Origin of the sequence: Streptomyces sp. NPDC017225, from assembly GCF_044331465.1 — a bacterium.
In the GTDB taxonomy this organism is placed as follows: Bacteria; Actinomycetota; Actinomycetes; order Streptomycetales; family Streptomycetaceae; genus Streptomyces.
Genome location: NZ_JBIRNE010000005.1, coordinates 170,024 through 225,090, shown reverse-complemented (window position 1 = coordinate 225,090; position 55,067 = coordinate 170,024). Strand labels below are relative to the sequence as shown.

Sequence of the window (55,067 nt, the reverse complement as noted above, 5' to 3'; positions counted from 1 at the left end):
TCCGAGGGCTCGGACTCACTACGCGCGTACCGGCCCCTCTTCCGTGCACGAAGACAGGGGGCGCCTGATGTGGCTGAAAAGCCAGGTCAGGCATGCTCTGGTCGTCGGTGCTCGGGCGAGGGCAGACCCCTGGTGACGGGCAGGGGGCAACTAACAGGCAGCGCAAAGGGTCAGTGTAGCCACATGGCACACTGATGTCCAGTGCGGGTCTCGATGACCGTGTTCGCTCCTCGTTGATCTCACCACCTGCGGCAAGGCCTCGCCCTCAACGCACCGTGATACTGCCCTCTTCGCCGTGGATCCATGCCTCGGATTCTGGATCCTTGTGACGACGCGTCCTGAGAATCGCGCGCCGCGTGCGGTTCGTCAAGGCCCCCTTTGCCCGAACCGCCTGCCGCCAGAGGGCCCTCGGGGCCCCGGCGACGGCACGACGAAGATCACCATACTCTCCGCCGTCGCACGTGCAAGGCAGCCGCCGCCGGACTCCGGATACACCGAAGAGCGACCACCCGGATGGATGATCGCTCTTCAGCGCTGAAGCGTTACAGGCCCTGTGGGATCTTCTGGAATCGCGCGATCCATGGGATCAGCGGGAGCCGTGAGGCCCCTGAGGACCTGTGGGGTGTTACTTGACCTCGACCGAGGCGCCGGCGCCCTTGAGGGACTCGGCGGCCTTCTCGGCGGCGTCCTTGGCGACCTTCTCGAGGACGGGCTTCGGGGCGCCGTCCACGAGGTCCTTGGCCTCCTTCAGACCCAGGGAGGTCAGCTCGCGCACGACCTTGATGACCTGGATCTTCTTGTCGCCGGCACCGGTGAGGATGACGTCGAACTCGTCCTGCTCCTCGGCGGCCTCGGCGGCGGCGCCACCAGCGGCACCACCGGCGACGACGACCGGCGCGGCAGCGGCGGCGGTGACGTCGAACTTCTCCTCGAAGGCCTTCACGAACTCGGAGAGCTCGATGAGGGTCATCTCCTCGAACTGGGCGAGCAGGTCGTCCTGGCTGAGCTTCGCCATGATGGCGGTCCTTCCACTAATTCGGCAGGTGCCGGATGTACGGGGTGAGGCGGGCGTACGTCGGGCCCGCGTCGACCCTCACCTCATGCGGTCATGCGGCGAGGATCGGAAAGCGAGCCGAATTACTCGGCACCGCCCTGCTCGTCCTGCTTGGCACGGAGCGCGTCCACGGTGCGGACGAGCTTCGAGGGCAGCGCCTGGAAGACAGAGGCAGCCTGGGACTGCTTGCCCTTCATGGCACCGGCCAGCTTGGAGAGCAGAACCTCGCGGGACTCGAGGTCCGCGAGCTTCTTGATCTCGTCGGCGGACAGCGCCTTGCCGTCAAGGACACCGCCCTTGATGACGAGGTTCGGGTTGTCCTTGGCGAAGTCGCGCAGACCCTTCGCCGACTCCACCGGGTCACCGGTGACGAAGGCAACGGCCGTCGGACCAGCGAAGAGCTGGTCGTCGAGCGTGATCCCGGCCTCGTTGGCCGCAATCTTGGTCAGCGTGTTCTTCACCACGGCGTACTGGGCGTTCTCACCGAGCGACCGGCGCAGCGTCTTGAGCTGCGCCACGGTGAGACCGCGGTACTCGGTCAGCACAGCGGCGTTCGAGCTGCGGAACTTGTCCGTCAGCTCGGCAACCGCGGCAGCCTTTTCGGGCGTCGCCATAGAGCCTCGGCCTCCTTCCGGGTGATTCGGACCGCGCGGACCCGAAGGAGGACTGGGGAAAACGAAACGCCCCGGCGCAGGCGCACGGGGCGTGGCTCGACCTCTTGTCACGCACGAGGCGCGTACTCCAGGGAGCTCATCCACAGTCACCTGCGCGGGTCGTCCGCAGTTCAGCGGATCCTTCGGCCACCGTGTCTCTCGCGAGCGCACGGCAACGACCAGCGGTCTTTGGCTTCTGGGGAAGCGTACGTGAACGGTGCGGTGTCAAGCAAATCCGCCCGGCGAGCCAGCGCACGGACAGGCACCCGGACCCCGCGGGTGCCGTGGGCTCAGAGCCCGGAGCCGCTCTCCAGTGCCTCCAGCTCGGCCATCTCCTCCTCGAAGGTGGCCTCGTCGCCGGACATCTCGCCCAGCTGCTTGAGCATCTCGAAGAGGTCGAAGGTGTCGGCGGCCGGCGGCACCTCGACCTCGGCCTTGGCCCCGTAGTCCGAAAGCTTCATGCTCATGTCGACGTTGCCCTGGGGGGTGTCCATTCCGACGTCCATGCGGACCGGCATGTCGTCGTCGTTGACCCAGACCTCGGTGTCGTAGCCCTTGATGCCGGACTTCTCGATCCCCTTCAGGAGCTGCTCGCGCTCCTTGGGCTCGAGTACGTCCAGACCATCGTTGCTCGCCAGCACTTCCTTGACGGTGAGCGTGCCCTTGTAGTGCTGGGCCGTGACGCCGTCGATCTTCTCCTCGCCGACACGCTTGAGGTTGGGCGACTCCAGGAGCAGGGCGAGCTGCTCGACCGGGTTCTGGTTCATGTTCTCCAGACCGGAGAGCATCTCGCCCCCGGCCTCGGCACCCGCGGACTCGGCGGCGGCCGCCAGGTCCATCTTCATCCAGCGCTTGCCGTCCATGTCCTTGGCGGCCGCCGCGCCCATGTCCATGTACATCACGTTGTCGCGCCAGACCATCCGGACCTGCTCCGGGGCACCCGGCTCGGTGGCCAGCATGGAGCCCTTCATGGTCATGTCCATGACCGTCGGGTCCCAGCCCATGACGCCGGACATCGTGACGTCACCGCCACCGTCCAGGGCGGCCGGCGTCGACATCGTCATCTCGACGTTGGCGGACTTGGCCTCGGACGTCTTCTCGTACGCGGCGGTCAGGACCTGCTGGACGGTCCGGTCCGCGCCGGAGGCTCCGTCCTTCTTCTCGGCACCGCAGCCGACGGCCCCGCCCGCCAGCACCAGAGCCGACACGCCGGCGAGCGCCATCCCACCCCGCCGCGAAGACCGCGCGTACACAGAAAGCCTCATCGATTCCCCCCAAGGAAACGCGTCGAACGTATTGTTGAAATCTAAACCCGTCGTGAGCCTAACCCACGGGTTCGATCGGCTGCCTCACATTACCGACCCGCCCCTCGCAGCAGCTCCGTGAAGTCGGCGGTGTCCGCGGCCGGAGGGCGCTCGGCCAGGACGGCGACGCCGTAGTCGCTGTAGTACGCGGTCTGGGTCAGCTCCCCGGTCCCGGTCCGCCCCCGCTCGACCTTCTTGACCAGCAGGTCCCGGTCGTCGACCCAGATGTCGACGGTCTGGCCCGTGGCGCCGCCCACCGTGCCGGACCAGTGGGTGGTGCGCCGGCCGCGAGTCGTCTCCTCGCCGACCTCGCGCAGGTCGTCGGAGTCCAGCAGCTGCTTCACCGCCTGGTGGGGCGTGGTGTTGCGCATCTGCTCCGCGAACCCGGCGCCCGTACCCTCGCCGTCGCCGTCGCCGTCGCCGAGTTTCTGTAGGTCGGCGTAGACGTACTTGATCCAGTGCCTGCCACCCACCCGGTCGGCGAATTCGTCGCCCATCCTGGCGTAGTAGGCGTCGGGCAGGTACCGGGCCTCCATGGCCGTGGTGCCGAGCCGGCGCATGGTCTCGGCGGTCGTGCCGCCCGTGTACGTGATCGTCAGGGTGCCGGTGAGGCCGTCGCGCCAGCCGAGGGTGCCGACGGCGTCCAGCGACAGCTCGCGGCCCATGACGGTCGTCGACTCGACCCGCGCCGAACCCGCCCGCCCGGTGGCCCGCTCCACGGAACGCAGCGCCTGCGTCGACGGGCCGCCGTCCTCGGTGGACCCGCCGGTGGACCCGTCGGCGGAGGTGCAGGCGGTGACACAGGCCAGCGCGGCCGTCCCCGCGATCCGGACGAGAATGCGGCGTGCCGCCATGCCCGTCATACGTCCCACCCCCGTGCGAGTCCCGTGCCCGCACGCTAACCCAGGCCACTGACACCCGTAAGGGAAACGGAACCGGGAAAGGGACGGGCCCCGCACCTCGGAAGGTGCGGGGCCCGTGAACCGGTTGGGCGAGCCGTTGGCTCAGACCGCGGCCGGGTCCTCCTCGACGAGGAGGTTGCGGGTGCGGTTGGAGTCGACCGGAATGCCGGGGCCCATCGTGGTGCTGATGGCGGCCTTCTTGATGTACCGGCCCTTGGCGGCGGACGGCTTCAGACGGAGGATCTCCTCCAGCGCCGCGCCGTAGTTCTCCACCAGCTGGGTGTCGTCGAAGGACGACTTGCCGATGATGAAGTGCAGGTTCGAGTGCTTGTCGACGCGGAACTCGATCTTGCCGCCCTTGATCTCGGTCACGGCCTTGGCCACGTCCGGGGTCACGGTGCCGGTCTTCGGGTTCGGCATCAGACCACGCGGGCCGAGGACGCGGCCGAGGCGGCCGACCTTGCCCATGAGGTCCGGGGTGGCGACGACGGCGTCGAAGTCCAGACGGCCCTTCGCCACCTCGTCGATCAGTTCGTCGGAGCCGACGATGTCGGCGCCCGCGGCGGTCGCGGCCTCGGCACGGTCACCGGTCGCGAAGACCAGGACCCGGGCGGTCTTACCGGTGCCGTGCGGGAGGTTCACGGTGCCACGGACCATCTGGTCGGCCTTGCGCGGGTCGACACCCAGACGGAAGGCGACCTCGACGGTGCCGTCGAACTTGGTGGTGGAGGTCTCCTTGGCGAGACGGACGGCCTCGAGCGGGGCGTAGAGCTTGTCCCGGTCGATCTTGGCGTCCGCAGCGCGGAGAGACTTGCTGCGCTTGCTCACTACTGCTCCTGTTGGCTTCTGAGGAGTCGTGGTGCGGGCCGAGCAGGCCCTGCCACACTGTCCTGACCTTGCGGCTGGCGCCGCGCGGTTGGCTTACGGGGGTGGAGGTCAGCCCTCGACCGTGACGCCCATGGAACGCGCGGTACCGGCGATGATCTTCTCCGCCTGGTCCAGGTCGTTGGCGTTGAGGTCGGGCATCTTGGTGGTGGCGATCTCGCGGACCTGGTCGCGCGTGATCTTCGCGACCTTGGTCTTGTGCGGCTCGCCGGAGCCCTTCTCCACGCCCGCGGCCTTGAGGATCATCTTGGCGGCCGGCGGCGTCTTGGTGATGAAGGTGAAGGAACGGTCCTCGTAGACCGTGATCTCCACCGGGATGACCCAGCCACGCTGCGACTCGGTCGCGGCGTTGTAGGCCTTGCAGAACTCCATGATGTTGACGCCGTGCTGACCCAGCGCGGGGCCGACCGGCGGAGCCGGGTTCGCGGCACCGGCCTGGATCTGGAGCTTGATGAGCCCCGTGACCTTCTTCTTCTTGGGAGGCATAGCTCTCCGGGTCCTTTCGATTCGGGTCCTGCCGGCGTCCGGGGGCGACCCGGACACAGGCATACCGCACAACGATAACGGGTATGGGTGTGCGGCCAAAAACCGAGCAGGTCAGACCGGCTCCGGGAGCCTGTCTGACCTGTTTCGGTGGCTCTGGACGCCCGAGGCGTCAGTTCTTCTGGATCTGGTCGAAGCTCAGCTCGACCGGAGTCTCGCGGCCGAAGATCTCGACGAGGCCCTTGACCTTCTTCGAGTCGGCGTTGATCTCGTTGATCGTGGCCTGCAGCGTCGCGAACGGGCCGTCGGTGACGGTGACCGAGTCGCCGACCTCGAAGTCCAGGACCTGGACCTCGACCTTGCGCTGCGGAGCCGGCTTGCCCTCGGCCTCGGCGGCCTCGCGGGCGGCCTTCTCCTCGGCCTCGGGGGCGAGCATCTTGACGATCTCGTCCAGCGTCAGCGGATACGGGTCGTAGGCGTTGCCGACGAAGCCGGTCACGCCGGGGGTGTTGCGGACGACACCCCAGGACTCGTTGGTCAGGTCCATGCGCACGAGGACGTAGCCGGGCAGCTTGTTCTGCCGGATCGTCTTGCGGTCGCCGTTCTTGATCTGGACGACCTCTTCCTGCGGCACCTCGGCCTGGAAGATGTAGTCCTCGACGTTGAGCGAGACGGCGCGCTGCTCGAGGTTGGTCTTCACGCGGTTCTCGTAACCGGCGTAGGTGTGGATCACGTACCACTCACCGGGCAGGACGCGCAGCTCCTGGCGAAGCTTCTCGATCGGGTCGAGCTCGGGCTCGGGCTCAGGCTCGGACTCCGCGGCTTCGGCGGTCTCCGCGTCGGCGTCCTCGGCCTCCGCGTCATCGCTCGCCGGCTCGGCGGTCTCGTCCTCCGCCTCGGGAGTCTCGTCCTCGTCCACGTCCGCGACGACCGCGTCGTCGGCAGCCTTGGCCTCGACGGAGGCCTCGGTGTCCTCGTTGTCGGCGCCCTCGACGGTGCCGGGCTCGTCCTCGACGGACTCGACCGGCTCGATGGCGTCGTTCACGTTCGGGTCAGACACTGTGGCTGCTTCTTCCTGGATACATAGGGGTGGAACACGCGAAAGGGGCGCCGGGTACCTCGGCGCCCTTCGCTTTCGAATCAGCCGAAGACGTACTTGGCGGCGTTACTGAAGCCATAGTCAATCAGAGTCACCAGGCCGATCATGATGACCACGAAGATGATCACCACGGTGGTGTACGTCGTCAGCTGGTTACGGCTCGGCCAGACAACCTTGCGCAGTTCCGCGACGATCTGGCGGTAGAAGAGAGCGAGGCGCTTCAGCGGACCCTTCTTGGCACGCTTACCACCCTTGCGCGACTTCTTCTTGGAGTCCGGCGCTTCGTCCTCGGCATCAGGCATGTCGATGGAGCCCACGGCGTCCGTCACTCGTCCTCACCTGATTCCGGGTCGTGGCCGTGCCGCGCCCGGTCTGAGCCGCACGGCGGTGCATTGCTGTACGTACATGCGCACACATCCTGGCGAAGGTGTGTGTAGCAGGGCCGGAGGGACTTGAACCCCCAACCGCTGGTTTTGGAGACCAGTGCTCTACCAATTGAGCTACGACCCTTTGTGTGTCCCCAACGTACCGCATCCGCCCGGGTGCTTGGTCTGCACCGAGTGAGCGCGGGCCGCTGAGGGCCAACGAGGTGAGAGTGTACGTGCTCAGGGGCCGGGCGTCGAACAGAAAGGACGCGCGGCAGTCCCTTCCGTGCCGTCCTGGCCGAAGATCGCCCTGGCCGGGGGGCGGTTCCGGACTGTTGTTCCGGCGTTGGCCCCGTCCTGTCCGCCTCGCCGCACGCGGGTCGCCCCACCGTCCGTCTCACCTGCCCGTCTCGTCCTGCTCAGTCCGTGAACCCTTGTGCCCGGGAAGTTGCCGGTCTGGAACGATGGGCCCATGAGCGCTGCAATCCCTCCCACCGAGCGCCGGGTCTCCGCCCGAGTCGGCGCGATCTCCGAGTCCGCCACCCTCGCCGTGGACGCCAAGGCCAAGGCCCTGAAGGCCGCCGGGCGTCCGGTGATCGGCTTCGGCGCCGGTGAGCCCGACTTCCCGACGCCGGACTACATCGTCGAGGCCGCGATCGAGGCCTGCAAGAACCCCAAGTTCCACCGGTACACGCCGGCCGGCGGGCTGCCCGAGCTGAAGGCCGCGATCGCCGCGAAGACGCTGCGCGACTCCGGCTACGAGGTCGACCCCTCGCAGATCCTGGTCACCAACGGCGGCAAGCAGGCCATCTACGAGGCGTTCGCCGCGATCCTCGACCCGGGCGACGAGGTCATCGTCCCGGCGCCGTACTGGACGACGTACCCGGAGTCGATCCGGCTGGCCGGCGGTGTCCCCGTCGAGGTCGTCGCCGACGAGACGACCGGCTACCGGGTGAGCGTGGAGCAGCTGGAGGCCGCGCGCACCGAGAAGACCAAGGTCGTCCTCTTCGTGTCGCCGTCGAACCCGACGGGCGCCGTGTACAGCGAGGCCGAGACCGAGGCGATCGGCCAGTGGGCCGTCGAGCACGGCCTGTGGGTGCTGACCGACGAGATCTACGAGCACCTCGTCTACGGCGACGCCGCCTCCGTGTCCATGCCGGCGCTGCTGCCCGAGCTGCGCGACAAGTGTGTCGTGGTCAACGGTGTCGCGAAGACGTACGCGATGACCGGCTGGCGGGTCGGGTGGGTCATCGGCCCGAAGGACGTCGTGAAGGCCGCGACGAACCTCCAGTCGCACGCCACGTCCAACGTGTCCAACGTGGCCCAGGCGGCGGCGCTGGCCGCGGTCTCCGGTGACCTGGACGCCGTGGCGAAGATGCGCGAGGCCTTCGACCGGCGCCGCCAGACCATCGTGCGGATGCTCAACGAGATCGACGGCGTGCTGTGCCCGGAGCCGGAGGGGGCGTTCTACGCCTACCCGTCGGTCAAGGCGCTGCTCGGCAAGGAGATCCGCGGCAAGCGTCCGCGGGACACGGTCGAGCTGGCCGCGCTGATCCTGGAGGAGGCCGAGGTCGCGGTGGTGCCCGGCGAGGCGTTCGGCACGCCCGGGTACCTGCGGCTGTCGTACGCGCTCGGGGACGAGGACCTCGTCGAGGGCGTGAGCCGGATCCAGAAGCTGCTGGCGGAGGCGCGGGACTGACGGACGCGCTTCGGCGGGTCTTCGTCAGGTCGTCGGCGGGTCTTCGGCGCATCCTCGGCAGGGATCAACCACACCGGATCATTCCGGTGTGGTTGGTCCCTGCTTTGTTTGTGCGAGCAAGACCACGTACGGGGAAAGTGCTGTCGGGCCGGGCGTGTCGTGCGGCAGGATCACGGAATGCAGCACTCTTCACGGGAACACCCCCCGCACCCCCCACGTGTACGTGATGTCTCCGAACTGCCGAAGGCCCATCTCCACCTGCACTTCACCGGGTCGATGCGCCCCGCGACCCTGCTCGAACTGGCCGACAAGCACGGCGTGCGGCTGCCCGAGACGCTGACCGAGGCGCTGGGCCGCGGGGAGTCGCCGAAGCTGCGGGCGACGGACGAGCGGGGCTGGTTCCGTTTCCAGCGGTTGTACGACGCGGCGCGGTCGTGCCTCCAGGAACCCGAGGACATCCAGCGCCTGGTCCGGGAGGCCGCGGAGGAGGACCTGCGGGACGGATCGGGGTGGCTGGAGATCCAGGTGGATCCGACGTCGTACGCACCGCGGCTGGGCGGGCTGATTCCGGCGCTGGAGATCATCCTGGACGCGGTGGAGACGACGGTGCGGGACACCGGGATCGGGATGCGGGTACTGGTCGCCGCGAACCGGATGAGGCATCCGCTGGACGCGCGGACGCTGGCCCGTCTCGCGGTGCGGTACGCGGACCGGGGTGTGGTCGGGTTCGGGCTGTCCAACGACGAGCGGCGGGGCATGGCCCGGGACTTCGACCGGGCGTTCGCGATCGCGCGGGAGGGGGGGCTGCTGTCCGCGCCGCACGGGGGCGAGCTGACCGGGCCGTTGTCCGTGCGGGACTGTCTGGACGACCTGGAGGCCGACCGGATCGGCCACGGGGTGCGGGCGGCGGAGGATCCGCGGCTGCTGAAACGGCTGGCGGACCGGCAGGTGACGTGCGAGGTCTGCCCTGCGTCGAACGTCGCCCTGGGCGTGTACGAGAAGCCGGAGGACGTACCGCTTCGGACGCTGTTCGAGGCGGGCGTGCCCATGGCGCTGGGCGCGGACGACCCCCTGCTGTTCGGGTCCCGGCTGGCCGCCCAGTACGAGATCGCCCGGCAGGACCACGGGTTCACCGACGCGGAGCTGGCGGAACTGGCGCGTCAGTCGGTGCGGGGGTCGGCCGCCCCGGAGAACGTGAAGCGGAAGCTGCTGGCGGGCGTGGACGACTGGATGGCCGCGTAGGCCGCCGACAAGCGGCATGCGGCACGCGGCACGCGGCACGCGGCAAAACGCCAGGGCGCTACACGCGTCGCGCACGCATCCCGGGCACCGGTTCAGCCGATCCCGGCGAGCAGCGTCCGGGTCAGTCGCCGCGCGAAGTCGTCCACCGGCGGGCGCACGCCGCCGCGCGTCGCGTCGTACGCGAACGCCCGCTGCGCACAGGCACCCAGCAGCAGCGACGCGGCGGCGAAGGTGTCCGCGCCGGCGTGGACGCGCCCTGCGGCCTGCTCGGCCCGCAGGTAGGCGTCGAGGCCCTCGATCGGCAGGTGCGGCCCGGTGCCCAGCTCCCGCATCGCGTCGTCGTGCCGTCGTTTGAGCTCCGTCTGGGCGTAGAGCGAGGCGGCGATCGGGAAGCTCTGCTCGTAGAAGAGCGCGGCCCGGCGCGCGATCTCCGTGACGTTCTCCTCGAGGGAGGCGGTGCCCGGCTCGGCGGCGAGGCCGCGGAGCAGGGTGGTCAGCCGCGGCAGCCGCTCGGAGAGGACGCGGATGAACAGCTCCTCCTTGCTCGCGAAGTGCTTGTACAGCGCGGCCTCGGAGCACTCGGCTCCCCTGGCGATCTCCTTGGTGGTGGTGCGGGCCAGCCCGATGGTCAGCATCAGCTCATGGGCGGCGTCCAGGATGCGCTCCCGGGCCGGCTTGTCGGACGGCATGGCTGCTCCCGTCGGGGGTTGACTAGTGGGTGAGTGCTTACTCACCCTAGAGGAGAGACAGGTGAGTGAGTACTCACCCACCTGCTCGGCCCTCTTGCGAGCTCGCTCAGCGAAGCCCAGCCAAGCCGCCGTACGGAACGGAGTACGCCATGAAGCTCACCGTCTTCGGTGCCACCGGAGGTATCGGCCAGGAGGTCGTCCGGCAGGCGCTCGGCGCCGGACACCGGGTCACCGCCGTCGTACGTGACCCCTCCCGGCTGTCCGTGACCGGCGAGCGGCTGGAGGTGTTCCGCGCGGATCTGAGCGACCCGGCGGCGGTGCGGCCTGCGGTGGCCGGGCGGGACGCCGTGCTGTCCGGGCTCGGTGCCCGCCACCGCGCCGACGCCGGGGTCGCGACGCGGCTGACCCGGACGGTGCTCGACGCGATGGAGGCGGAGGGCGTGCGCAGGCTGCTCGTCGTCAGTGCCGCCCCGGTGGGGCCCGAGCCACGGGGCGCCGGACTGCTGGACCGAGGTGTTCGCGGAGTCGTCTCCGCCGTGCTCAAGGGCATCTACGACGATCTGCGCGCCATGGAGGCCGATGTGGCGCGCAGCGCCACCGACTGGACGGTCGTCCGGCCGCCGCGCCTGCAGGACAAGCCGGTCTCCGGCCGGTACCGGACGGAGGTCGGTGGTTTCCCGTCCAAGGGCCGTCTTGTGGGCCGCGCCGACGTGGCCCACGCGATGCTCGCGATGACCGAGGACTCCGGAACCGTGAAACAGGGCGTGGGCGTCGCCTACTGACACTCCGCGCTCCGGCTCCGGCTCCGGCTCCGGCTCCGGCTCCGGCTAGATACTGACGCCGACCGTCACCGGTTCGTTGACCAGCGTGATCCCGAAGGCCTCGCGGACGCCGGCGACGACCTCGCGGGCCAGGGCGAGCAGGTCCTCCGTGGTCGCCTCGCCGCGGTTGGTGAGGGCGAGGGTGTGCTTGGTGGAGATACGGGCGGGTCCGGTGCCGTACCCCTTCGTGAAGCCGGCCTTGTCGATCAGCCAGGCCGCGGAGGTCTTGAGGCGGCCCTCGCCGGCCGGGAAGGCGGGCGGCTCGGTGCCGTCACCGAGTCGCTCGGCCACGCGTGTGCGGAAGGCGGCGAACTCCTCGTCCGTGAGGATCGGGTTGGTGAAGAACGACCCGGCCGACCAGGTGTCGTGGTCCTCGGGGTCGAGCACCATGCCCTTGCCGGCACGCAGCTTCAGCACGGTGTCGCGGGCTGCCGTCAGCGGCACCCGCCCACCCGCCTCGACACCGAGGGCGCGGGCCGTCTCGGCGTAGCGGAGGGGCGCGGAGAGCCCGTCGGCGTTCTCCAGCTCGAAGCGGACGCGCAGGACCACGTATCTCTCGGGCTCGGCCTTGAAGCGGCTGTGGCGGTAGGAGAAGCCGCAGTCGGCGTTGGTGAGGCCGACCGTCCCGCCGGCTCTGCGGTCGTACGCGATCACCTCGGTGATCGTCGAGGAGACCTCCTGGCCGTACGCGCCGACGTTCTGGATGGGTGTCGCGCCCGCCGAGCCGGGGATGCCGGCCAGGCACTCGACGCCGGCGAGTCCGGCCTCGACGGTACGGGCGACGGCGTCGGTCCAGATCTCACCGGCCGCCAGCTCCAGTGTGGTGCCGTCGAGGGAGAGGCCGCGCGTGGCGATGTGCAGGGCGGTGCCGTCGAAGCCCTTGTCTCCGATGACCAGGTTGGATCCGCCGCCGACGAGCAGCAGGGGCGTGCCGGTGTCGTCGGCCTCGCGGACGGCGGCGATCACCTCGGCGTCGGTCGTGGCCGTGACCAGCCGGGTCGCCGGTCCGCCCAGCCGGAAGGTGGTCAGCGGGGCGAGGGGAGCGTCATGGAGTTCCTGCACGCGCTCAAGAGTACGAGACGGCACCGACAACCCCGGGCAGCGGGAAACGCCCCGACCGGTGGGCCGGGGCGTTCCTTTCCCACGTCCGTTCTCCGAGACCGCACTCACGTCAGGCGCCGTCGTACCTCCGCCCAGCTGACCGGAAGCTCATCGCTCGACGCCGGCCAGGAGGCGAACCTCGAGTCCCGCATCTGACCGGCCAGCCCGCGGGAGGTGGGCGCGTGGGTGCCGGAGTGGGCGAAGGCCTTGAGTGCCTCGGGCGAGTCCCAGGCGGACAGCGTCCAGAAGGTCCGCCTGAAGGGCTCCGCCTTCAAGGCGCAGCCGTACGCTCCGGGCGCGCTCCTGACCTGCCGCCACACGCCGGGCGTGCGCGCCATGAACGTCAGCGCTCCCCACAGGGTGCGGGTCTCGAAGCGGGAGGCGAAGACGTGGACCCGCGTGGCCCGTTGCGGCCGGTTCGACACGGTCCAGGGCAAGGCGGGCATGTCGGGCTCCTTCGGTCTCTCGTGCGTCACTGCTCACGTACGTCACTGCTCACGTACGTCGCTTCTCGCGTGCGTCGCTTCTCGCGTGCGTCGCTTCTCACGTCAGGACGGGCGCCGGCTCGGTCGCCGGCTCCGACCCGTGCCCGTCCGCCGCCTTGCCGTCCCGGCGGCGGGACGGGATCAGCAGGGCCGAGACGCCTCCGAGAGCCACCAATCCGGCCCCCACCGCGACCGCGGGCCGCAGCCCGTCGACGAAGGACTGCCCGGACTCGTAGCCACCCTGCGCGGCGAAGATCGAGGACATGACCGCGATGCCGAGCGCGCCGCCGACCTCGCGCAGGGCGTTGTTGGCGCCGGAGGCGATGCCCTGCTCCTTCGGGACGACGCTGGCCATCACCAGGGCGGAGGCGGGGGCGAAGAACAGGGCCATGCCGATCCCGCTGAGGATCAGACCGGGCAGCTGGACGGCGTAGGAGGCGTCGGCCGTGATCACCAGGGCGAGGTGGCCGAGGCCGGCGGCCTGGAGAAAGAGCCCGGTGGCGACGACGGGACGCCCGCCGATCCGGTCCGACAGGATGCCTGCGATCGGAGCGACCAGCATCGGCATGCCGGTCCAGGGCAGCATGCGCAGGCCCGCCTCGGTGGGCGTGTAGCCGAGCACCTGCTGCATGTACTGACTGAGCAGGAAGATCGAGCCGAACATCCCCAGGAACATCAGCAGGCTCGCCGCGTTGATGCCGGAGAAGGCACGTGACCGGAAGAGCCTCATGGGGAGCATGGGGTTCGTGTTGTTGATGCCGTGATGGATGAAGCCGGCCAGCAGCGCGGCACCGGTGAACAGGGCGGACAGCACGACGGGGCCGGTCCAGCCGTCGACGGGCCCGCGGACCAGCCCGTAGACGATGCCGAAGAGTCCGCCGCTGGCGAGCAGGGTGCCGACGAAGTCGAGCGGAGCGCCGGTGCCGTACGACTCGGCGAGGCGGAGGCGGGCGAGCGGCAGCAGGGCCAGCCCCAGCGGAACGTTCAGCCAGAAGATCCACTGCCAGGAGATGTGCTCGGTGAGGCTGCCGCCGACCAGCGGGCCGGAGGCGACGGCGAGCCCGTTGACGGCTCCCCAGATGCCGTAAGCCATTCCGCGCCGTTCGGCGGGCACTGCCGCCGTCAGCAGGGTCAGTGTCAGCGGCATCATGATCGCCGCGCCGACACCCTGGACCGCGCGGGCGGCGATGAGCGAGTCGATCCCGGGTGCCAGGGCCGCGGCGGCGGAGGCGCCGGTGAAGACGGTGAGACCCACCACGAAGAGCCTGCGGCGGCCGAAACGGTCCCCCAGGGCCGCGCCGAACATCAGGAGCACGGCGAAGGTGAGCGTGTAGGCACTCACGGTCCATTCCAGGTCGTGCAGTCCTCCGCCCAGGTCCTCACGGATGGAGGGCAGGGCAGTGGTGACGACGAGGTTGTCCAGGGCCGCCATGAAACCGGCGACGCTGGTGATGACGAGGGCCCAGCCCGCTCCCCCGCGATGTGTCTTCTGCTGTGACATCTCTCCCCCAGAGGGTGTCCAGTGCTTGCCGTTCCGCTTTGGCCGGCGCCTGTTGTGCCGAGTGAGGCGCAGGTTAGTAATTGATGACTAACTTCTATGGGCAGACGAGAGCGCTCACCCCTGAGCAGCCCCTGCCCCTGTCCTCTACGCGTCTTCCTGGCCCTGCTTGACCCGCGCGGAGATGTAGAGACCCTCCCAGACCCGGTGATCAGCGGGAAAGCCCATGGCGGCCAGCGCGTTGACGAGCATGCCGAACGCCATGAAGGTCGTCGTCTCTTCGAAGCCGCCGCCCAGGGGCAGGTGCACGGCGTCCCAGAGCTCCAGCCAGCCCTTGCGGACCATCTCGCCGAACTCGTGGTCCCCCGCCGCCTCCGCCGCCGCGACCGTGACATACATCTGCAACTGCAACTGAAGCTTCTCGGGCTGGTCGGCTATCAGCCGCGTGTAGCCCTCGGCCATGGCATGCAGGGCCTCTTCGCCGTGCAGGCCCTCGGACGACGCCTCGAAGACCCGGCGCGTGTCCCGCAGACAGCGCTCCGTCGCCGCGAGGAAGATCGCCTTCTTGCTCGGGAAGAGCCGGAAGAGGTACGGCTGAGAGACCCCCACCCGCTTGGCGATGTCCTCCGTCGACGTGCCGTAGTAGCCGCCCCGGGCGAACTCGCTCATCGCCGCACGAATGACGCTTTCACGTCGCTCCTCGGCGCTCATCCTGACCATGCGGGTAAGTTAGTGCTCAATCACTAACTAAGTCAAGGAGCGGTCTCGGCCACTTCGGCACAGCGGTAAGGGGCGCGCTCAATGGCGAACGCCCCTTACCGGATGCCCTGTCGGCTACGGGAGCCAGGTCAGGCGAGTCGCACGACCGCCCGGGACATGCCGAGGACCTTCTGTCCGGCGCTTTTGGCCGTCAGGTCGACGCGGACGGTGTTGTCGTCGAGCTTGACCGCGACCTTGCCGGTGACCTCGATCACGGCACCCTGGTCGTCGTTCGGGACGACGACGGGCCGGGTGAAGCGGACGCCGTACTCCACGACCGCGGCCGGGTCGCCGATCCAGTCGGTCACCACGCGGATCGCCTCGGCCATGGTGAACATGCCGTGCGCGATGACGTCCGGCAGGCCGACCTCCTTGGCGAACTTCTCGTTCCAATGGATCGGATTGAAGTCGCCGGAGGCGCCCGCGTACCGCACGAGAGTGGCGCGGCTCACGGGAAAACTCCGCGCGGGCAGTTCGGTGCCGACCTCGACATCGTCGTACCCGACCTTCGCCGTCGCGAAAGGCGTCGTGGGATGCGTCATGGGGTGACTCACACCTCCTCGGCCGCGCGGGCCACGAGCTTGGTCCAGGCGGTCACGACGTGCTCGCCGGCCTCGTCGTGCACCTCGCCGCGGATGTCCAGGATGTCGTTGCCCGCCATCGACTTGATCGCCTCGATGGTGGAGGTGACCGTGAGCCGGTCGCCGGCGCGCACCGGACGGGCGTAGGCGAACTTCTGGTCGCCGTGCACCACCCGGCTGTAGTCCAGGCCCAGCTGCGGGTCCTCGATGACCTGACCCGCCGCCTTGAACGTGATCGAGAACACGAAGGTCGGCGGAGCGATCACGTCCGGATGGCCGAGCGCCTTCGCGGCCTCCGTGTCCGTGTACGCCGGGTTGGCGTCACCCACCGCCTCCGCGAACTCGCGGATCTTCTCCCGGCCCACCTCGTAGGGCGCGGTCGGCGGATAGGTCCGCCCCACGAACGACTGGTCGAGCGCCATGGGCTCGCAACCTCCTGCTGCTCTCCGGGCTGTGGGTGCCGCCTCCGGCACCGCTGACCAAAACGACACGAGGCCGCCCCCAAGCCTCGGGGACGGCCTCGTGTACGAGCCTGTTCTATCGCGTTTCGCGGTGCGCGGTGTGCGCCTTGCAACGCGGGCAGTGCTTCTTCATCTCCAGTCGGTCCGGGTTGTTACGCCGGTTCTTCTTGGTGATGTAGTTCCGCTCCTTGCACTCCACGCAGGCCAGCGTGATCTTTGGGCGGACGTCGGTGGCAGCCACGTGAGTGCTCCTTGACGGACGGATCGATGGTGTTAACGCAGGAAAGAGTAGCCGATTGAAGGACCGACCCCGCAATCGGCTACCGAATAAGTAGCGGTGACCGGACTTGAACCGGTGACACAGCGATTATGAGCCGCTTGCTCTACCGACTGAGCTACACCGCTGTGATGCGATCGGGCCCCGCCTTGCGACGGGAACCTCTCACACCAGAGCCCCAAAACGGAATCGAACCGTTGACCTTCTCCTTACCATGGAGACGCTCTGCCGACTGAGCTATTGGGGCGAGCGATGAAGACATTACACGGTCGCCCGCCGTTCGCCCAAATCCGTTTCGCCGCCCCTGCCCCGTCCCGTCCCCGTCTCCTCCCCCTCCCTGCCCCACACCGGCTCCCACCCCGGCCCCGATCCGCATCCCGGCCCGTCGGCCCTCCCACCCGTACGCCTCGACAGGCCCGCCCGGGCCCCAGCAGGACCTGACGGGCGCCCGTCGGGGCGGCGGAGAACCGCACCGGTACGACTATTGCGCTCCTCCGCGCCACGAGCTGATCACCGTCCTAGGCTCGACTCACTCTGCGTGATCTTGCGTCCCCCACTGCGCAGCCCCGAGCCCAGAGGAGCGCGATGCCCGACAGCCAGCCGCAGCCGCCCCATTCGCCCTCCCCCTCGGGCCCCGCCGACCGTGGCCCGCTCCTGCTGTCCGGGGCGCGGCTCACCGACGGCCGGACCGTGGACGTACGGCTGCACGGCGGGCGCATCGAGGCGGTCGGCACGGCCGGCAGCCTGACGGCGGCTCGAACGACCGGCTCCGGCACCCGCGTGGACCTCACCGGCTACCTGCTCCTCCCCGCCCCCGCAGAACCCCACGTCCACGGCGACACGGCGCTGACGGCCGACCTCCCCGGACCCGTCTCCTACGACCCCCTGGACGTCCAGCGCCGGGCCACCGAGGCCGTCCTGCTCCAGCTGGGACACGGGGCGACCGCGCTACGGGCACACGTGCGCGTGGGTGACGTTCCGGGGCTGGGCGCGCTGACCGCCGTACTGCGGGCGCGGCGGTCGCTGCGCGGGCTGGCCGAGCTGACGGCGGTGGCCATGCCCAGGGTGCTGACCGGAGTGGCCGGGGCCGACGGGCTGGCGATGCTGCGGGACGCGGTCAAGATGGGCGCGGAGGTGGTGGGCGGCTGTCCGGACCTGGACCCCGATCCGACGGGGTACGTCGAGGCGGTCCTGGAGGTCGCCGCCGAACACGGCTGCCCGGTCGACCTGCACACGGACGCCGCCGACCCGGCGCGGCTGGCCCGGCTGGCGGTGATGGCGGGCGGGCTGCGCCCCGGGGTGACCCTCGGCCCCTGCGACGGCCTGGGCCGGCTGCCCGCCGACGCGGCGTCCCGGGCCGCGGACCAGCTCGCGGCGGCCGGGGTGACGGTGGTGTGCCTGCCCCAGGGCTCCTGCGGCGCGGTCGGCCACCGCGACGGCACGGCTCCGGTACGGCTGCTGCGGGCGGCCGGCGTGCGCGTCGCCGCCGGGAGCGGTGTGCTACGGGACGTATCCAACCCCGTGGGGCGCGGCGACCCCCTGGAGGCCGCGTACCTGCTGGCCTCACGCCACGGGCTGCGCCCCGAGGACGCGTACGACGCGGTGAGCGCGGCGCCGCGAGCGGCCCTGGGCCTGCCCGAGGTACGGGTGGAGGCGGGTTTCCCGGCCGAACTCCTCGCGGTACGCGGGGACCGGCTGGCGGGGGCGCTCTCCCTGGCGTACAGCCGGGTCGTGGTGCACCGGGGGCGCGTGGTGGCCCGGACCAGCGCGGTACGGGAGTACGGCGACTCGACGACCGGGAAGGACCTGGGGCTGCCTCGGCAGGGGCGCGGGGGGCACAACGGGCCGGGAGGGCCTGGGGGAACGTCCTGACCGGTGAGGTCCTGTGGGCTCGGGAAGCTCACGTGGGCCCGGATGCGGCCCCGCGGACACGGCCGGACACGGCCGGAGTCGTGCGGCGACGTCGGCCCTCGGGGCGTACGGTCGAAGGCATGCGCATTGTCATCGCTGGTGGTCATGGTCAGATCGCGCTGCGGCTGGAGCGGTTGCTCGCCGCGCGCGGCGACGAGGTGGCGGGCATCATCCGCAAGGCCGAGCAGGCCGAGGATCTCCGTGCGGCCGGAGCCGAACCGCTCGTGCTCGACCTGGAGTCGGCCTCGGTGGAGGAGGTCGCGGAACGGCTGCGCGGCGCCGACGCCGCGGTCTTCGCGGCGGGTGCGGGCCCCGGGAGCGGAGCGGCCCGCAAGGACACGGTGGACAAGGCGGCGGCGGTCCTCTTCGCGGACGCGGCGGTCCGGGCGGGCGTCAGGCGCTTCGTGGTCGTGTCCTCCATGGGTGCCGACCCGCGGCACGAGGGGGACGAGATCTTCGACGTCTACCAGCGTGCCAAGGGCGAGGCCGACGCGTACGTACGCACCCTGGACGAGCTGGACTGGACGATCCTGCGCCCCGGCGCGCTGACGGACGACGCCGGCACCGGCCTCGTCCGTCTGGAGGCACACACCGGCCGCGGCCCCGTCCCGCGCGACGACGTGGCCGCCGTACTGGCGGAACTGGTCGACACTCCGGCCACGAACGGCCTGACCCTGGAGCTGATCAGCGGATCGGCGCCCGTGTCGGTGGCCGTGAAGGCGGTGGCCGGCAATTGAGAGCGCGGGACGCGGACGCCTGATCGTACGGTCAGAACAGGGGCAACTGCCCGGGGAAGTCGGGGACCGTGTACCCGTCCAGGGACGGCTGCACCGCCCCGAGTCGCGCCGGCCGGCGCGAGCCCGGGCAGGAGACGAGCTCGCCGCTCCCCCGCGCCCCGGACGGGTCGTGCCGCGCGTACCTCCCCGCGACGACGGCGATCTCACGACGGCACTCGGGGCAGGTTCTGCGACGGGAGGACGAGACCATGCTCCCAGTCTGCCCCGAGCGCGAGCACCCTTTCGGCGCAACACATGACGAAGGGCCCCGTGACCTGCTCGAACAGCAGGTCACGGGGCCCTTCGTTCCCGTGTGGCGGCGCCAGGATTCGAACCTGGGAAGGCTGAGCCGGCAGATTTACAGTCTGCTCCCTTTGGCCGCTCGGGCACACCGCCGGGGTTCGCTGCCCTTCGAACCGCCTTTCGGCGGTGCTCCGTGGCAACGACGTAAACAATACCTGATGTGTGGGGGTGCTTCGCCACCTGATTGATCGCCGTTCGGGGGCGGCGGGTGGCTAGGCTTGTCCGGATGCGGCCGAGGGCGCCTACCGGGCTCGGCGGCCGCCGTTGTATGCCGGTACGGACCCGATACGCGGCCCGACACGCACCCAGATACAAGGAGCCACAGGACATGGCCGACTCCAGTTTCGACATCGTCTCGAAGGTCGAGCGGCAGGAGGTCGACAACGCCCTCAACCAGGCCGCCAAGGAGATCTCGCAGCGCTACGACTTCAAGGGCGTGGGCGCCTCGATCTCCTGGTCCGGGGAGAAGATCCTCATGGAGGCGAACTCCGAGGACCGGGTGAGCGCTGTCCTCGACGTCTTCCAGTCCAAGCTGATCAAGCGCGGCATCTCGCTGAAGGCTCTGGACGCGGGCGAGCCCCAGCTCTCCGGCAAGGAGTACAAGATCTTCGCGTCGATCGAGGAGGGCATTTCCCAGGACAACGCGAAGAAGGTGGCGAAGCTCATCCGCGACGAGGGCCCCAAGGGCGTGAAGGCCCAGGTTCAGGGCGAGGAGCTGCGGGTCAGCTCCAAGAACCGGGACGACCTGCAGGCCGTAATCGCCCTGCTGAAGGGCCAGGACTTCGACTTCGCGCTGCAGTTCGTGAACTACCGGTGACCTGCTGAGCCGGCGGCGCGGCAACGCGCGCCCTGCCGCGGCACGAGGAAGGGGGCGGGCACCCGACGGTGCCCGCCCCCCTTCCTCGTGCGACATCTCGTCGGTCGTTACGTCTCCCGCCGGCCGACCGGGTCCCGCGCGTTCAGTCGCGCGAGTTGCCGAACAGGAGCCGGTAGGCGACCAGAAGTACCAGGGAACCGCCGATCGCGGCCGCCCAGGTGGCACCGTCGTAGAAGTCCTTGCTGATCGGGTGGTCCAGCCAGCGGGCCGATATCCAGCCGCCGAGGGACGCGCCCACGACACCGATGAGGGTCGTGCCGATGAGCCCTCCCGGGTCGCGGCCCGGCAGCAGGAACTTGGCGATGGCTCCGGCCAACAGTCCGAGGATGATCCAGCTGATGACGGTCATGCCGTGACCCTGCCCTTTCTCACTGCGCCTGCGCTGTCCCAGTCCTGTGGGCTCGCTCCTCCGCGCGTGTTCATTCGCTCTTGGTGAGGAGGACGTTTCGAGGGCTTCCGGTGGTTGCGCCGATCAGTAGGGTGCGGCGCATGACACGTGCGGGTTCGGAGCTGCGGCGCACTCTCGGTGTGGGCGACGCCGTGGTCGTGGGGCTCGGTTCGATGATCGGCGCCGGGATCTTCGTGGCCCTGGCACCCGCCGCCCGCGCGGCCGGGTCGGGGCTGCTGCTCGGCCTCGCCCTGGCCGCTGTCGTCGCCTACTGCAACGCCACGTCGTCGGCACGGCTGGCGGCCCGGTATCCGGCTTCGGGAGGGACGTACGTCTACGGGCGCGAGCGGCTCGGGGAATTCTGGGGGTATCTCGCGGGCTGGTCCTTCGTCGTCGGGAAGACGGCCTCCTGTGCTGCCATGGCACTCACCGTGGGGACATACGTCTGGCCGGAGCAGGCGCACGTGGTGGCGGTCGCGGCCGTGGCGGCGCTGACCGCGGTGAACTACGGCGGGATCCAGAAGTCCGCCTGGCTGACGCGGACGATCGTGGCGATCGTCCTGACCGTCCTCGCTTCCGTGGTGGCGGTAGGTCTGGGATCGGGCCGGTCCGACGTCGGACGGCTGGACATCGGGCTGTCGGGCGGAGTCGCCGGGGCGCTGCAGGCGGCCGGCCTGCTGTTCTTCGCCTTCGCCGGGTACGCGCGCATCGCGACCCTCGGCGAGGAGGTCCGCGACCCGGAGCGCACCATTCCGCGCGCGGTCCCGCTGGCCCTGGGCATCACGCTGGCGGTGTACGGGTGTGTCGCGGTGGCTGTCCTCTCCGTGCTCGGGCCGGACGGTCTGGGGCAGGCGACGGCGCCACTGGCCGACGCGATGCGGGCCGCCGGTGTGCCGGGGCTGGCGCCGGCCGTGCGGGTGGGCGCCGCCCTGGCCGCGCTCGGCTCGCTGCTGGCGCTGATCCTGGGCGTTTCACGGACCACGCTGGCCATGGCCCGGGACGGTCACCTGCCCGGGGCGCTGGCCGCGGTGCACCCGCGTTTCCAGGTGCCGCACCGGGCGGAGGTGGCCGTGGGCGCGGTGGTCGCGGTCCTGGCCGCCACGGTGGACGTACGGGGCGCGATCGGCTTCTCGTCCTTCGGTGTGCTGGCGTACTACGCCGTGGCCAATGCGTCGGCCTGGACGCTGGGCCCGTCGAGGACGGCGCGGGTCGTGCCCGCGCTGGGTCTGGTGGGGTGCGCGGTGCTCGCGTTCTCCCTTCCGGTGGTTTCGGTGGTCGTGGGTGTGGGTGTGCTGGCGGTGGGTGTGGTGGCGTACGTGGTGCGGAGACGGGTGCGGGAACGGAAGCGGCGGGATTCGCGGTAGGCGCGGGAATCTCGCGGCCGGTACTCCCGGAAGTCGGGTCGGTCAGGCGTCCTGGGACGGCGCAGCGCGCGCCCGCAGACCGACACTTACGGAGGTCGGGCCCGTCCGCAGGTCAATCGCGACCGCAGGGGCAGGCCCGTCCGCAGGGGCAGGCCCGTCCGCGAGAGCAGCAGTTCCTACCAGCCGGCCCGCTGGTTGGGGCCGGTGGCCGTGAAGGGCTGGTCCGTCCGCACGATCTCGCGTCCCAGCGGGAGCAGTGAGACGGGGATCAGCTTGAAGTTGGCGATGCCGAGCGGGATGCCGATGATCGTGACGCACAGCGCGATACCGGTGACGATGTGCCCGATGGCCAGCCACCAGCCCGCGAGGAGCAGCCACAGCACGTTGCCGATGCAGGAGGGCGCGCCCGCGTCGCGTCGTTCGACCGCCGTGTATCCGAAGGGCCACAGCGCGTAGACACCGATGCGGAAGGCCGCTATGCCGAACGGGATTCCGATGATCGTGACGCAGAGCAGCGCGCCGGCGAGCAGGTAGCCGAGGAACAGCCAGAAGCCGCTGAGCACGAGCCATACGACGTTGAGGATGGTCTTCACTGGTGACGACCTGCCATCTTTTCGAGTCGGGCGATTCGCTCCGCCATCGGCGGGTGGGTGGAGAACATCTTCGAGAGCCCCTGTCCCGGGCGGAACGGATTCGCGATCATCATGTGACTGGCGGTCTCGATCCGGGGCTCCGGGGGCAGCGGAAGCTGCTTCGTGCCGAGCTCGAGTTTGCGCAGGGCGCCGGCGAGGGCGATCGGGTCGCCGGTGAGCTGGGCGCCGGAGGCGTCGGCCTCGTACTCCCTGGAGCGGCTGATCGCCAGCTGGATGACGGTGGCGGCGAGCGGACCGAGAATCATGATGAGGAGCATGCCCAGCAGACCCGGTCCGTCATCGTCATTGGACCGGCCGATGGGGATCAGCCAGGCGAAGTTGACCAGGAACATGATCACGGAGGCGAGTGCGCCGGCGACGGACGAGATCAGGATGTCGCGGTTGTAGACGTGACTGAGCTCGTGTCCGATGACGCCCCGCAACTCGCGCTCGTCGAGCAGGCGCATGATGCCCTCGGTGCAGCACACGGCCGCGTTGCGCGGGTTGCGGCCGGTCGCGAAGGCGTTCGGCGCCTCCGTCGGCGAGATGTACAGGCGGGGCATGGGCTGGCGGGCCTGGGTGGAGAGCTCGCGGACCATCCGGTACAGCGCCGGTGCCTCGAACTCGCTGACCGGGCGGGCGCGCATCGCGCGCAGCGCGAGCTTGTCGCTGTTCCAGTACGCGTACGCGTTCGTTCCCAGGGCGACGAGGACGGCGACGACGAGCCCCGCTCGGCCGAAGAAACTGCCGATGACAATGATGAGCGCGGACAGTCCCCCGAGGAGTACTGCGGTCCTGAGCCCGTTGTGCCGGCGGTGCACGGTACGCCCTCCAAGTGGTGCGGCAGGGGAACCCTTTGCTTGCTGGTGTCGCTCGCTGTGGTTGCTTCCTGGTCTCCGATGCCACCGGTGCCGTGGCATCACGTCCAGTGGACCCTTCTGTACTGGTCAACGCCAGGCGAAGGCCGCCAGTTCCCTGGCACGCACGGCGGCGGGCGTGGTCCGTACGGGTGACGGCCTCGGCACGCGGCACGCGCGCGTGCGGGCCGGGTACCGCACTCCCGCCTGCCTGGTGGCGGCTGCCGCTCAGAAGAGCCCGGTGTCGGCGAAGCGCAGGATCAGCTGGGGCGCTCCCGAGAGGGCGACGGCGAGCACCGCGGTCACGGTGATCGCGGCCGTGAGGGGAACCGGTACGCGGTGCTTCACGACCTCGCCCTCGGGTGACCGGAACAGCAGGGCCGTCCATTGGAGGTAGTAGAACAGCGCGATGACGACGTTGACCGCCATGACGACGGCGAGCCAGCCGAGCCCCGCGTCGACGGCCGCGGAGAAGACCGTGACCTTGGCGAAGAGGCCGATGATTCCGGGCGGCAGTCCGGCGAGGCAGAGCAGGAAGAAGGCCAGGAGCAGGGCCGTCAGGGGGTGGGACGCGTACAGGCCGCGGTAGTCGGCGACGCGGTTGAGGGACCTCGTACGGCCCACGAGTGCGGCCACCGCGAAGGCGCCGAGGTTCACGGCGGCGTACATGAGGGCGTAGGCGACGGTGGAGCCGATCGAGCGTTCGGGGTCGTCGGAGTAGGCGGCGGCGGCGATCGGCACCAGGAGGTAGCCGGCCTGGCCGACGGACGACCAGGCGAGCAGGCGTACCGCGCTGTACGCGCGCGTGGCCTGCTGGCGGAGGGCTCCGACGTTGCCGACGGTCATGGTGAGCGCGGCCAGTGCCGCGAGTGCCGGTCCCCAGACGTCGGCGTAGGACGGGAGGGCGATGACGGTGACGAGGATCAGCCCGGAGAAGCCGACCGCCTTGCCGATCACGGACAGGTAGGCGGCGATCGGCAGGGGCGCGCCGACGTAGGTGTCCGGCACCCAGAAGTGGAAGGGCACGGCGGCCGTCTTGAAGGCGAAGCCGACGAGGGTGAGGACGACCCCGGTCTGGGCGAGCGTGGTGAGCTGTCCGTCGACGTGCTGGATGCGTTCGGCCACCTGGGTGAGGTGGAGAGTGCCGGTGGAGGCGTACACGAAGCTGACGCCCATGAGGCTGACCGCGGTGGCGGTGACCGAGGACAGGAAGAACTTCAGTGCCGCTTCGGAGGACCGGCGGTCGCCCTGGCGCAGGCCCACGAGGGCGAAGGCGGGCAGGGAGGCGACCTCCAGGGCGACGATCAGCGTGGCGAGGTCGCGGGAGGCGGGCAGGAGCGCGGCGCCGGCCGCGGAGGAGAGCAGCAGGAACCAGAACTCGCCCTCGGGGAGTCCGCGGTCGGCGTCCTTCACGGCCGTGACCGAGAGCAGGGCGGTCACGAGGGCGCCGCCGAGGACCAGGAACTGGATGGCGAGGGTGAAGGTGTCGGCCGTGTAGCTGCACACGTCGGCGTCGCCGGTCAGGCAGAACGTCGAGCGGTCGCCGTTCACCAGGGGCAGCAGCATGAGCGCGGCGGCGGCGAGTCCGGCGACCGAGATCCAGCCGAGTACCGACTTCCGGGTGTCCTTGACGAACAGGTCGGTGACGAGGACGACGAGTCCGACGACCGCCGCGATGGTGGGCGGCGCGATGGCGAGCCAGTCGACGGACTGGACCAGGTTCTGGGCCGCGTTCTGGGCCGCGTTCTGGGCCAGTGGGTGCGCCAGGGCCTCGGTGAGGGGCTGGGCCGGGGAGCTCATCGGGTGCCTCCTGAGAGGAGCTGCTGCACGGCCGGGTCGGTCAGCCCCAGGAGGATCTTGGGCCAGAGTCCGGCGACGACGGTGAGGGCGACGAGCGGCGTCCAGGCCGCGAACTCGTACGTGCGTACGTCGGTGAGCCTCGGGGCTTCCCGCGGTACCGCGCCCATGCAGACGCGGCGGACCACGATCAGCATGTACGCGGCGGTCAGCAGCGTGCCGAACGCGGCGATCGCCATGAAGGTGAGGAAGGCGGGGCGGCTGAGGTCGTCGTGCGGGTCGAAGGCGCCGAACAGGGCCAGCATCTCGCCCCAGAATCCGGCCAGGCCCGGAAGGCCGAGCGAGGCGACCGCGGCGAAGGCGAGCAGGCCGCCGAGGCGGGGCGCCTTGCCGTACAGGGCGGCTCCGGTCTCCTCGGCCAGGGTGTCGAGGTCGGTGGTGCCGGTGCGGTCCTTGAGCGCGCCGACGACGAAGAAGAGCAGGCCGGTGATGAGGCCGTGGGCGATGTTGGCGAACAGGGCGCCGTTCACGCCGGTCGGGGTCATCGTCGAGATGCCCAGCAGGACGAAGCCCATGTGGCCGACGGAGGAGTAGGCGATGAGGCGCTTGAGGTCGCCCTTCGCGCCACGTCTGGCAAGTGCCAGGCAGGCCAGGGAGCCGTAGATGATGCCGACGACGGCGAACGCGGCGAGGTAGGGCGCGAAGATCTGGAAACCGTCCGGTGCGGCCGGAAGGAGGATCCGGACGAACCCGTACGTACCCATCTTCAGCAGGACGCCGGCGAGCAGGACCGATCCGACGGTCGGCGCGGCGGTGTGGGCGTCGGGCAGCCAGCTGTGCAGCGGCCACATCGGGGTCTTGACGGCGAGTCCGACGACGATCGCCAGTACGGCGGTGACCTGCACGGATGTGGTCAGCGACCGGCCGTTGTCAGTGGCGAGTGCCACCATGTCGAACGTGCCCGCCGTGATTCCGATCAGGAGCAGGCCGAGCAGCATGACGACGGAGCCGAGGAGCGTGTAGAGGATGAACTTCCAGGCGGCCGCGGTCCGTCCCTCTCCGCCCCAGCGGGCGATGAGGAAGTACATCGGGATGAGCACCATCTCGAAGGCGAGGAAGAACAGGATCAGGTCGAGGACGGCGAAGGTCGCGAGGGTGCCGGACTCCAGGACGAGCAGCAGCGCGACGAACGCCTTCGGGCTCGGGCCCGCGGCCCGCGGCGTCAGCCGCTCATGCTGCTGCTTGAAGTACGAGTAGAGCGCGCACAGGAAGGCCAGCAGCGCGGTCAGGACCAGCAGGGGGAGGGAGATGCCGTCGATGCCGAGGTGGATGCGCACGTCGAGTGCGGGGATCCAGCTGATGTCGGTGCTGGCCTGCATCTTCGACGGATGGTCGTGGTCGAAGCCGAGCACGAGGACGATCGCGGCGATGAGGACGGCGCCCGTGACGGTGACGCCGTGCCGGAGGACTGCCTGGTCGGGCGACTTCCCCTTCAGTCCGGGCGGGGCCGGCAGGAGAGCGGCGGCGGCACCCAGGAGCGGGCCGACGACGATCAATACCAGAAGGAACTGCATCACGGACTCGTTGATATCGATCACGCCTGCTCACGCTCCCGTGGCGACGAGGACGGCGGCGACCGTGAGGACGACGGTGCCGGCGAGCAGCGCGCTCACATAGGTCTGCACATTGCCGGTCTGAGCCCGGCGTACGACGGTCCCGAGCCAGCGGGGCAGGGCGCCCGCCCCGCGTACGTAGGTGTCGACGACCTCGCGGTCGAGGAACCGGACGAGGCTCGCGCCGGCCAGGACCGGGCGGACGAAGAGGGTCGTGTACACGGCGTCCAGGTGGAAGCCGACGGCCGCGTGCCGGTGCAGCGGGCCCAGCAGGAGCCGTCCGGGGTCCGCCGGGTCGGGGGCGTAGGCGATGTCTCCGTAGGCGGGCTTGTGGCTGGCGATGGCCTCGGCCTCCACCAGCGCGGCATCTCCCTCCGGGTGGGCCGCGACGGCGCCCAGCGGGGTGCGGTCCGCGAGCGCCGTGGTGTGGCGCCAGGCGGCGTAGGTGACGATGCCGCCGACCAGGGCCACGCCTGTGCCGAGCACGGAAGTGGTGAGCGTCGGGGTGAGGTCGTGGCCGTCGAACCAGTCGGGCAGCAGGCGGAACGCCAGCCCGCCGAGGGCGAGTGACGGGATGGCGAGCGCCCAGAGCACGGCGTTCATGACCACCGGCTGCCTGCCGTGGTCGGGGGCCTCGGCGCCCCGCCCGCGAAAGGCCAGCAGCCACAGGCGCATCGCGTACGCGGCGGTGAGCAGGGCCGTGACCAGGCCGGCGACGAGGACGGTCCAGCCCGCGGCGCCGGGCGCGTGTTCGGTGTGGCCGGTGACGACGTGCTCCGCGACACCGAGGACGGACTCCTTGGAGAAGAAGCCGCTGAAGGGCGGGATCGCGGCGAGGGCGAGCAGCGCCACGGTCATCGTCCAGTAGGCGTCGGGGACGCGGCCGCGCAGGTTCCGCATGCGGGACATGGCGGCCAGCGAGTTGGTGCCGGCGGCGTGGATGACCACGCCGGCGGCGAGGAAGAGCAGCGCCTTGAAGGCGCCGTGCGTGAGGAGGTGGAAGACGGCGGCACCGCGGTCGCCGGCGGCGAGAGCACCGGTCATGTAGCCGAGCTGCCCGATGGTCGAGTAGGCGAGGACGCGCTTGATGTCGTCCTGGGCGAGCGCGGCGAGCGCCGAGCCGACCATCGTGACCGCGGCCATGACGGCGAGGACGACCATCGCGGCCCGCGAGGCCTCGAACAACGGTAGGAGCCGGGCGACGAAGTACACACCGGCGGTGACCATCGTCGCGGCGTGGATCAGCGCGGAGACGGGCGTCGGGCCCGCCATCGCGTCGGGGAGCCAGGTGTGCAGCGGGAACTGCGCCGATTTGCCCGCCACGCCGGCCAGGAGCAGCAGGGCGATCAGCGTCGGGTGGTCGAGGGCGCCACTGGCCACCGCACCGAGGACCTTGGTGATGCGGAAGGAGCCGACGTCGGTTGCCAGGGCCAGCAGGCCGATCAGGAAGGGGACGTCACCGAGCTTGGTCACCAGGAAGGCCTTGAGGGAGGCCGCGCGCGCCTCCGGGGTCTCCCAGTAGTGGCCGACCAGGAAGTACGAGCAGATGCCCATGATCTCCCAGCCGACCAGGAGCACCATCAGGTCGCCGGAGTAGACGACGAGGAACATCGCGGAGGTGAACAGGGAGACGAGCGCCGCGTACGAGGGGTAGCGGGGGTCGTCGCGCAGGTAGCCCGTGGAGTAGATCTGCACGCAGGTGGCGACGGAGCCGACCAGGACGGCGACAAGGGCGGCGAAGCCGTCGATGTGCAGGGCGAGCTCGACGGGGACCGAGCCCGTGGGCGTCAGCTCCGTGACTGCGTTGACGGCCCGGTCGCCACCCTGGCGGGCTGCGACCAGCACGGCGAGGACGAGGGCCGCGAGTGTCGGCAGGACGGCGAGCGGGCGGACGAACCCGGGGGCCGTACGGCCCATCAGGAGACCGGCGGCTGCCCCGAGGAAGGGAAGGAGGGGGACGAGTACGGCGAGGGTGGTCGTGGTCACGCGGTGGCCTCGGCCTTCTCGGCGGGGGTCCCGGTCTCGGGGGCAGCGGTGTCGGGGCCGTCGGGCTCGTGGCCCTCGGCGGTGTCGCGGAGCCTGTCGATGTCCGAGGTGCCGCGGTTGCGGTGGACGGCGAGCACGATCGCCAGGCCGATACCGATCTCGGCGGCCGCGATGGCGATCGTGAACAGGGTGAGGGCCTGACCGGAGTGCAGGGTCTCCTCGGCGGTCTTGCTGAGCCAGACGTCGAAGGCCACCAGGTTGAGGTTGACGGCGTTGAGCATCAGCTCGACCGACATCAGGACGAGGATCGCGTTGCGACGGGCGAGGACGCCGTACAGGCCCGTGCAGAACAGGAGGGCGGAGAGAACGGCGGGATAGGCGAGGTGCATCAGCGGACACCACCCTGGTCGGCACCGTCCGGGCCGGTCGGCCGGTCGGCATCGGCTGTGCGGCCCGCGTCGGGGGCGGGGTCTGCCTCGGGGGCGGGGTCTGCCTCGGGGGCGGGGTCCGGAGTGCGTGTGCGGTCCGGGGTGCGTGTGCGGCCGGTGTCGGCTGGGCTGCCCGTTCCGGCTGGGCGGCCGGTGCCGGGTGGGCTGCCCGTTCCGGTTGTGCGGCCGGTGCCGGGTGGGAGGCCGGCGTCGGCTGTACGGCCGGTGTCGGCCGCGCCGTCCGCCTTGGCCTTGCGGGACAGGACGATCGCGCCGACCAGGGCGGTGAGGAGGAGGACGGAGAGGGCCTCGAACGGGAGCACCCAGTTCTGGAAGAGGCTCGCGCCGGTCACGGCGGTGGAGCCGGCTGCCGGACCGTCCAGGTCGATCCAGGTAGTACGGAAGGCGTCGACGACGACCCACACCAATGCCGCGGCGGCGGCCACTGCCACGGTGAGGGCTGCCCAGCGGTTGCCGGAGTCGGCGTCCGGGGACCGGCCGATGGGAGCCCTGGTGAGCATCAGACCGAACAGGATGAGGACGACGACGGCACCGACGTAGATGAGGACCTGTACCCAGGCGATGAACTCGGCGGTGAGCAGGAGGTATTCGACGGCGAGACCGCCGAGGGCCACGACCAGCCACAGGGCGGCGTGCACGAGCTGCCGGGTGGTGACGGTGATGACGGCGGCGCCGAAGGTGACCAGGCCGACGAGGAGGAAGGCGATCTCCACGCCGGTCGGGGAGAGGAAACCGTGGGATTCGACGGCCGTGGTCGTGGAGCCCGCGGCGAGGTGGCCGACGGTCGCTGCGAGGGTCATCCCCGGCCCTCCCCTTCGGGCTGGTCCGACGGCGGAATCGGTTGGTCCGTCTGCTGCCCGGAGTCGCCCATCGGGCGGGTGGGCTGCTCAGCGGCGCGGGCCTGCTCGTCGGCGTGCGTTTCGGCCGTTCGGGCCGTCTCCTGCTGGGCGGCCAGTTTGTCGGCGGTCTTGCGGGCGGCGACGAGTTCCTTCGGGTCCTCCGCGCCGGGGTCGAGGGCGGGCGGGGCCGGAACCGTCCACATCCACTCACGGAGCTTGTCTCGTTCGTGGGTGAGGTCACGGATGTCGGTCTCGGCGTACTCGAACTCCGGGGACCAGAACAGCGCGTCGAAAGGACAGACCTCGATGCAGATACCGCAGTACATGCACAGGGAGAAGTCGATGGCGAAACGGTCCAGGACGTTGCGGCTGCGGTCGCGCCCGCCGGGGGCCGCCGCCGGAACCGTCTCCTTGTGGGAGTCGATGTAGATGCACCAGTCCGGGCATTCGCGGGCGCACAGCATGCAGACCGTGCAGTTCTCCTCGAACAGGCCGATCACACCGCGGGAACGGGGCGGGAGCTCGGGCTGGGCCTCCGGGTACTGCTCGGTGACGGTCCTCTTGGTCATCGTGCGGAGGGTGACGGCCAGACCCTTGGCCAGGCCGCTGCCGGGGATCGACAGGCGGGACCGCCCGGAGGGCGTCGTTGGGGTGCGGTGGTCGGGCGACGAGTGGGACACGGTTACTGGATCACCACCTTGACGATGCCGGTGAGGGCGATCTGGGCGAGGGAGAGGGGTACGAGGAGGGTCCAGGACAGCCTCTGGAGCTGGTCCTCGCGCAGGCGCGGGTAGGTCACCCGCAGCCAGATCACGACGAAGGCGAGGACGGCCGTCTTCAGCAGGGTCCACACCCATCCGAGGCCGTCGGCACCCCACGGTCCGTGCCAGCCACCAAGGAACAGGACGGTGGTCAGACCGCACAGGACGACGATCCCGGCGTACTCGGCGAGGAGGAACAGGGCGAAGCGCAGGCCGGTGTACTCGGTGTAGGCGCCGAAGATGATCTCCGAGTCGGCGACGGGCATGTCGAACGGGGGCCGTTGCAGTTCGGCCAGTCCGGCGACGAAGAAGACGACCGCGCCGACGATCTGCCAGGGCAGCCACCACCACTCGAAGGCGTCGAGGATGCCGACGAGCGAGACGGTGCCGGCCGCCATCGCCACCGAGGCAGCGGTGAGCAGCATCGGGAGTTCGTACGCGAGGAGCTGGGCGGCTGTGCGCAGGCCGCCGAGAAGGGAGAACTTGTTGGCGGAGGACCAGCCGGCCATGAGCGAGCCGAGGACGCCCACACCCATGACGGCGAGGACGAAGAAGATGCCCGCGTCGATGACCTGACCGACCGCACCCTCTCCGGGGCCGACGGGAATGGCCAGGAGAACCAGGAGATAGGGCAGGAGGGCCACGGCGGGGGCCAGTTGGAAGATGCGGCGGTCCGCGTCGGCGGGGACCACGTCCTCCTTCTGCGCGAACTTCACCCCGTCCGCGACGAGCTGCGCCCAGCCGTGGAAGCCGCCGGCGTGCATCGGGCCGAGGCGGCCCTGCATGTGCGCCATCACCTTGTGCTCGGTCTGGCCGACGATCAGGGGGAAGGTGAGGAAGACGACGAAGACGATCAGGAGGCGCAGGGTGACGTCCAGCGCGTCGTTCACTGCGAGCCTCCTGAGGAGTCCGGACGGTTCTGGTTCTGGTTCTGGTTCCCAGGGTTGGGTTCTTCGGAGACGCCGGGTTCTTCCGAGGCGCCGGGCTGATCCGAGGTGCCGGGCTCGTTCGGGACCTCTGTGGCGTCCGGGGTCATGTCCGGCCGCGGTTCCATCCCGCGACGCGCACCGGGCTCGGACTCGGACCCGGACTCTGACCCGAACCCGGACTCTGACCCGGGCTCGGGCTCAGGCTCGGACTCGGGCTCCGACTCGGGCTCCGACTCGGTTTCTGCGAAGGCAGGGCGGGCGTGGTGCCACGGGGCGTCCGGGCTGCGGGGTACGGAGGGGGCCGTCTTCGGGACCGGTTCCTCGGTGTGCGGGGACGTGGCGGTGTCGGCGCCTTCAGGGGTGGCGGGGCCACCGGCCGTGTCGTCCGGCGTTCCGGTGCCGGAGGCGGAGCGTCGGCTCGCGGATCCCTCCGACGCGCTCCGGGTACGCCGGGGACCCGTGGAGTCGCTGCCGCCTGCCCCGGCCCGCTGCGACGCCGAGCCTTCGCCGGCGCTGCGCGCACGTCCGGTGCGTGGGGCAGCCGCCCCGTCGACGTCCTGCCCGGCCGAGCCCCGCTCGGCCGGGCTCTCCGCTGCGGGCTCGTCCGTCGGAGCGCCCGTCCGCTGGGAGGCGGAGCCCTCGCTCGCGCTCCGCGCCCGCCGGGCCCGCGGGGCAGCCGAGGGCTCGGCGGCCGGGAGCGCCTGGCTGGCGGATCCCTCCGACGCCGTCCGGGAACGGCGCGGAGAAACCGGGGCGTCGGTTCCGGATGCCGTCTGACTCGCGGAGCCCTCGCCGGCCGTACGGGTTCGACGGGCCGGGCGGTCGCCCGCCGCCCGGACCGGACGTTCCCCCGCCGCCCGCCCAGCCCCGCGTGCCGGGCGGGCCGGAGCGGCAGGGAGCCGGCCCTTCAGCGGGCCCCACTCATTGGGATCGGGAACACCCGGCGGCAGCATCTGGCGGCGTCGGGGGCCGCCGTGGTCGGACTCACCCGGCTCCTTCGCCCCGGGCCAGGCCTTGGCGACGCGGGCGGCGAGAACGAAGTCCTTCCGCAGCGGGTGGCCCTCGAAGTTCTCGGGCAGGAGCAGGTGGTCCAGCGCGGGGTGGTCCTCGAAGGCCACACCGAACATCTCGTGGGTCTCCCGCTCGTGCCAGGCCGCGCCCGCGTACACCTCGACGGCGGTGGGCAGGACCGGGGACTCGTGCGGAACCGTCGTACGCAGCAGCAGTCGGCGCACCGGTCCGAGCGCCACGACGTGCGCCGCGACACGAAAGCCTGTACCCGGTTCGTCGACCGCGCTCAGCCAGTCGAAGTACGTGCAGCCCAGACGGTCGCGCGCGGTCTCCAGGGCGGAGATCCAGGACGCGGGTGGCACGTCCACGGTGAGGACGTCGTACGACTCCTCGGCCGTGGCCCCGGTGCCGAAGAGTTCCCCGGCGTCGGCGGGCAGCCAGCCGACCGCGGTCATCGCGCCTCCCCCGATTCCGGGCCCGAGCCCGGGAGTGTGCCCGAGCCCGCCCCCGGGTCGGCGTCCCGGTCCGGGCCGGAGCCAGAAGCCGGGCCGGAGCCAGGGGCCGGCGGCCGGACCAGGCCGCTCTGCAGCGCGGCCGTCGACGGCCGCGGCGAGGTGCCGTACCGCTCCGCCAGCGACTCCCGCGCGATCTTCTCCTGGAGCTTCAGAATCCCCTGGAGCAGCGCCTCGGGCCGCGGAGGGCAGCCAGGGACATAGACGTCGACCGGGATGATCTGGTCGACGCCCTTGGTCACGGAGTAGGAGTCCCAGTAGGGGCCACCGCAGTTGGAGCAGGCGCCGAAGGAGATGACGTACTTCGGCTCGGGCATCTGCTCGTACAGGCGCTTCACGGCCGGCGCCATCTTGTCGGTCACCGTGCCCGAGACCACCATCAGGTCGGCCTGGCGGGGGCCCGGCGCGAACGGGATGACGCCGAGCCGGATGAAGTCGTGGCGGGCCATCGACGCGGCGATGAACTCGATGGCGCAGCAGGCGAGGCCGAAGTTGAAGACCCAGAGGGAGTACCGGCGGCCCCAGTTCAGGACGACCTTCATCGGCTCGGGGGCGAGGCGCGCGAGTGCGCCCAGCCTCTTGGGCTCGGGGAGCAGCACGGGTTCGGAGGGGTTCACGTCCACGACAGGACGCCCTTCTTGTATGCGTACAACAGACCCACGGCGAGGAAGCCGAGGAAGATGAACATCTCCACGAGGGTCGTCGCGCCGTAACCGGGGTCGGCGAAGACCGTCGCCCAGGGGAAGAGGAAGATCGAGTCCACCGCGAAGATGACGTAGAGGAACGCGTAGACGTAGTAGCGGACCTGGGTGTGCGCCCAGCCGTCACCGACGGGGTCGACACCGCACTCGTAGGTCAGAAGTTTCTCGGGCGTCGGGACCACGGGCCGCAGCAGGTGTCCGGCGCCGAAGGCGACGGCGACGAAGAGCACGCCGACGACGGCGAGCAGTCCGACGACCGAGTAGGACTGGAAATAGTCCGCGGCGAGCCCGACGGTCGCGTCGGTGACGGGTACATCGACGGCGGTCACATCGCCGACGGTCGGTTCCGGCACGTGCGTCCCTCGCTCCCTGTCCTGAACGCTGCTGTTCGACGATCTGTACGCACGGGAGTCTAGGGCCTGATAAAGAGACGGTAAGCAGCCCGTCGCACCTTAAGACGCGGGGGTGGGGTTTTCCTCAGTGCGTCCCGGCGGTCCACCTCATGGCGCGGTGCCGCGCCGCACGGCACGCTGACTCGTATGACCGAACGCCTCTCGACATCGAGCCCCGCCGGGACCACCGGCGCGGCGACCGGCGACCGCCCGCCGCCGGCCCGCCTCGCATACGACCGGCACACCTGGAAGGAGGTCGCCCACCTGCTGGCGAACTTCCCGGCGGCGCTGATCGGATTCACCTACGTCATGGCGATGCTGGCCGTCGGCGTCGGGTTGACGGTCACGGTGATCGGGCTGCCGCTGCTGGCTGCCGGACTGCTGGGCGCGCGGCAACTGGGCAAGCTGGAGCGGGCGCGGGCCCGGGCACTGCTCGGCGTGCGGGTGGAGGAGCCGAGCCGGCTGCCGTGGCGGAGCGGGGACGGGTTCTTCGCGCAGTTGTGGATGTCGTTGAAGGACCCGGTGGGCTGGCGCACCGTCCTCTACGACTTCATACGGCTCCCGTGGGGCATCCTCACCTTCGTCATCACGTTGACGTCGCTGTTCGTCCTGTGGCCGGTGCTGCCGTTCATCGCGCGGGGCCTGGCGAACGCCGACCGGGCGATGGTGCGCGGGCTGCTGTCTCCGTCCGACGAGCTGGAGCGGCGGATCGCCGAGCTGGAGTCGGACCGGGGGGTCGTCGTGGACACGGCGGCGGCCGACCTGAGGCGGATCGAGCGCGATCTGCACGACGGGGCACAGGCCCGCCTGGTCAACCTGGCCATGGGACTGGGCCTGGCCAAGGAGAAGCTCTTGGAGGACCCCGACGCGGCGGCTGCCATGGTCGACGAGGCGCACGGCGAGGTGAAGCTGGCCCTGCAGGAGCTGCGGGACCTGGCGCGCGGCATCCATCCCGCCGTCCTGACCGACCGCGGCCTGGACGCGGCACTCTCCTCGGTCGCCTCCCGGTGCACCGTGCCGGTCAAGGTCAGCGTCGACCTGACGGAGCGTCCCGCGGCGGCCATCGAGGGCATCGCCTACTTCACCGTCTCGGAACTGCTTCAGAACGTCAGCAAGCACAGCGGGGCGAAGTCCGCCTCCGTCGAGGTGTGGCGGTCGTCCGACCGACTGCTCATACAGGTGGGGGACGACGGCCGCGGGGGCGCGCGTCTCGACGGCGGTACGGGGATGAAGGGCCTCGCCGACCGGCTGACCGCCGTCGACGGTCTCTTCGTCGTCGACTCGCCGGAAGGCGGCCCGACAACGGTCACGGCCGAGCTGCCGTGGCGCGACCGCGAGGCCGCCGACAAGACCTCTCGCGCGTCCGCCACGAGGTAACGGACATACTCCGGCCCCGCCCCCGCCCCAGCCCTGCCTCTCGGGGGTGGGGAAAACCCCCCTTCTGAGACGCCGACGAGCTCCATGGCCCGTGGGTGCGCGGTCGAGGAGGGTGGAGTTACGAGAGCACAGCCGTACGACGAGGAGAAGGACGGCACCGATGGCCACGGAATACGGACAGAGTTACGGGTTCGGGAGCGGGCCCGGCTTCCCCGGGGACACCGGTGCGCGCCACCACCGGCTGCCGGCAGGGCTGCGGGCGCCTTTCGAGGCACGCAGCTGGCGAGAGTTCGGCTACGTGCTGCTGAGCCTGCCGCTGGGCATCCTGCTCTTCACGTACGCCATCACGATGACGGCGCTCGGAGCGGGCCTGCTGGTGACGTTCCTGGGCGTCCCGGTGCTGGCGGCCGCACTCGCCGGGTGCCGCGGCCTAGGCGCGGTGGAAAGGGCACGGGCTCGCGTGCTGCTGGGTCTCAAGGTGTCCGACCCGGAGCCGCTGCGGCTGAAGAAGCGTGGCGCGATGGGCTGGATAGGAGCCGTGCTGAAGAGCGGCGCCTCCTGGCGGAGCCTGCTGTACGCGGTGCTGCAGTTCCCCTGGTCGGTGTTCTCGTTCGTCGTCGCTGTGAGCGTCTGGGCGTTCGGCTGGGCGATGCTGACGTACCCGCTGTGGTTCTGGGTCTTCCCGATGTACGCCGGCCAGGACGGGCTCCAGCTGTACGGGGACCAGACGCACCGGATCTACCTGGACAACCCCTTCGAGATCACCGTGACCGCGCTGGTCGGACTGCTGTTCACGCTGGCGACGCCCTGGATCGTCCGGGCGCTGACGACGGTGGACCGCTTGATGGTGCACGGGCTTCTCGGACCGTCGCGGCTGGCTACGCGAGTGGTGGAGCTGGAGTCGGACCGGGGGGTCGTGGTGGACACGGCGGCAGCTGACCTGCGGCGCATCGAGCGCGACCTGCACGACGGAGCCCAGGCCCGTCTGGTCAACCTGGCCATGGATCTGGGCCTTGCCAAGGAGAAGCTCAGGGAGGACCCGCGTGCGGCGGCGGTGATGGTGGACGAGGCACACGGCGAGGTGAAGACGGCGCTCCAGGAACTGCGGGACCTGGCACGGGGCATCCACCCGGCCGTCCTGACCGATCGTGGCCTGGACGCGGCGCTGTCGGCGATCGCCTCGCGTTGTGCCGTGCCGGTGCGTGTCGAGGTCGACCTGACGGAGCGACCGGTGTCGGCGATCGAGGGGATCGCGTACTTCACGGTGTCGGAGTTGCTGCAGAACGTCAGCAAGCACGCGCGGGCGACCTCGGCCGCCGTGGAGGTCTGGCGGGTGGAGAACCGGCTGATGCTCCAAGTCGTGGACAACGGTGTGGGAGGGGCGGACGTGTCCGCCGGATCGGGACTGGCGGGACTGGCGGAGCGGCTCGACGCGGTGGACGGGATACTCGTGGTGGACTCGCCGGCCGGCGGACCGACGCGGGTGACGGCGGAGCTGCCGTGGCGCAGCGAGCCGGTGACCAGGTGAGGCGCCGCGTCGACCACCGCTGAGGTCCGCCTCCCCCGAAGCCGCCACTGAGGGCCGTCACCGAAGCCACCGCCGAAAGCCCCCGCTGATGCCTCCGCGCCGCGCCCCACCCTCCCTGGGCGCGGTGCGGTGCGGTGCGGTGCGGCGGCATGATCGGAAACCAGCCACTGAGCAGCCGGACCCGGACTGGCGCACCGGTCTTCCCGTCGTCTTCCCGCTGCACGAGCCCATCCGGCCTTCGATGGTGGAATGCTGGGCCTGTCGCACGGACGTTCCGTGAACGCGGCGTGGGCCGCGCGGGCCGAGACGTGTGGACGGGCTGTGGGGGGCCGAAGATCGTGGAGGACAGGGTGCGAGTGGTCATCGCCGAGGATTCAGTGCTGCTCAGGGAAGGGTTGACCCGGTTGCTGACCGACCTCGGGCACGAGGTCGTCGCCGGTGTCGGTGACGGTGTGGCACTGATCAAGACCATCACCGAGCTGGACGCGCAGGGAGAGCTGCCGGACGTCGTGGTGGCGGACGTACGGATGCCGCCGACGCACACCGACGAGGGCGTGCGCGCCTCGGTGCAGCTGCGCAAGGCACACCCCGGCCTCGGCGTACTGGTGCTGTCCCAGTACGTGGAGGAGCGCTACGCCACGGAGCTGCTGGCGGGCTCAAGTCGCGGCGTCGGCTACCTGCTCAAGGACCGGGTGGCCGAGGTGCGGGAGTTCGTGGACGCGGTGGTTCGCGTCGCCCAGGGCGGTACGGCCCTGGACCCGGAGGTGGTCGCGCAGTTGCTCGGGCGCAGCCGCAAGCAGGACGTCCTCGCGGGGCTGACACCCCGCGAGCGGGAGGTTCTGGGGCTCATGGCCGAGGGCCGGACGAACTCGGCGATCGCCCGGCAGCTCGTCGTGAGCGACGGGGCCGTCGAGAAGCACGTCAGCAACATCTTCATGAAGCTGGGGCTGTCCCCGAGCGACGGCGATCACCGGCGGGTGCTCGCCGTACTCACGTATCTCAATTCCTGAGCTCAGCGGTCCCACACCTCGCCAACGGCTGTCGGGCCCGGCGGTCCGGCTGTTCCGTCCGAACGCAAGAGAGACCGAAGCACAGAGCACGACGCACGGAGCACGAAGCACGAAGCACGAAGCACGAACAGGGTGCGTATTCACGAACAACACGAGTGCCGGGGGGCGGAATAACCGTGGAATGCCAGTGCGGCGGGCCATCACCGGGTCGGGTCCATCATGCGAATGTCCACCGGAAGTCAACCCATGCGGACGTAGGGTTGATCCCGGGACGGTCGGTGGGAGACCAGTTCCCTGACAGCCGCCTCGAGGGAGGTCCAGTTCAGTGACCAGCCAGGTCAGCAGCCCAGCGGAGCAGGCCGACGGATCCGTCGTAGGAGAGCAGCGTAAACCGGGCGGGGCGAAGGACGTCCGCCGGCTGGACCGGGTGATCATCCGGTTCGCGGGGGACTCGGGCGACGGGATGCAGCTTACCGGCGACCGTTTCACCTCGGAGACCGCGTCGTTCGGCAATGACCTGTCGACGCTGCCGAACTTCCCGGCCGAGATCCGGGCACCCGCCGGCACCCTGCCGGGCGTCTCGTCTTTCCAGTTGCACTTCGCCGACCACGACATCCTCACCCCCGGTGACGCGCCGAACGTGCTGGTCGCGATGAACCCGGCCGCGTTGAAGGCGAACATCGACGACGTGCCGCGCGGCGCGGAGATCATCGTCAACACCGACGAGTTCACCAAGCGCGCGATGCAGAAGGTCGGCTACGACACCTCGCCGCTGGAGGACGGTTCTCTCGACGGTTACCACCTGCATCCGGTGCCGTTGACCACCTTGACCGTCGAGGCACTCAAGGAGTTCGACCTCACCCGTAAGGAGGCCGAGCGCAGCAAGAACATGTTCGCGCTCGGGCTGCTGAGCTGGATGTACCACCGGCCCACCGAGGGCACGGAGAAGTTTCTCAACGCCAAGTTCGCGAAGAAGCCCGACATCGCCGCGGCGAACATCGCGGCGTACCGGGCGGGCTGGAACTTCGGTGAGACCACGGAGGACTTCGCGGTCTCCTACGAGGTGGCTCCGGCGGCCACGGCGTTCCCGCCGGGCACCTACCGCAACATCTCCGGGAACCTGGCGCTGGCCTACGGCCTGATCGCCGCCTCCCGCCAGGCCGACCTGCCGCTCTTCCTCGGTTCCTACCCCATCACCCCGGCCTCCGACATCCTGCACGAGTTGTCGAAGCACAAGAACTTCGGTGTGCGGAGCTTCCAGGCCGAGGACGAGATCGCCGGGATCGGCGCGGCGCTGGGCGCGGCGTTCGGCGGTTCGCTCGCCGTCACCACCACCTCCGGCCCCGGTGTGGCGCTGAAGTCCGAGACGATCGGGCTGGCCGTGAGTCTGGAGCTGCCGCTGCTGGTCGTGGACATCCAGCGCGGCGGGCCGTCGACCGGCCTGCCGACCAAGACGGAGCAGGCGGATCTGCTGCAGGCGATGTACGGGCGCAACGGCGAGGCACCGGTCCCGGTCGTCGCGCCGCGCACCCCGGCGGACTGCTTCGACGCGGCGCTGGAGGCGGCACGGATCGCGCTGACCTACCGCACCCCGGTCTTCCTCCTCTCCGACGGCTACCTCGCCAACGGCAGCGAACCCTGGCGGATCCCGGAGACCGACGAGCTGCCGGATCTCGCGGTGCGGTTCGCGCAGGGACCGAACCACACCCTGGACGACGGCACCGAGGTGTTCTGGCCCTACAAGCGCGACCCGCACACCCTCGCCCGCCCCTGGGCGGTGCCGGGCACCCCCGGTCTGGAGCACCGGATCGGCGGTATCGAGAAGCAGGACGGCACCGGGAACATCTCGTACGACCCGGCCAACCACGACCTCATGGTCCGCACCCGCCAGGCCAAGATCGACGGTATCGACGTCCCCGACGTCGAGGTCGACGACCCGGACGGCGCGCGGACCCTGGTCCTGGGCTGGGGATCGACGTACGGGCCGATCACGGCCGCCGTGCGCCGGCTGCGCGGTGCCGGCGAGGCCGTCGCCCAGGCGCACCTGCGCCACCTCAACCCGTTCCCGCACAACCTCGGCACGGTGCTGAGGCGGTACGACAAGGTGGTGATCCCCGAGATGAACCTCGGCCAGCTCGCCACCCTGATCCGGGCGAAGTACCTCATCGACGCCCAGTCGTACAACCAGGTCAACGGCATGCCGTTCAAGGCGGAACAGCTCGCCACGGTCCTGAAGGAGGCCATCGATGGCTGAGGCACTGAAGCTGGTCCCCAGGGCCGAGGGCAAGCAGTCCATGAAGGACTTCAAGTCCGACCAGGAAGTACGCTGGTGCCCCGGCTGCGGCGACTACGCCGTCCTTGCCGCCGTGCAGGGCTTCATGCCCCAGCTCGGCCTGGCCAGGGAGAACATCGTCTTCGTCTCCGGCATCGGCTGCTCCTCCCGCTTCCCGTACTACATGAACACCTACGGGATGCACTCCATCCACGGCCGCGCCCCCGCCATCGCCACCGGTCTGGCCACCTCCCGCCGCGACCTGTCCGTCTGGGTCGTCACCGGCGACGGCGACGCCCTCTCCATCGGCGGCAACCACCTCATCCACGCCCTGCGCCGCAACGTCAACCTCAAGATCCTTCTCTTCAACAACCGGATCTACGGCCTGACCAAGGGCCAGTACTCCCCCACCTCCGAAGTCGGCAAGATCACCAAGTCGACTCCGATGGGATCACTGGACGCGCCCTTCAACCCGGTCTCCCTCGCCATCGGCGCGGAGGCCTCCTTCGTCGCCCGGACCGTCGACTCCGACCGCAAGCACCTCACCGAGGTCCTGCGCCAGGCCGCCGACCACCCGGGCACCGCCCTGGTCGAGATCTACCAGAACTGCAACATCTTCAACGACGGCGCCTTCGACGCCCTCAAGGACAAGCAACGGGCCGAGGAAGCCGTCATCCGCCTCGAACACGGGCAGCCGATCCGCTTCGGCACCGACGGAGCGAAGGGCGTCGTACGCGACCCGGCCACCGGCGACCTCAAGGTCGTCGCCGTCACCGCGGACAACGAAGCCGACATCCTGGTGCACGACGCGCACGCCGCGTCCCCGACCACCGCCTTCGCCCTCTCCCGGCTCGCCGACCCCGACACCCTGCACCACACCCCCATCGGCGTCCTGCGCTCCGTCGACCGGCCCGTCTACGACACCCTCATGACCGACCAGCTCGACACCGCCGTCGAACAGAACGGCAAGGGCGACCTCGCCGCACTGCTGGCCGGCGGCGACACCTGGACCGTCGTCGGCTGAGACCGGCGGCGGTTCGCACCTTGGAAGAGCCCGGGCGTATCCGCCCGGGCTCCTTCTTGTCTTGCGTCGGGCTCGGGCCGGGGCTCGGGCTGGGGCTCGGGCTCGGGCTCGGGCTCCGGGAGACCTCTCAAGCACTTACGCGGGCGTAAGTACCTAACTCCAAAGTGTGCACTTCCTTTCCGTTAGCGCGAGCTTTACGGTTAGTGGTACATCCCGCCCACAAGGAGCAGTGAAGTCATGAGCATCGTCGTCACCGGAGCAACCGGACACCTCGGCCGTCACGTCGTACGGCAACTGCTGGAGAAGGTGCCGGCCGGCCAGGTCACCGCGGTCGTCCGCGACCGCGACAAGGCCGCCGACCTCGCCGCCCGCGGCGTACGGCTCGCGGTCGCCGACTACAACGCGCCCGAGACCTTCGACAACCTGTTCGCGGCCGGTGACCGGGTGCTGCTGATCTCCGGGAACGAGTTCGACAAGGGCCGCGTCCAGCAGCACACAGTGGTGATCGACGCGGCCAGGAAGGCCGGCGTCGCCCTGCTCGCCTACACCAGCGCCCCCAGCAGCCTCACGGCCGCGCTCGCCGACGACCACCGCTCCACCGAGAAGGTGCTGGTCGGCTCGGGCGTGCCGTACGTGTTGCTGCGCAACGGCTGGTACCACGAGAACTACACCGAGCAGCTCGCCCCGGCCCTGGAGCACGGCGCCGTCGTCCAGGCGGCCGGCGAGGGCCGGCTCTCCTCCGCCTCCCGCGCCGACTACGCGGCCGCCGCCGTCGCCGTACTGACCGGCGAGGGGCACGAGAACAGGTCGTACGAGCTGGGCGGCGACGAGGCCTGGAGCTTCGCGGAGTACGCGGCCGAGCTGAGCCGGCAGACCGGCAAGGAGATCGTCTACAACCCCGTCTCCACCGAGGCCTACACCGGCATCCTCACCGGAGCCGGGCTGCCCGGGCCGCTGGCCGCCGTCCTCGCCGGCGTGGACGCCGCCATCGAGAAGGGCGAACTGGTCGTCTCCACCGGTGACCTGTCCCGACTGACCGGCCGCCCGACCACGCCCCTCGCCGAGGCCGTCGCCGCCGCGCTCGAGAACTGATCCCCGCCACATCCACCCCGTCCGTCACATCCACCCCGCCTGTCGCGACCTCCATGCCTGTCATGACCGTATGCCGATACGGGCATGACAGGCGGGCGGATGCGGCGCTACCTTCGTCCTGGCATGCATCCGTCCCCGCATGCCGTACGCGAGAAGGAGGTGCCCGTGGCCGGGTCGTCGAGGAGTGAGCAGCGAATAGGCCTGGTGAACGGCTTCGCGGCGTACGGGATGTGGGGGCTCGTCCCGCTGTTCTGGCCGCTGCTCAAGCCCGCGGGAGCCGGCGAGATCCTCGCCCACCGGATGGTGTGGTCCCTGGCCTTCGTCGCCGTCGCCCTGCTCTTCGTACGGCGCTGGGCCTGGGCGGGTGACCTGCTGCGGCAGCCGCGCAGGCTCGCCCTGGTCACCGTGGCCGCCGCGGTCATCACCGTCAACTGGGGCGTCTACATCTGGGCCGTCAACAGCGGCCATGTCGTCGAGGCCTCGCTCGGGTACTTCATCAACCCGCTGGTCACGATCGCGATGGGCGTGCTGCTGCTGAAGGAGCGGCTGCGCCCCGCGCAGTGGGCGGCGGTCGGGACCGGCTTCGCGGCCGTGCTCGTCCTCACCATCGGCTACGGCCAACCGCCGTGGATCTCCCTCTGCCTCGCCTTCTCCTTCGCCACGTACGGCCTGGTGAAGAAGAAGGTCAACCTCGGTGGTGTCGAGTCGCTGACCGCCGAGACGGCGATCCAGTTCCTGCCCGCGCTCGGCTATCTGCTGTGGCTCGGTGCGCGGGGCGAATCCACGTTCACCACCGAGGGCGCGGGCCACGCGGCCCTGCTCGCCGCGACCGGCGTGGTCACCGCGATCCCCCTGGTCTGCTTCGGCGCGGCGGCGATCCGCGTGCCGCTGTCCACGCTGGGGCTGTTGCAGTACCTGGCGCCGGTCTTCCAGTTCCTGCTCGGCGTCTTCTACTTCGGCGAGGCCATGCCGCCCGAGCGCTGGGCCGGTTTCGCCCTGGTCTGGCTGGCACTCACGCTGCTCACCTGGGACGCCCTGCGCACCGCCCACCGGACCGCCCGGACGCTCAGGGCCCAGTTGGACCGGACGGGCGGCGGCGTACCGCCCGACAAGGGGGGCGCCGTGCGGGAGGCGGGGGTCGTGGCCTCCGGCATGCCGGAAGGAGAGCCGCACCGGGCGGGGGCGGCGACTGCTGTTCCAGCGCGTACCGGAGGCCAGGACGGGCAAGAACCGGGTCCCCAGCGACGTGCACTCGACTGAGGGACGGCGCGAGAGGGAGGTCTCCCGGTCGACGGGGGCGGGGCCGGGGCACGGGCCAGGACCTGTCCCGAACCCGGGACCGGGACCGGAGCCAGGGCCGGGGCCAGGACCGGGACCGGGACCAGGACCAAAGGTTTCCGATATGCGTAACACCGTGGCCGAATAGCGGCCTTGACGCGGGGTCAGTCCCGGCCACACCATCCAGGCACCCATTCGCTGCGGAGCCCCTTCCCCAGGGACTCCCTAGGAATCCGGAGCCCCCCACATGAAGCTCCCCCTTTCCGGGCGTGCGCTGACGGCCGGTGCCGTCGCGGTCGCCACGCTGATGACCGGCGGATCCGTGGCAGGCGCGGCACCCGCTTCCGGGCACCCCGCGCCCGGGCACGCCTCCGAGCCCGCGGCCACGTACGCCTCCGGGCCCGCGGCCGTCGCCGCCGCGCCCGACATACCGATAGCCAACGTCAAGGCCCACCTGACGCGGCTGCAGTCCATCGCCACGGCGAACGGCGGCAACCGCGCCCACGGCCGCCCCGGCTACCAGGCCTCGCTCAACTACGTGAAGGCGGAGCTGGACGCGGCCGGTTTCACCACCACGGTCCAGCGGTTCACCGCCTCCGGGCGTACCGGCTACAACCTGATAGCCGACTGGCCCGGCGGCGACGCCAATCAGGTTGTCATGGCCGGGTCACATCTGGACAGCGTCTCCTCCGGCCCCGGCATCAACGACAACGGATCCGGCTCGGCGGCCGTCCTGGAGACCGCGCTCGCCGTGGCCCGGTCCGGCCACCAGCCCGCCAAGCACCTGCGTTTCGCCTGGTGGGGTGCGGAGGAGCTGGGACTCGTCGGGTCCCGCTACTACGTCAACAGTCTCGGCTCCGCGAACCGCGCCAAGATCAGTGGCTACCTGAACTTCGACATGATCGGCTCGCCGAACCCCGGCTACTTCGTCTACGACGACGATCCCACGATCGAGCGGACCTTCCAGGACTACTACACCGGCCTCGGCATCTCCACGGAGATCGAGACCGAGGGCGACGGCCGCTCCGACCACGCGCCCTTCAAGAACGCGGGCGTCCCCGTCGGCGGCCTCTTCAGCGGCGCCGACTACCGGAAGACGTCCGCACAGGCGGCCAAGTGGGGCGGCACAGCGGGCCAGCCGTTCGACCGCTGCTACCACTCGTCCTGCGACACGACCGCCAACATCAACGACACGGCCCTGAACCGCAACAGCGACGCCATCGCGTACGCGATGTGGGAACTGTCGCGGTAGGGCGCGACGTCCCCCTCCGCACGGAGAAGTGCCCCGGCCGACGGAGCGGCCCGGTCGGCGGAGCGGCCCGGTCGGTGGAAGTGGCCGGTCAGCCCGCCTGGGCGCGGACGCGGTCGCCGAGGCGGCCCATGCGGGTGCGGGCCGACTCCAGCTCCTCGGCCTCCTCCGCGGCCGGGCCCTCCTCGGCGGCGAGTTCGTCCCAGAGACCGACCAGCTCGTGCCCCAGCTCCAGACCCCGCGCGGGGTCGCGTACGGCGCGCCAGGCGGTGGCCGCGCTCTGCACGTTGCCGTACGAGGCCTCCGCGTCGCCCGCGAGACGGTGTATCCGGGCCAGGTCCAGGGAGAGACGGAAGGCTCGTTCCGGCTCACCCGACAAGTACGCGATGTAAGCGGTGAGTTCGCGGATCCGGAGCACCTCCGGGTGCTCCGGCCCCAGCGATCGCGAGGCTTCCGTCACGGTCTGTTCGGCGAGCTGCGACGCGACCGCCGTACGCCCCTCCTTGACGGCCTCGTTGATCCGGGCCGTGGGCTCCGCGAGGAGCGAGGGGGCGGTGGCGTCGCCGGGTGCGGTGAGCGGTTCGTCCCCGAGCACGGCCTCGGCCACCGCGTCGAAGCCGCGGGCCGGGGTGGGGGTGGGCTTGGCACCGGAGTCGCCGCCGTGGTCGAGGCCGAGGCCGAGACCGAGGTCCGCCACCGCCGCGGCCCGGGATTCGGTGACCCCGCCGGGCGTGGGCCGCGGTCCCGCGCCTTCAGAGGCACCGGTCGCGGGAGCACCGTCCATCCGGGGCGGCGGTCCGAACTCTCCCGTCGGCGGCGCCACCGTACCGGGCACCGCCGCGCCCGCGGCCGGTTCGGGCAGCGCCCGCAGCGTGAACGTCGGTACGGACTCGCCGGCCGGCACCCGCTGCGACTCGGGCGCCGTCGGCAGAGGGACCGCCGGCGCGCCGCCCGGCGCCGGCTCCACCGGCCGCAGGACGTGCGTGGGCTGGTCCCGTCGTACGGCCGGCTCCTCGGAGGGCGTCGGCACCGGTTCCGCGGCGAGGTGGCTGGAGCCGTCCGGGTCGACCCGGAGCGGGACGGAGTACCCGACGCGCTCGTCGTGGATCGTGGCGATGACGGGGTGGCCGGCGGCGAGGGCGAGGCGGTGAAGGCGGTTCAGGACGGCGTTCTGGATCTCCTCGCCGGGGGCCGCGACGATCAGCGAACCATCGACCGAAGCGCTGCGCCCGCCGGAACCGGCGTCCGGCACACGGACGTCGATCGGCGTCGCCGCAGGGGCGGGCGAGCGCTCGGCGCCCTCGCGGTCCCGCTGCTTGTCGCGGCCGAGTCGAGACATCGTTCCCCCACTCATCGGCGGCTTCCGTCGGCGGATTCGGTTTCCAGCCGTCCAGAGCCTGTCATGCCTGTTGTACACCTGCTGTCGAGTCTCTCCGCTCGCTCGCGATTCTCACGTCACCGGGGTGTCACAGGCTCGTTCCAGGAGGTCACGCACCCATCGGCGGACCCGTGCGGCGCGTTGCCCGTCGCCTCCCCGCCTCCTCGCGCCCGGACGGAACCGGGCAAAAGCCCGCCTCGGGGGCCGGCTCTCCGTCCGCTCCTCGGGCGGGCGTGCCGGGAAACCCCTATGAGGATTTACATGCACGTGCATAGAATGCACGTGCTGAGTATTCGTGCCACGCCGACGACTCCGGGAGACCTCATGACCCGCCGTTTCCTCTTCCTGCTGGGCAGCAGCCGTCCCGACGGCAACACCGAGCTGCTCGCCCGCCGCGCCGCCGAGCAACTGCCCTCGCACGTCGAGCAGCGGTGGATCGACCTCGCCGAGCATCCGCTGCCCGAGTTCGGGGACCTGCGGCACGACAGCGACCACACACGCCCCACGGAGGGCAACGCGGGCCTCCTGCTCGACGCCACCCTCGACGCCACGGACCTCGTGATCGCCTCGCCGCTGTACTGGTACTCGCTGTCCGCGCCGGTCAAGCGCTACCTCGACCACTGGTCCGGCTGGCTGCGCACCCCCGGCCTCGACTTCAAGGCGACCCTGGCCGGCCGCACCCTGTGGGGCGTCACCGCGCTCGCGCACCGGGAGCGGGAGGTCGCCGACCCGCTGATCGGCAGCCTGAACAACTCGGCGGCCTACATGGGGATGCGCTTCGGCGGGGTGCTGCTCGGCAACGGCAGCAGGCCCGGGGACGTCCTGAAGGACACCGAGGCGCTGGCTCGCGCCAAGACCTTCTTCGCACAGGAGGCGCCGCTCGCCCGCTTCCCGTACGAGCAGGCGGACCCCGCGCCTACGAGGTGATGTCCTTGGCCGTGAACCGCGCCCAGGCCGCCGAGCCGAACACCGCGGCGTACAGGACCTGGAGGCCTAGGTTCTTCGTCAGGTCGTCCCAGTAGACCGGTTCGCGCATCAGGTCGGCGAAGGACAGCCAGTAGTGCGAGAAGAAGTACGGCTGGAGCGCGTCGAGCTGCGGGATCTGGTCGAGGATCTGGACGGTGATCAGCAGCCCGACCGTGGTCGCCATCGCGGCGATGCCGCTGCCCGCCAGAGTGGAGACGAACAGGCCGAGAGCCGCGACGCCGACGAGTGAGGCGGCCACGGCCAGGGCGATCAGCAGGGCGCGCCCCAGCCCCTCGGCGAAGGAGATCCGGGTGCCGGAGATGGTGGTCAGGTCACCGACCGGGAACAACAGCGCTCCGACCGCGAGCGCCGAGACCGCGACCACCAGGGTGGCGGCGAGGCAGAAGGCGATCACGGTGGCGTACTTGGCGAGCAGCAGCCGGGTGCGGCCGGCCGGGGCGACCAGGAGATAGCGGAGCGTGCCCGCGCTCGCCTCGCCCGCGATGGCGTCGCCCGCGACGACGCCGACGGCCATCGGCAGGAAGAACGGGAGGGTCGCGGCGAGTGCGGTGAAGACCAGGAACAGGCCGTTGTTACTGATCTGCGAGATGAACGCCGGCCCCGCGCCGCCTCCTCCGCCACCGCCACCGCCACCGAACGACGCACCGTCGCTCGTCTCGATCTTCACGGCGATTCCCACCAGGACCGGTACGGCGGCCAGCACGCCCAGCAGGGCGAGGGTGCGCCAGCGCCGGAAGGTGATCAGCAGTTCGCTGTGGAACAGTCCGAGGGACCACAGCGGGCTCGAGGCGCGCACCGCTTCCGCTACCTCGGCCGACGACTCCTCAGCGCGCGACGCACCCGTCCCCGGCACACTCACCCCCGACGCCCCCGACGCCCCCGACGTACTCGACGTACTCGACGTACTCGACGCATCAGCCCGCGACATCGAAGCCCTCCCCGGTCAGCGCCACGAACGCGTCCTCCAGGGAGGCCCGGTCCACCGCGAAGCCTCGGACGCGGACGCCGGCCGCCACCAGAGCGGCGTTCAGGTCGGCGAGGTCGCGGTCGGGTGGCTCCGCCGTCACCCGGTCCTCGGTGACGACCACGTCCCCGGCCCCCTGCTCCTTCAGCACCCGCGCGGCCTCCCCCGTGTCCGGTGTGGTCACCACGAGCCGGCCGCGTGCCCCGGCCGCCAGGTCGGCGACCGCGCCCTGGGTGATCAGCCGCCCTCGGGCCATCACGGCGGCGTGCGTGCAGACCTGCTCGATCTCGTCCAGCAGGTGGGAGGAGAGGAAGACGGTGGTGCCGTCGGAGGCCAGTTCGCGCACGAGCGCACGGATCTCGCGCATGCCCTGGGGGTCGAGCCCGTTGGTCGGTTCGTCCAGGACCAGCAGGCCGCGCGGCTGGAGCAGCGCCGCGGCCAGCCCGAGGCGCTGCTTCATGCCGAGCGAGTACGCCTTCGCCTTCTTGCCGGCGGCGGCCGCGAGGCCCACCCGGTCCAGTGCCGCCGCGACGCGCTCGCGCCGGGTGCGTGGGTCGGCGGTCGGGTCCGCGGCGTCGTAGCGCAGCAGGTTGTCCCGCCCGGAGAGGAAGCCGTACAGGGCCGGGCCCTCGATGAGGGCGCCGACCCGGGGCAGTACGGTGCGGGCCGCGCGCGGCATGGGCCTGCCCAGGACCCGGGCGGTGCCCGAGGTGGGTTCGATCAGGCCCATCAGCATGCGGATGGTGGTGGTCTTGCCGGAGCCGTTGGGGCCGAGGAAGCCGAAGACGCTGCCCGCCGGGACGGTCAGGTCCAGACCGTCGACGGCGAGCTGTCCGCCGCGGTAGCGCTTGGTGAGCGCGCGGGTGGCGATGACGGCGTCGACCGAGCCGCTCTCCCGGCCCGGGACCAGCCGGCCCAGGCTCTCCCGGTCCGGGCTCTCCCGGTCCCGACCCTCCCGGCCCGCGCCTCCCGTTTCCGTGGCGGACGGCTCGGCCATCGGCTCCCTCTCCTCATCGTCGTACGGGACGAGAACCCGCCTACTGGGCCGCGTCGGCCGCCTTCACCAGCGCGTCCTTGGTGACCGCACCGGCGTAGACCTTGCCGTCGTCCGTGATCAGGGCGTTGACCAGGCGGGTCTTGAACACGGTGCCGGAGCCGAAGTCGCCCTCGACCTGGTCGCCGAAGGAGCCGAGGAAGCCGCCGAGGTCCCCGCCCGCGGAGGCCGTGGGCAGGCCGCCCTGACCGCCGGTGTCGAAGGTGGCGATCGAGTTCCAGCCCTCGCCGATGACCTCCAGGCCGTCCGTCCCGCTCGGGCCGTCCTTCTCCCTCAGGCCGTCCAGCTCCTTGGCGAGATCGCCCTCGGCCTTCCGCCCGTGCTCCGGCTCCTTGGCCACCTCGTCGCCCTCGGTGACCTTCGCACCCTTCGGCGGGGTGAAGTCGAACGTCGACGCGTCCGGCTTCGCGAAGCTGACCTTGGTGAAGCCCGCGTCCACGACGGCGGCGCCGCCGCTCTGCGGGGTCAGCGTGAACTTCAGCGGCATGCCGGTCTTGGCGTCCACCGCGACGGTGACGGCGCCGACGGTCGAACCGGACTGCTTGGGCTTGATCACCAGTCGGTAGGCGTCCCGGCCGGCCACCTGCGCGGTGCCGTCGACGGTCACGGACGTGGTGTCGTCGACCGCCTTCAGGGCCTGGTCGGCGAAGTCCTTCGGGGTGGCCGGCACCTCCGTCTCCGGCTGCTCGGCGCTGCCGGGCACGGTGGAGTGGTAGACCTCGTTGGACTCGCTGTCGTAGCCCCAGACGTCCTTGCCGTCGTGGATCAGGCTGTATTCGGCGGCGTTCTCCAGCAACGACAGCTTCTGCCGGTCGGGGCCGTCGGCGGCGACCCGGAGCGTGTGGGTGCCGGAGACCAGTTCGGTGAGCTTGGCCGACGGATCGGCGGCGGAACCGTCCTCGTCCCCGCCCGAACCCGGACCGCCGGACATGCCCGACATCAGGCCGCTCTCCAGGCCGCCGAGGTTCGGCAGGCCCAGATCCGTGGTGATCTTGACCGTGCCGGACAGCTGCTGCACGTCCGACTTGGCGATCTTCTCGATGAGTTGTTCCGCCGTGACCTTCGGAAGGTCGGGGTCCCCGGAGTCGGCGAGCGCCGGGACGAGGCCGATCGTCGCGGCCGCCACCCCCATCACCGCGACCGGGACGACGTACCGCGCGGCCCTGCGCCGTCCTGCCGGCCGGTCCTCGTCCGTCCCCGCGGTCGTGTTGTCGTCGGAATCGATCGGTGCCATGTGTGCCCTACCTCCGTCGTCGGCGGCGGCTGTCTCGCGACCTCGCACTCGTTCACCCGTGAGCCGCCATTCTCACCCGAATCGGTGAGGATTGGTGTTTTCCGTGGTGTCCATCTGACCAAATCCGCCAAGTGGAATCGTCAGACCGCGGGCTCAACTCCGCCTACTCCTACGGGATGACACGGCGGGGGCGCGACTCCCCCGGCCCGTAGGGGGCGAGGTACGCGTCCGGGCCGCTCAGCCGGCCCTGTGCACCACGGCGTCGCACAGCTCCACCAGCGCGGCCTTCGCCTCACACTCCCTGAGCGGAGCAAGCGCCGCCCGGGCCTCCTTGGCGTACCGGACGGTGTCCCGCCGCGCCTGCTCCAGCGCGGGGTGGTCGCGCAGCAGCCGCAGCGCCTCCGCGTGCCGCGCGTCGTCGCTCAGGTCGGTGTCCAGCAGCTCGCACAGGGCGATGTCCTCGGCGAGTCCGAGCCGGGCCGCCCGCTCGCGCAGCCGCAGCACCGGGAGGGTCGGGATGCCCTCGCGCAGGTCGGTCCCGGGGGTCTTCCCCGACTCGTGGGAGTCGGAGGCGATGTCCAGGACGTCGTCCGCGAGCTGGAAGGCGACGCCGAGCCGCTCGCCGTACTGGGTCAGCACGTCCACGACCGTCTCGTCGGCGCCGGACATCATCGCGCCGAACCGGCAGGCGACCGCCACCAGCGATCCCGTCTTGCCGCCCAGCACGTCCAGGTAGTGGTCGACCGGGTCCCGCCCGTCCTGCGGTCCCGCCGTCTCCAGGATCTGACCGGTGACCAGCCGCTCGAACGCCAGGGCCTGCACGCGGACCGCCTCGGGCCCGAGGTCGGCGAGGATCTGGGAGGCGCGGGCGAACAGGAAGTCGCCGGTGAGGACCGCGACCGAGTTGCCCCAGCGGGTGTTGGCGCTGGCCACGCCACGCCGCACGGCGGCCTCGTCCATCACGTCGTCGTGGTAGAGGGTGGCGAGGTGGGTCAGCTCCACGACTACGGCCGAGGGCACGATCCCGGGGGCGTAGGGGTCGCCGAACTGGGCCGAGAGCATCACCAGGAGTGGCCGGAACCGTTTGCCACCGGCCCGCACCAGATGCTGGGCGGCCTCCGTGATGAACGGGACCTCGCTTTTGGTTGCCTCAAGCAACCCTTCCTCGACAGCGACCAATCCGGTCTGGACATCGGCTTCCAGAGCCTGGTCCCGCACGCTCAGCCCGAACGGCCCGACGACGGTCACGAGGGGTCTCCTGTCTGCTGGTGTCTACTGGCGATTACCTGGTTTGTCGATAGGTCGCTGCCACCACTCAAGTCAGCGTATCCGGTCACCTTTCGATCACCGTTAGCGCCCACCGCTACAGGCCGGTCTGTATCGGATCATGCACGGTATGTTTTTGATCAGGTGATATGAGCAGATTTTGATCGACATCGCCAGAGCCAGAACCCGCCACCGAAGATCACACCATCCCTCCCAACGGGCCGCACTCCGAATACGTCACCCACTCGCCCCACTCCACCCCCACCCCGAACAGATGCCCGCACAGCGCGCGGAAACACCGGCCGGGGGGGGCGGACGCCAGGTGGGCCGCAGAGCCGGACGCGGGGCCGGAGGCGGGACGGGCGCGGGACGGACACAGGGCAGGGTGCGGGAGGGGCGCGACACCGAAAACCGGGACGGACGCAGGCCGGAACACGGCCCGGACGCGGGCACGGCCCCGGACGCGGGCATGGTCCCCCAGCCCCGGACGCGGCCCGGACACGGGCCACGCACACCGGCAGCCCGCCCGACCATCGGCCGACACCCGACGCCATCCCCACCCACGGTCGATTGACTCCCAGTTGGCCCCAATGCCCGATTTGCCGCTCTTGCCGAAGCCCGTGAGTTGGCTCACTCCATCCCGCCCGCAGGCAACCCCGCCGCCGACCGCGCCCTCCCTTTGCGCCGCAAGCCAGTTGAGGCTTGGCGACCGCAAAGGATCAAGCGTCACAAACACCCCAGACCAAGGTCAACAGGCGCGTTGGGTGATTCCTGCACTTGTTTCGGACATGTGCTCTCGCATACGTTCCCGGCCTGTCGGGCGGACGCCGAATCCTGCCACCGCCCGGACACACAGTCATCCGCCAACAAACTCGCAGGCAGGAGCGGGGGACCCAGGTAAGTCGCCGCACCCGGTCACCACCGGAGCGGCTCGGGGTGAAGCCGTGCCCGTCAGGGCCCGGCCGGGCACCTCCCCGCCCGAACCCGACAGCTCACCTCGCAGGCGTAAGGAGAGGGACTCAAGCATGTCTGCCAACGGTCAGAACCGTCACGCCCGCACCACCCGCCTCGCCCGCAAGCTCGCCGTCGCCGGCACCGGCGCCGCCGTGCTCGCCCTGCCGCTCATCGGCGCGACCAGCGCCTCCGCCGCCGCCCCGGCCGCCGCCCCGGCCACCGCTCCGGCCGCCGCGACCGCCGCCCCCGCGGCGACGACGTACCCGGACAACCTCGACGGCTGGATCCGTGAGTCGCTCGACATCATGGCGCAGCACGGCATCCCCGGGACGTACGAGGGCATCCACCGCAACATCATGCGGGAGTCGTCCGGCAACCCGCTCGCCATCAACAACTGGGACATCAACGCCATCAACGGCACCCCGTCCAAGGGTCTGCTCCAGGTGATCGCCCCGACCTTCCAGGCGTACCACGTGCCCGGCACCTCCTGGGACCCGTACGACCCGGTCGCCAACATCACCGCCGCCTGCAACTACGCGGCCGACCGGTACGGCTCGATGGACAACGTCTTCAGCGCGTACTGAGCTGCACGGCCGGCAGGCACCGGCTCGTACGCACCGACTGGTCCGTGCCGGATGAGCCTCACCGGCCGGCCCGGGCCGGCTGAGCCGTACTAAGAGGTTCCGAAGATCCGCTCGAGGACGACGGCCACGCCGTCGTCCTCGTTCGTCGTGGTGACCTCGTCGGCCACCGCCTTGAGTTCGGGATGGGCGCCGGCCATGGCGACGCCGTGCGCCGCCCAGTCGAACATGGGAATGTCGTTGGGCATGTCCCCGAAGGCGATCGTCCGCCGTCGGCTCAGTCCCAGGCGCTCGGCGGCCAGCGCCAGTCCGGTCGCCTTGGTGATGCCGCACGGCTGGAGCTCCACCGTCCCCGGCCCGGACATCGTGACCGTCGCGAGGGAACCGACCACCGCGCGCGCCGTCGACGCCAACTCGTCGTCGGACAGTTCGGGGTGGCGCAGCAGCACCTTGCTGATCGGTGTGCTCCACAGCTCGTCACGCCGCTCGACCCGTACCGCGGGCAGCGTCGGGTGGGGCATCAGGTACCCCGGCTCGATGAGCGTGAGGCCGTCGACACCGTCCTGGTCGACCGCGGCGTACACCTGCCCCACCTCGGCCTCGATCTTGCCGAGCGCGGTCTCGGCCAGTTCCCGGTCCAGGGTGACCGACCACAGCATCCGGTGCGTACCGGCGTCGTAGACCTGCGCTCCCTGGCCGCACACCGCGAGTCCCGTGCAGCCCAGGCGGTCGAGCAGGGGCCGTACCCGGGGCGCCGGCCGCCCCGTCACCACGAGGTGCCGCGCACCGGCCTCACCCACCCGCGCCAGCGCGGCCAGCGACCGGTCGGAGACGGTGTCGTCGCCACGGAGCAACGTGCCGTCGAGGTCGGTGGCGACGAGTGAGTACGCGGTGCGGTCCATGATCAGAGAATACGGACACCGCACCTGTCCGACTCACCCCCGACCGCTTCCGAACGAGGACGCGCGAGGACGGCACAAGTGCGTACGAGTACGGCCCGACTACGCACGAGCGTGTCCGAAACCTGGCACATCATCGGCTAAAGCCGGTTAAAGGCCTGTGCACCGGTTGGCAACAACATGGTCCGCTACCTACCGGCCGGGCGGCCCCGGAGGTACCTTCCTGTTGTTCACGGGGGACTTGATCGGGGGGTCGGGTTGAACAGCGGACGTGTGCGTGTGCTCAGGCCGGAGGAGCTGGGCGAGGGGGAACGGGAGCACTGGCGCGAGCTGCGCGCCAAATCGACGGCACCACGCAATCCGTTCATGGAACCGGAGTTCACCGACGTCGTGGGCCGGGTACGGCCGCGGGCACGGGTCGCGGTGGTGTACGACGGCGGGGAGGCGGCCGGGTTCCTGCCGCA

At 70.6% G+C, this 55,067-nt stretch carries 54 protein-coding genes, 4 tRNA genes and 1 riboswitch (1 of these 59 cut by a window edge); of the genes, 18 read left to right on the top strand and 40 right to left on the bottom strand.

Annotation, left to right across the window (positions count from 1 at the left end):
• Positions 1–625: 625 nt before the first annotated feature.
• The 9 genes from rplL to ACH4NX_RS14445 form a co-directional block, all read right to left on the bottom strand.
• Positions 626–1,015 carry a 50S ribosomal protein L7/L12 gene (rplL, locus tag ACH4NX_RS14485; protein ID WP_189728713.1) on the bottom strand — a complete coding sequence of 130 codons (390 nt, stop codon included), beginning with the start codon at positions 1,013–1,015 and terminating at the stop codon, positions 626–628.
• 122 nt (positions 1,016–1,137) lie between these two features.
• Positions 1,138–1,668 (bottom strand): 50S ribosomal protein L10, encoded by a 531-nt coding sequence (gene rplJ, locus ACH4NX_RS14480; protein ID WP_073725156.1) that lies wholly within the window; start codon positions 1,666–1,668, stop codon positions 1,138–1,140.
• A 329-nt stretch (positions 1,669–1,997) separates the two neighbouring features.
• Complete coding sequence (locus ACH4NX_RS14475) at positions 1,998–2,930, bottom strand: hypothetical protein (RefSeq protein WP_398127068.1); 933 nt, start codon at positions 2,928–2,930, stop codon at positions 1,998–2,000.
• Positions 2,931–3,061: 131 nt separating this feature from the next.
• Positions 3,062–3,874, bottom strand: coding sequence for a hypothetical protein (locus tag ACH4NX_RS14470; RefSeq protein ID WP_398127067.1), 813 nt, complete (start codon positions 3,872–3,874; stop codon positions 3,062–3,064).
• Between the two features lie 141 nt (positions 3,875–4,015).
• The gene (gene rplA / locus ACH4NX_RS14465; protein WP_345593521.1) at positions 4,016–4,741 is read right to left on the bottom strand and encodes a 50S ribosomal protein L1; all 726 of its coding nucleotides are present in this window, start codon (positions 4,739–4,741) and stop codon (positions 4,016–4,018) included.
• Between the two features lie 108 nt (positions 4,742–4,849).
• Entirely contained in the window at positions 4,850–5,284 is a 435-nt protein-coding gene (gene rplK, locus ACH4NX_RS14460) for a 50S ribosomal protein L11 (protein WP_003974315.1), read from the bottom strand.
• 169 nt (positions 5,285–5,453) lie between these two features.
• Positions 5,454–6,341, bottom strand: coding sequence for a transcription termination/antitermination protein NusG (gene nusG / locus ACH4NX_RS14455; protein ID WP_398127066.1), 888 nt, complete (start codon positions 6,339–6,341; stop codon positions 5,454–5,456).
• Positions 6,342–6,421: 80 nt separating this feature from the next.
• On the bottom strand, positions 6,422–6,709 hold the full coding sequence (gene secE, locus ACH4NX_RS14450; RefSeq protein WP_279565425.1) for a preprotein translocase subunit SecE: 288 nt from the start codon (positions 6,707–6,709) through the stop codon (positions 6,422–6,424).
• Positions 6,710–6,817: 108 nt separating this feature from the next.
• Positions 6,818–6,890 (bottom strand) — tRNA-Trp (locus tag ACH4NX_RS14445).
• 327 nt (positions 6,891–7,217) lie between these two features.
• Here ACH4NX_RS14445 and ACH4NX_RS14440 point away from each other — a divergent pair.
• Both ACH4NX_RS14440 and ACH4NX_RS14435 read left to right on the top strand, forming a co-directional pair.
• Positions 7,218–8,444, top strand: a complete 1,227-nt coding sequence (locus ACH4NX_RS14440; protein WP_351389601.1) for a pyridoxal phosphate-dependent aminotransferase — start codon at positions 7,218–7,220, stop codon at positions 8,442–8,444.
• A 177-nt stretch (positions 8,445–8,621) separates the two neighbouring features.
• The gene (locus tag ACH4NX_RS14435) at positions 8,622–9,686 is read left to right on the top strand and encodes an adenosine deaminase (RefSeq protein WP_351389603.1); all 1,065 of its coding nucleotides are present in this window, start codon (positions 8,622–8,624) and stop codon (positions 9,684–9,686) included.
• 92 nt (positions 9,687–9,778) lie between these two features.
• Here ACH4NX_RS14435 and ACH4NX_RS14430 read toward each other — a convergent pair whose 3' ends face one another.
• Positions 9,779–10,375, bottom strand: coding sequence for a helix-turn-helix domain-containing protein (locus ACH4NX_RS14430; RefSeq protein WP_351389606.1), 597 nt, complete (start codon positions 10,373–10,375; stop codon positions 9,779–9,781).
• Between the two features lie 149 nt (positions 10,376–10,524).
• Between ACH4NX_RS14430 and ACH4NX_RS14425 the strand changes: the two genes are divergently transcribed.
• On the top strand, positions 10,525–11,157 hold the full coding sequence (locus ACH4NX_RS14425) for an NAD(P)H-binding protein (protein ID WP_351389609.1): 633 nt from the start codon (positions 10,525–10,527) through the stop codon (positions 11,155–11,157).
• Between the two features lie 45 nt (positions 11,158–11,202).
• Here the strand turns inward: ACH4NX_RS14425 and ACH4NX_RS14420 are convergent, their stop codons facing one another.
• The 9 genes from ACH4NX_RS14420 to ACH4NX_RS14380 all read right to left on the bottom strand — a co-directional run bounded on the left by ACH4NX_RS14420 (position 11,203) and on the right by ACH4NX_RS14380 (position 16,605).
• Entirely contained in the window at positions 11,203–12,258 is a 1,056-nt protein-coding gene (locus ACH4NX_RS14420; RefSeq protein ID WP_351389612.1) for a UDP-N-acetylmuramate dehydrogenase, read from the bottom strand.
• Positions 12,259–12,362: 104 nt separating this feature from the next.
• The gene (locus tag ACH4NX_RS14415; protein ID WP_398127065.1) at positions 12,363–12,743 is read right to left on the bottom strand and encodes a DUF3291 domain-containing protein; all 381 of its coding nucleotides are present in this window, start codon (positions 12,741–12,743) and stop codon (positions 12,363–12,365) included.
• Positions 12,744–12,840: 97 nt separating this feature from the next.
• Positions 12,841–14,283 (bottom strand): MFS transporter, encoded by a 1,443-nt coding sequence (locus tag ACH4NX_RS14410; RefSeq protein WP_398127064.1) that lies wholly within the window; start codon positions 14,281–14,283, stop codon positions 12,841–12,843.
• Between the two features lie 144 nt (positions 14,284–14,427).
• Positions 14,428–15,000, bottom strand: coding sequence for a helix-turn-helix domain-containing protein (locus ACH4NX_RS14405; RefSeq protein WP_351389619.1), 573 nt, complete (start codon positions 14,998–15,000; stop codon positions 14,428–14,430).
• A 128-nt stretch (positions 15,001–15,128) separates the two neighbouring features.
• Positions 15,129–15,581: a MaoC family dehydratase gene (locus tag ACH4NX_RS14400; RefSeq protein WP_398127063.1), complete on the bottom strand. Its 453-nt coding sequence runs from the start codon at positions 15,579–15,581 to the stop codon at positions 15,129–15,131.
• Between the two features lie 8 nt (positions 15,582–15,589).
• Positions 15,590–16,042: a MaoC family dehydratase N-terminal domain-containing protein gene (locus ACH4NX_RS14395; protein WP_351389624.1), complete on the bottom strand. Its 453-nt coding sequence runs from the start codon at positions 16,040–16,042 to the stop codon at positions 15,590–15,592.
• A 115-nt stretch (positions 16,043–16,157) separates the two neighbouring features.
• Positions 16,158–16,322 (bottom strand): 50S ribosomal protein L33, encoded by a 165-nt coding sequence (gene rpmG / locus ACH4NX_RS14390; RefSeq protein WP_006347275.1) that lies wholly within the window; start codon positions 16,320–16,322, stop codon positions 16,158–16,160.
• Positions 16,323–16,413: 91 nt separating this feature from the next.
• A tRNA-Met gene (locus ACH4NX_RS14385) sits at positions 16,414–16,486 on the bottom strand.
• Positions 16,487–16,532: 46 nt separating this feature from the next.
• Positions 16,533–16,605 (bottom strand) — tRNA-Thr (locus tag ACH4NX_RS14380).
• A 338-nt stretch (positions 16,606–16,943) separates the two neighbouring features.
• Between ACH4NX_RS14380 and ACH4NX_RS14375 the strand changes: the two genes are divergently transcribed.
• Entirely contained in the window at positions 16,944–18,230 is a 1,287-nt protein-coding gene (locus ACH4NX_RS14375; protein WP_398127062.1) for a hydrolase, read from the top strand.
• A 119-nt stretch (positions 18,231–18,349) separates the two neighbouring features.
• The gene (locus ACH4NX_RS14370; RefSeq protein WP_398127061.1) at positions 18,350–19,006 is read left to right on the top strand and encodes an SDR family oxidoreductase; all 657 of its coding nucleotides are present in this window, start codon (positions 18,350–18,352) and stop codon (positions 19,004–19,006) included.
• A 31-nt stretch (positions 19,007–19,037) separates the two neighbouring features.
• On the opposite strand, the gene ACH4NX_RS14365 is transcribed toward ACH4NX_RS14370, so the two are convergent.
• On the bottom strand, positions 19,038–19,256 hold the full coding sequence (locus tag ACH4NX_RS14365) for a hypothetical protein (RefSeq protein ID WP_351389633.1): 219 nt from the start codon (positions 19,254–19,256) through the stop codon (positions 19,038–19,040).
• Between the two features lie 103 nt (positions 19,257–19,359).
• Positions 19,360–19,441: transfer RNA gene (locus ACH4NX_RS14360), tRNA-Tyr, on the bottom strand.
• A gap of 235 nt (positions 19,442–19,676) precedes the next feature.
• On the opposite strand from ACH4NX_RS14360, the gene ACH4NX_RS14355 reads away from it, so the two are divergent.
• The gene (locus tag ACH4NX_RS14355) at positions 19,677–20,165 is read left to right on the top strand and encodes a YajQ family cyclic di-GMP-binding protein (RefSeq protein WP_345593495.1); all 489 of its coding nucleotides are present in this window, start codon (positions 19,677–19,679) and stop codon (positions 20,163–20,165) included.
• 142 nt (positions 20,166–20,307) lie between these two features.
• Here ACH4NX_RS14355 and ACH4NX_RS14350 read toward each other — a convergent pair whose 3' ends face one another.
• Complete coding sequence (locus ACH4NX_RS14350) at positions 20,308–20,574, bottom strand: GlsB/YeaQ/YmgE family stress response membrane protein (RefSeq protein ID WP_398127060.1); 267 nt, start codon at positions 20,572–20,574, stop codon at positions 20,308–20,310.
• A 140-nt stretch (positions 20,575–20,714) separates the two neighbouring features.
• Here ACH4NX_RS14350 and ACH4NX_RS14345 point away from each other — a divergent pair, with 140 nt between their 5' ends.
• On the top strand, positions 20,715–21,977 hold the full coding sequence (locus ACH4NX_RS14345; RefSeq protein WP_398127059.1) for an APC family permease: 1,263 nt from the start codon (positions 20,715–20,717) through the stop codon (positions 21,975–21,977).
• A 176-nt stretch (positions 21,978–22,153) separates the two neighbouring features.
• On the opposite strand, the gene ACH4NX_RS14340 is transcribed toward ACH4NX_RS14345, so the two are convergent.
• The 12 genes from ACH4NX_RS14340 to ACH4NX_RS14285 form a co-directional block, all read right to left on the bottom strand.
• Positions 22,154–22,570 carry a YccF domain-containing protein gene (locus ACH4NX_RS14340; RefSeq protein WP_351389671.1) on the bottom strand — a complete coding sequence of 139 codons (417 nt, stop codon included), beginning with the start codon at positions 22,568–22,570 and terminating at the stop codon, positions 22,154–22,156.
• Complete coding sequence (gene htpX / locus ACH4NX_RS14335; protein WP_351389673.1) at positions 22,567–23,430, bottom strand: zinc metalloprotease HtpX; 864 nt, start codon at positions 23,428–23,430, stop codon at positions 22,567–22,569. The genes ACH4NX_RS14340 and htpX overlap by 4 nt, the downstream gene beginning before the upstream one ends.
• 264 nt (positions 23,431–23,694) lie before the next feature.
• Entirely contained in the window at positions 23,695–25,266 is a 1,572-nt protein-coding gene (locus ACH4NX_RS14330) for an NADH-quinone oxidoreductase subunit N (RefSeq protein WP_398127058.1), read from the bottom strand.
• Positions 25,263–26,861, bottom strand: a complete 1,599-nt coding sequence (locus ACH4NX_RS14325; protein WP_398127057.1) for a NuoM family protein — start codon at positions 26,859–26,861, stop codon at positions 25,263–25,265. Before ACH4NX_RS14325 ends, ACH4NX_RS14330 begins: the two co-directional genes overlap by 4 nt.
• A gap of 6 nt (positions 26,862–26,867) precedes the next feature.
• Positions 26,868–28,862 (bottom strand): NADH-quinone oxidoreductase subunit L, encoded by a 1,995-nt coding sequence (locus ACH4NX_RS14320; protein WP_398127056.1) that lies wholly within the window; start codon positions 28,860–28,862, stop codon positions 26,868–26,870.
• Entirely contained in the window at positions 28,859–29,251 is a 393-nt protein-coding gene (gene nuoK / locus ACH4NX_RS14315; RefSeq protein WP_351389684.1) for an NADH-quinone oxidoreductase subunit NuoK, read from the bottom strand. The genes ACH4NX_RS14320 and nuoK overlap by 4 nt, the downstream gene beginning before the upstream one ends.
• Positions 29,251–30,111 carry an NADH-quinone oxidoreductase subunit J gene (locus ACH4NX_RS14310; RefSeq protein WP_351389687.1) on the bottom strand — a complete coding sequence of 287 codons (861 nt, stop codon included), beginning with the start codon at positions 30,109–30,111 and terminating at the stop codon, positions 29,251–29,253. Before ACH4NX_RS14310 ends, nuoK begins: the two co-directional genes overlap by 1 nt.
• Positions 30,108–30,719, bottom strand: coding sequence for a NuoI/complex I 23 kDa subunit family protein (locus ACH4NX_RS14305; protein WP_398127055.1), 612 nt, complete (start codon positions 30,717–30,719; stop codon positions 30,108–30,110). Before ACH4NX_RS14305 ends, ACH4NX_RS14310 begins: the two co-directional genes overlap by 4 nt.
• Positions 30,720–30,832: 113 nt before the next feature.
• Entirely contained in the window at positions 30,833–31,801 is a 969-nt protein-coding gene (locus ACH4NX_RS14300) for a complex I subunit 1 family protein (RefSeq protein ID WP_351389690.1), read from the bottom strand.
• The gene (locus ACH4NX_RS14295) at positions 31,798–33,306 is read right to left on the bottom strand and encodes an NADH-quinone oxidoreductase subunit C (protein WP_398127054.1); all 1,509 of its coding nucleotides are present in this window, start codon (positions 33,304–33,306) and stop codon (positions 31,798–31,800) included. Before ACH4NX_RS14295 ends, ACH4NX_RS14300 begins: the two co-directional genes overlap by 4 nt.
• Positions 33,303–33,986, bottom strand: a complete 684-nt coding sequence (locus tag ACH4NX_RS14290; RefSeq protein WP_398127053.1) for an NADH-quinone oxidoreductase subunit B — start codon at positions 33,984–33,986, stop codon at positions 33,303–33,305. The genes ACH4NX_RS14295 and ACH4NX_RS14290 overlap by 4 nt, the downstream gene beginning before the upstream one ends.
• Positions 33,977–34,417, bottom strand: a complete 441-nt coding sequence (locus ACH4NX_RS14285) for an NADH-quinone oxidoreductase subunit A (RefSeq protein ID WP_351389698.1) — start codon at positions 34,415–34,417, stop codon at positions 33,977–33,979. Before ACH4NX_RS14285 ends, ACH4NX_RS14290 begins: the two co-directional genes overlap by 10 nt.
• 186 nt (positions 34,418–34,603) lie before the next feature.
• Here ACH4NX_RS14285 and ACH4NX_RS14280 point away from each other — a divergent pair, with 186 nt between their 5' ends.
• From ACH4NX_RS14280 to ACH4NX_RS14245, 8 genes are all read left to right on the top strand, one after another.
• A complete protein-coding gene (locus tag ACH4NX_RS14280) occupies positions 34,604–35,833 on the top strand; it encodes a sensor domain-containing protein (protein WP_351389701.1) in 1,230 nt (409 codons plus the stop codon).
• 160 nt (positions 35,834–35,993) lie between these two features.
• A complete protein-coding gene (locus ACH4NX_RS14275; RefSeq protein ID WP_351389704.1) occupies positions 35,994–37,361 on the top strand; it encodes a sensor domain-containing protein in 1,368 nt (455 codons plus the stop codon).
• A gap of 350 nt (positions 37,362–37,711) precedes the next feature.
• Complete coding sequence (locus tag ACH4NX_RS14270) at positions 37,712–38,371, top strand: response regulator transcription factor (protein WP_351389706.1); 660 nt, start codon at positions 37,712–37,714, stop codon at positions 38,369–38,371.
• Between the two features lie 325 nt (positions 38,372–38,696).
• Positions 38,697–40,625 (top strand): 2-oxoacid:acceptor oxidoreductase subunit alpha, encoded by a 1,929-nt coding sequence (locus tag ACH4NX_RS14265; protein ID WP_398127052.1) that lies wholly within the window; start codon positions 38,697–38,699, stop codon positions 40,623–40,625.
• Positions 40,618–41,667, top strand: a complete 1,050-nt coding sequence (locus ACH4NX_RS14260) for a 2-oxoacid:ferredoxin oxidoreductase subunit beta (protein ID WP_398127051.1) — start codon at positions 40,618–40,620, stop codon at positions 41,665–41,667. Before ACH4NX_RS14265 ends, ACH4NX_RS14260 begins: the two co-directional genes overlap by 8 nt.
• A gap of 237 nt (positions 41,668–41,904) precedes the next feature.
• Positions 41,905–42,759, top strand: coding sequence for an SDR family oxidoreductase (locus tag ACH4NX_RS14255; protein WP_398127050.1), 855 nt, complete (start codon positions 41,905–41,907; stop codon positions 42,757–42,759).
• A gap of 165 nt (positions 42,760–42,924) precedes the next feature.
• On the top strand, positions 42,925–44,019 hold the full coding sequence (gene rarD / locus ACH4NX_RS14250) for an EamA family transporter RarD (protein ID WP_398127172.1): 1,095 nt from the start codon (positions 42,925–42,927) through the stop codon (positions 44,017–44,019).
• Between the two features lie 265 nt (positions 44,020–44,284).
• A complete protein-coding gene (locus tag ACH4NX_RS14245; protein WP_398127049.1) occupies positions 44,285–45,289 on the top strand; it encodes a M28 family metallopeptidase in 1,005 nt (334 codons plus the stop codon).
• A gap of 88 nt (positions 45,290–45,377) precedes the next feature.
• Here ACH4NX_RS14245 and ACH4NX_RS14240 read toward each other — a convergent pair whose 3' ends face one another.
• A complete protein-coding gene (locus tag ACH4NX_RS14240) occupies positions 45,378–46,625 on the bottom strand; it encodes a tetratricopeptide repeat protein (protein ID WP_351389722.1) in 1,248 nt (415 codons plus the stop codon).
• A gap of 363 nt (positions 46,626–46,988) precedes the next feature.
• Between ACH4NX_RS14240 and ACH4NX_RS14235 the strand changes: the two genes are divergently transcribed.
• Positions 46,989–47,591, top strand: coding sequence for an NAD(P)H-dependent oxidoreductase (locus ACH4NX_RS14235; RefSeq protein WP_351389725.1), 603 nt, complete (start codon positions 46,989–46,991; stop codon positions 47,589–47,591).
• Here the strand turns inward: ACH4NX_RS14235 and ACH4NX_RS14230 are convergent.
• The 4 genes from ACH4NX_RS14230 to ACH4NX_RS14215 all read right to left on the bottom strand — a co-directional run bounded on the left by ACH4NX_RS14230 (position 47,581) and on the right by ACH4NX_RS14215 (position 52,151).
• A complete protein-coding gene (locus tag ACH4NX_RS14230; protein ID WP_351389728.1) occupies positions 47,581–48,579 on the bottom strand; it encodes an ABC transporter permease in 999 nt (332 codons plus the stop codon). The two genes, ACH4NX_RS14235 and ACH4NX_RS14230, sit on opposite strands and share 11 nt — an antisense overlap.
• Positions 48,566–49,612, bottom strand: a complete 1,047-nt coding sequence (locus tag ACH4NX_RS14225) for an ABC transporter ATP-binding protein (protein WP_398127048.1) — start codon at positions 49,610–49,612, stop codon at positions 48,566–48,568. The genes ACH4NX_RS14230 and ACH4NX_RS14225 overlap by 14 nt, the downstream gene beginning before the upstream one ends.
• 40 nt (positions 49,613–49,652) lie before the next feature.
• On the bottom strand, positions 49,653–50,903 hold the full coding sequence (locus tag ACH4NX_RS14220) for an outer membrane lipoprotein carrier protein LolA (RefSeq protein WP_398127047.1): 1,251 nt from the start codon (positions 50,901–50,903) through the stop codon (positions 49,653–49,655).
• A 237-nt stretch (positions 50,904–51,140) separates the two neighbouring features.
• Positions 51,141–52,151 carry a polyprenyl synthetase family protein gene (locus ACH4NX_RS14215; protein WP_351389735.1) on the bottom strand — a complete coding sequence of 337 codons (1,011 nt, stop codon included), beginning with the start codon at positions 52,149–52,151 and terminating at the stop codon, positions 51,141–51,143.
• An 869-nt stretch (positions 52,152–53,020) separates the two neighbouring features.
• Positions 53,021–53,189, top strand: a riboswitch (cyclic di-AMP (ydaO/yuaA leader).
• Between the two features lie 5 nt (positions 53,190–53,194).
• Between ACH4NX_RS14215 and ACH4NX_RS14210 the strand changes: the two genes are divergently transcribed.
• Positions 53,195–53,707, top strand: a complete 513-nt coding sequence (locus ACH4NX_RS14210) for a transglycosylase SLT domain-containing protein (protein WP_398127046.1) — start codon at positions 53,195–53,197, stop codon at positions 53,705–53,707.
• An 89-nt stretch (positions 53,708–53,796) separates the two neighbouring features.
• Here ACH4NX_RS14210 and ACH4NX_RS14205 read toward each other — a convergent pair whose 3' ends face one another.
• Positions 53,797–54,606: an HAD family hydrolase gene (locus ACH4NX_RS14205; protein WP_351389741.1), complete on the bottom strand. Its 810-nt coding sequence runs from the start codon at positions 54,604–54,606 to the stop codon at positions 53,797–53,799.
• Between the two features lie 276 nt (positions 54,607–54,882).
• Here ACH4NX_RS14205 and ACH4NX_RS14200 point away from each other — a divergent pair, with 276 nt between their 5' ends.
• Positions 54,883–55,067, top strand: partial view of a GNAT family N-acetyltransferase gene (locus ACH4NX_RS14200; RefSeq protein ID WP_351390112.1) — the beginning only. The gene runs 877 nt beyond the window's last position; the window shows 185 of its 1,062 coding nt (coding positions 1–185); the start codon lies at positions 54,883–54,885; the stop codon falls past the right edge of the window.

What these genes read in the sequence shown, in the direction of transcription:
- ACH4NX_RS14425 (WP_351389609.1), top strand. Translation starts at nt 10,525, where the DNA reads ATGAAGCTCACCGTCTTCGGTGCCACCGGAGGTATCGGCCAGGAGGTC.
- ACH4NX_RS14370 (WP_398127061.1), top strand. Translation starts at nt 18,350, where the DNA reads ATGCGCATTGTCATCGCTGGTGGTCATGGTCAGATCGCGCTGCGGCTG.
- ACH4NX_RS14240 (WP_351389722.1), bottom strand. Translation starts at nt 46,625, where the DNA reads ATGTCTCGACTCGGCCGCGACAAGCAGCGGGACCGCGAGGGCGCCGAG.
- ACH4NX_RS14375 (WP_398127062.1), top strand. Translation starts at nt 16,944, where the DNA reads ATGCCCGACAGCCAGCCGCAGCCGCCCCATTCGCCCTCCCCCTCGGGC.
- ACH4NX_RS14225 (WP_398127048.1), bottom strand. Translation starts at nt 49,612, where the DNA reads ATGGCCGAGCCGTCCGCCACGGAAACGGGAGGCGCGGGCCGGGAGGGT.
- ACH4NX_RS14205 (WP_351389741.1), bottom strand. Translation starts at nt 54,606, where the DNA reads ATGGACCGCACCGCGTACTCACTCGTCGCCACCGACCTCGACGGCACG.
- rplK (WP_003974315.1), bottom strand. Translation starts at nt 5,284, where the DNA reads ATGCCTCCCAAGAAGAAGAAGGTCACGGGGCTCATCAAGCTCCAGATC.
- ACH4NX_RS14410 (WP_398127064.1), bottom strand. Translation starts at nt 14,283, where the DNA reads ATGTCACAGCAGAAGACACATCGCGGGGGAGCGGGCTGGGCCCTCGTC.
- ACH4NX_RS14210 (WP_398127046.1), top strand. Translation starts at nt 53,195, where the DNA reads ATGTCTGCCAACGGTCAGAACCGTCACGCCCGCACCACCCGCCTCGCC.
- ACH4NX_RS14350 (WP_398127060.1), bottom strand. Translation starts at nt 20,574, where the DNA reads ATGACCGTCATCAGCTGGATCATCCTCGGACTGTTGGCCGGAGCCATC.
- rplJ (WP_073725156.1), bottom strand. Translation starts at nt 1,668, where the DNA reads ATGGCGACGCCCGAAAAGGCTGCCGCGGTTGCCGAGCTGACGGACAAG.
- ACH4NX_RS14255 (WP_398127050.1), top strand. Translation starts at nt 41,905, where the DNA reads ATGAGCATCGTCGTCACCGGAGCAACCGGACACCTCGGCCGTCACGTC.
- ACH4NX_RS14395 (WP_351389624.1), bottom strand. Translation starts at nt 16,042, where the DNA reads ATGGCGCTCGACCAGTCGTTCGTGGGGCGGACCTATCCGCCGACCGCG.
- ACH4NX_RS14440 (WP_351389601.1), top strand. Translation starts at nt 7,218, where the DNA reads ATGAGCGCTGCAATCCCTCCCACCGAGCGCCGGGTCTCCGCCCGAGTC.
- ACH4NX_RS14310 (WP_351389687.1), bottom strand. Translation starts at nt 30,111, where the DNA reads ATGACCCTCGCAGCGACCGTCGGCCACCTCGCCGCGGGCTCCACGACC.
- ACH4NX_RS14400 (WP_398127063.1), bottom strand. Translation starts at nt 15,581, where the DNA reads ATGACGCATCCCACGACGCCTTTCGCGACGGCGAAGGTCGGGTACGAC.
- ACH4NX_RS14220 (WP_398127047.1), bottom strand. Translation starts at nt 50,903, where the DNA reads ATGGCACCGATCGATTCCGACGACAACACGACCGCGGGGACGGACGAG.
- ACH4NX_RS14330 (WP_398127058.1), bottom strand. Translation starts at nt 25,266, where the DNA reads ATGAGCTCCCCGGCCCAGCCCCTCACCGAGGCCCTGGCGCACCCACTG.
- ACH4NX_RS14305 (WP_398127055.1), bottom strand. Translation starts at nt 30,719, where the DNA reads ATGACCAAGAGGACCGTCACCGAGCAGTACCCGGAGGCCCAGCCCGAG.
- ACH4NX_RS14235 (WP_351389725.1), top strand. Translation starts at nt 46,989, where the DNA reads ATGACCCGCCGTTTCCTCTTCCTGCTGGGCAGCAGCCGTCCCGACGGC.
- ACH4NX_RS14415 (WP_398127065.1), bottom strand. Translation starts at nt 12,743, where the DNA reads ATGCCCGCCTTGCCCTGGACCGTGTCGAACCGGCCGCAACGGGCCACG.
- ACH4NX_RS14275 (WP_351389704.1), top strand. Translation starts at nt 35,994, where the DNA reads ATGGCCACGGAATACGGACAGAGTTACGGGTTCGGGAGCGGGCCCGGC.
- ACH4NX_RS14260 (WP_398127051.1), top strand. Translation starts at nt 40,618, where the DNA reads ATGGCTGAGGCACTGAAGCTGGTCCCCAGGGCCGAGGGCAAGCAGTCC.
- ACH4NX_RS14295 (WP_398127054.1), bottom strand. Translation starts at nt 33,306, where the DNA reads ATGACCGCGGTCGGCTGGCTGCCCGCCGACGCCGGGGAACTCTTCGGC.
- ACH4NX_RS14345 (WP_398127059.1), top strand. Translation starts at nt 20,715, where the DNA reads ATGACACGTGCGGGTTCGGAGCTGCGGCGCACTCTCGGTGTGGGCGAC.
- ACH4NX_RS14280 (WP_351389701.1), top strand. Translation starts at nt 34,604, where the DNA reads ATGACCGAACGCCTCTCGACATCGAGCCCCGCCGGGACCACCGGCGCG.
- ACH4NX_RS14355 (WP_345593495.1), top strand. Translation starts at nt 19,677, where the DNA reads ATGGCCGACTCCAGTTTCGACATCGTCTCGAAGGTCGAGCGGCAGGAG.
- ACH4NX_RS14405 (WP_351389619.1), bottom strand. Translation starts at nt 15,000, where the DNA reads ATGGTCAGGATGAGCGCCGAGGAGCGACGTGAAAGCGTCATTCGTGCG.
- ACH4NX_RS14365 (WP_351389633.1), bottom strand. Translation starts at nt 19,256, where the DNA reads ATGGTCTCGTCCTCCCGTCGCAGAACCTGCCCCGAGTGCCGTCGTGAG.
- nuoK (WP_351389684.1), bottom strand. Translation starts at nt 29,251, where the DNA reads ATGCACCTCGCCTATCCCGCCGTTCTCTCCGCCCTCCTGTTCTGCACG.
- ACH4NX_RS14430 (WP_351389606.1), bottom strand. Translation starts at nt 10,375, where the DNA reads ATGCCGTCCGACAAGCCGGCCCGGGAGCGCATCCTGGACGCCGCCCAT.
- rplL (WP_189728713.1), bottom strand. Translation starts at nt 1,015, where the DNA reads ATGGCGAAGCTCAGCCAGGACGACCTGCTCGCCCAGTTCGAGGAGATG.
- ACH4NX_RS14245 (WP_398127049.1), top strand. Translation starts at nt 44,285, where the DNA reads ATGAAGCTCCCCCTTTCCGGGCGTGCGCTGACGGCCGGTGCCGTCGCG.
- ACH4NX_RS14475 (WP_398127068.1), bottom strand. Translation starts at nt 2,930, where the DNA reads ATGGCGCTCGCCGGCGTGTCGGCTCTGGTGCTGGCGGGCGGGGCCGTC.
- ACH4NX_RS14435 (WP_351389603.1), top strand. Translation starts at nt 8,622, where the DNA reads ATGCAGCACTCTTCACGGGAACACCCCCCGCACCCCCCACGTGTACGT.
- ACH4NX_RS14470 (WP_398127067.1), bottom strand. Translation starts at nt 3,874, where the DNA reads ATGACGGGCATGGCGGCACGCCGCATTCTCGTCCGGATCGCGGGGACG.
- ACH4NX_RS14230 (WP_351389728.1), bottom strand. Translation starts at nt 48,579, where the DNA reads ATGTCGCGGGCTGATGCGTCGAGTACGTCGAGTACGTCGAGTACGTCG.